Raw genomic sequence first — 52,404 nt, forward strand, 5'->3', positions numbered from 1 at the left:
GTAGAGGCGGCAGCCGTTCACATTTGCGCCAGGCGGCGTCGCGGCGTGGCGAAACTGCGAATCAGGCCGGCACGGCGCGGGTTGCAGGTCACGTGCGCTCTGTGCGCTGCGGCAAGGCTGGCAATCAGCCGCCACGCTGCTCGCGGCGGAAGGCGCCGGGCACCTGGCCGGTCTCGCGCTTGAAGAACTTGACGAAGTTACTTGGCTCGTCGAAGCCGAGGCGTTCGGCGATGGCCGCCACCGTTTCGTCGGTATGCGCGAGCAGGCGCCTGGCCTCCAGGGCGATCCGCGCCGACAGCCAGGCCTTCGCGGTGACCCCGGCCACCGCCTGGCTGGCGCGGCTCAGGCTGCGTTCGGAAATACCGAGCAGACGGGCGTACTCGCCGATCCGGTGATGACGCTGGAAGTTTCCCGTCACCGCCTCCCTGAAGCGGTTGAAGCGCTGCAGTTCGGCGCCGCTGGCGAGCGGCGCGAGCCGGGAGTCGCGGGCGACCAGGTCGAGGCGCAGGAGCAGTGCCTGCAACTGGTGGCGCAGCAGGCTGTGGCGCACGGCGCGGCTTTGCCGGAGCCGGGCGTCGCGGGCCATCTGCCGCAGCGCCTGCAAGCAGCTGCGTCGCTCGTCGGCGGCGGGCGCGAGGAGCGCGGGCAGGGCCTCGAGGCAGACGCCGACCGCCAGTTCCTCGGCCGTTCCGCCGCGCCCGGGCGGGGCGAGGAACTCGGGGCGGAACAGCAGCAGCCAGCCGGACCAGTCGGCGCTGCCGTCGAAACGATGCACCTGGCCAGGCTGGATGACCAGCCAGTTGCCGGCTTCCGCGCGGTGCGGGCGGAAGTCGATCCAGTGGGTGCAGCATCCGCGGGTGACGGCCAGCAACAGGTGGAAGTCGGTGCGTTGCAAGGCGTGCAGGTGGGCCGGGGTGGTACGCCGACGCAATTCGTCGAAGGCGACGACCTCCAGGTCGAGGGCATATTCGCCCGGCGGCGCGTAGCGCACCTGCTCGACCGTACGGGAAAGGGAAGGCTGCACGAGATTGTCCAGTTTCGACCATCCAGGGGCCTGAATATACCTCGTCCGCCAGGTGCCGGCTGCGCACAATCCCGGCGGACGGCGCATCCCATCCGGGACCGCCGGATCCGACCAGGTATTGCGGGAGACGAGCATGAGTGCGATTGCGATCGTGTATTACAGTGGCTACGGGCATACCGCCCGGTTGGCCGAAGCGGTGCGGGAAGGCGCGCAGTCGGTGCCCGGGAGCCGGGTCAGCGTGCACGCCATCGATCCCGAAGGAAACCTCTCCGAGGCGTCCTGGCAGGCACTGGAAGAGGCCGACGCCATCGTCTATGGCAGCCCGACCTACATGGGCGGGCCGGCCTGGCAGTTCAAGAAGTTCGCCGACGCCACCGCCAAGGCCTGGTTCGTCCAGCGCTGGAAGGACAAGGTGGCCGCAGGCTTCACCAATTCCGCCTCGGTGAACGGCGACAAGTTCGCCACCATCGCCTATTTCTTCACCTTGTCCCAGCAGCACGGACAGCTCTGGGTCGGCACCGGGTTGCTGCCGGCGAATACCCGCGCCAACGGCCCCGCGGACGTCAACTGGAGCGGAGGCTTCGCCGGGGTGCTGGCGATCTCGCCGTCGGACGCGACGGCGGACGAGGCGCCGCGCGGCGGCGACTTGCAGACCGCGCGCCTGCTCGGCGCGCGGGTGGCCGAGGTCGGGGCGCGCCTGGCCGCCTGAACCCACCTGGCCGACGCGCCGCGCCGGCCTTCGTTGCCCTGGGAGGTAAGCGATGTTGCACGACAAGCGTTTTCTGGTGACCGGCGTCAGCTCCGGAATCGGCGAAGCCACCGCGGCGTTGCTGGGAGCCGCCGGCGCGCGGGTGATCGGAGTGGATGTCCGACCGCCGAGGATCGAGCTGGAATCCTTCATCGGCGCCGACCTTGGACGTGGCGAGAGCATCGACGAGTTGGTCCGGCAGTTGCCGGAAGGTCTCGACGGACTGGCCAACATCGCCGGCGTGCCGCCGACGCAACCGGTGGAGGCGGTGCTGCGGGTCAACCTGGTGGGACTGAAGTACCTGACGCGGCAGGTAGTGCCGCGCCTGGCGAATGGCGCCGCGATCGTCAACCTGGCATCGCTGGCCGGGGTCGGCTGGCCGGACGCGCTGGAGTCGATACGTGCCGCGGAAAACCTGGATTTCGACGAGGTCGGCGAATTCGCCCGGCGCGAGGGGATCGGCAGCCCGCGCAGCTATTTCTTCAGCAAGGAGGCGTTGCTGGCCTGGACCCTGCAGAACCGCTGGACCTGGCGCGAACGCGGGATCCGCATGAACGCGGTGAGCCCGGGGCCGGTGGATACGCCGATCCTCGGCGATTTCCTGCAGACGCTGGGCGAGCGCGCCGAAGAGGACATGCGTACCCTCGGCCGGCCCGGACGGGCCGAAGACATCGCGCCGGTGGTGGCATTCCTGCTCGACGATGCCTCGCGCTGGCTGTGGGGCGTCAACATCCCGGTCGACGGCGGCATGTCCGCCCACCTCCAGGCGACCCGGTACGGCCTCTAGCGCCGCCGTTTCAGCCGCGGGCCAGTTGCAGGAGACGGGCGCGCTCCTGCATCAGCGGCCGGCAACTGCGGATGCCCTCGACGATGCTGTAGAGGCTTTCGATCTGTTGCGGGCTGAGACTGTTGTTCTGCGCCCAGCCGAGCAATTGCAGCCAGGTCCAGCGGGCGATGGTCTCGCTCTGCGTCTCGGTCTTCCGACGGTCGTCGCCATCGCTCTGGCCGACCAGGGTCTCCACCAGTCCCGAGGCACACAGCGGCAGCAGTTCCCGGTACTGTTCCGGGTGCGTGTCGCGCAGGCGCCGCAGGGCCATGATCGCGGTGGTTATCGAATCTGAATCCAAGCTCTTGTTCACAATTCACTCCTTGTGCGTACAGGCTGGCGGCCGAGGGCGCCCTGGGCGGCCAGCAACTGTTCGATGAAACGCGTCAGCTCTTTCTTGAATTCGGGTGTCAGGCTGGACACCTTGAGGATGAGCTCGGCCAGCTCATCCTCGGGACAATAGAGGTAGGCCATGGGGACCTGGAGGACCATGGCCAGTTGCTGGGAAGTCCGCATGTTGGGGGAGTGCCGTTCGCGTTCGTATTGGTTCATCCGTGCGCTGGCGGAAAACTCGTCCATTCCGACCAGCATGCCCAACTGTTTTTGCGAGTATCCCGCTCTGATTCTTGCGGCTTTTAGCCGGGTACCTAGCATCCATACAACTCCCGTCCCGTTGGCCCGCCCGCTCAAGGTTGGGCAAATATGGACAAGATGGAAGCTCAGGAATCCTTAGTTTTCGCTGTGCCGGAGGCTCTGCCGTCCGGGGCGGCGCACGGTTTCTACGCCGCCTGCGAGGCTGCGGCGGGGATATGCGTCGATGTCGCCGAGATCGCGCATGCTCCGGTTTCCTCGTGGAGACCGGGAGTATATGCGAATTGCATAAAGGCGGGCGCCGTTTCGTCGCCCGGGTTCGCCGGGCCGCCATGCCTCCCTGGCTGCGGGCAACGCTGTCGAGGCGGCGGAAAACGGCGACCGGGACGATACTTGGAGACGGTGGGCGATGCGGAACCAAGCTTCGCCCCGCATGACTAATAGCCGGGTTTCACGCAGAGGTCATTCCCATGAGAACAACAACAGGTATCCGCCGTGTCGCCGCCGTCCTGGCTGCGCTTCATCTATTCTCCTTCGCCCAGTTGCCGGTGGCCCAGGCGGCCATGATCGGCACCGCCGAAGTCATGCAGCAGCAACAGCACAATCTCGATCGCCAGCAATTGCTGAAGATGCTCGACGACCAGGGCGTGCAGAAGAAGCTGGAGTCCATGGGCGTGCCGCGCGACCAGGTGGCGACTCGCATCAACAGCCTGACCAACGCCGAGCTGGCGCAGTTCAACCGGCAACTGGACCAGGCCCCCGCGGGCGGCATCATCGGCATCATCGTGCTGTTCCTGGTGATCTTCATCATCACCGACATGCTTTGTGCCACGGATATCTTCAGCTTCATCAAATGCATCAACCGTTGAAGCGGCTGGCAGCGGCACTGCTGGTCGCCACCTGGCTCGGCGGCTGCGCGCAGCCGCCGAGGCTGCCGCCGCAAAGCGCGGCGCTGCCCGTACGGATGGAACTGGGTGAAGTGCCGTTCTTCCCCCAGGAGGCCTACCAGTGCGGTCCCGCGGCGCTGGCGACGATGCTCGGCCAGCGCGGCCTGGGGTTGACCCCGGGACAGTTGAAGGACGAGGTGTTCATTCCCGGTCGCGAAGGCAGCCTGCAACTGGAAATGGTCGCCGCGGCGCGCCGCCACGGCATGCTCGCCTATCCGCTGCAAGGCGGGCTGGAGAGCGTGCTGGCGGAGGTCGCGGCGGGCAATCCGGTGCTGGTGCTGCAGAACCAGGCCTTCTCCTGGTGGCCACGCTGGCATTTCGCGGTGGTGGTCGGGTTCGATCGCGAACGTCGCGAGCTGGTCCTGCGCTCCGGCATCACCCGGCGCTGGGTCACCGATTTCACCAGCTTCGAATCGACCTGGAAACGCGCGGGACATTGGGCGCTGCTGACCCTCCCGGGCGACCGCCTGCCGGCCACGGCCTCCGCGGTGCCCTGGCTGAAGGCGGCCAGCGACAGCGAGGAAACCGGCCATCCGGCGGTCGCCCGGCGCGCCTACGAAGAAGCCGTGCGACGCTGGCCGGACAACCCCTTCGCCTGGTTCGCCCTGGGCAACAATCGCTATGGCGCCGGCGATTCCGCCGGTGCCGAACAGGCCCTGCGCGCGAGCATCGAGCGGCAGCCGGCGTTCGCCGCGGGTTGGTTCAACCTGTCCCAGCTGCTGGCCGAGCGTGGCTGCGCAGCGCCGGCGCGGGAAGCGCAAGCCTGCGCGCGGAGCCTGCGCCCGGAGGACACGCGCTTCGCCGCGCCGCTACCCCGGGCGATCGCCGCGGGCAGCGACTGCGCGGCCGTGCCGGCCTGTCCGGCCACCGTCGGTTCCGCACGCTAGGGCGGGACCGCGACGCGCCGGAACCCTGTTCCAGCGGAACGGCTCTATACCTGAGTGGATTCCTCTCAGGTATAGAGCATGGCCAACGACAAGCAGACTCCCACCGCCGGTTCCCGGCAAACCGCCAAAGGCGTCGCAGGCAAGGGCCGCGGGCGTGCCGCTGGGCGGGCGCGCAAGCCCGGGGCGCCGGGCGACGAGCGGGAGAACAAGCCGGAGGATGGCCACTCGGCCACCGCGCTGACCGCCAACGAACAGCGCGAGATCGATGACAAGCAGCCACCGCGCGCCGCCGTCCTGCACGAAGTGATCCGGGTCCAGGGCGAGCACGAATTGCAGCGCACGGTGGCGGCGCTCTGGTGGTCGGCGGTGGCGGCGGGGTTGACCATCGGCTTGTCGCTGATGGGCATGGGCCTGTTCCGCGCGGCCTTGCCGGCGCACGACTGGGCGATCGTGGTCAGCAGTCTCGGTTATCCGATGGGTTTCCTGGGGGTGATCCTGGCGCGCCAGCAATTGTTCACCGAGAACACCCTCACCGCCGTGCTGCCGCTGATGACCGAGCCGACCCGGGAGAAGGCCTGGCAACTGCTGCGCCTGTGGGGCGTGGTGCTGTTCGGCAACATGCTCGGCGCGCTGCTGTTCGCCTGGGCGGTGCTGCACCTGCCGATCTTCAACGAAGCGGCGGACGCGGCATTCCTCGAGATCGGCCGCGAGGTGATGCACAACGATCCCGGGCAGATGTTCGCCAAGGGCATCGTTTCCGGCTGGATGATCGCCACCATGGTCTGGCTGATCCCGGCGGCGGAAGGGGCGAAGGTCTGGATCATCGCGATGGTCACCTACCTGATGGCGCTGGGCAGCTTCACCCACATCGTGGTCGGCTCGGCGGAGGTCGGCTACCTGGTGTTCGCCGGGGAGATCGGCTGGTCCGATTTCCTGCTGACGTTCGCCCTGCCGACCCTGGGCGGCAACATCGTCGGCGGCAGCCTGATCTTCGCCCTGATCAGCCATGCGCAGATCCGCAGCGAAGGTTGAGGCACAGGTAGGGAAAACGGCACCCGAAAGTGCCGTTCCTGTCGTTCCGGGCTACACCCCGAGCTTGTCGCGCAGGCTGTAGTACCAGGCGCCGAGGGCGGTGAACGGCACACGCAGCAGCTTGCCGCCGGGGAAGGGATAGTGCGGCAGGCCGGCGAAGGCGTCGAAGCGCTCGGCCTGGCCGCGCAGGGCCTCGGCCAGCACCTTGCCGGCGACGTGGGTGTAGGTCACGCCGTGGCCGCTGCAGCCCTGGGAATAGTAGATGTTGTCGCCGATGCGGCCGACCTGGGGCAGGCGCGAGAGGGTCAGCAGGAAGTTGCCGGTCCAGGCGAAGTCGATCTTCACGTCCTTCAACTGCGGGAAGGTCTTGAGCATCTTCGGCCGGATGATCGCCTCGATATCCGCCGGATCGCGCGCGCCGTAGATCACGCCGCCACCATAGATCAGGCGCTTGTCGCCGGAGAGGCGATAGTAGTCGAGCAGGTAATTGCAGTCCTCGACGCAGTAGTCCTGCGGCAGCAGGCTATGGGCCAGTTCTTCGCTCAGCGGCTCGGTGGTGATCACCTGGGTGCCACAGGGCATCGACTTGGCCGCCAGTTCCGGGACCAGGCCGTTGAGATAGGCGTTGCCGGCGACCACGATGAACTTCGCCTTCACCTTGCCCTGCGGGGTATGCACCACCGGGTTGGCGCCGCGCTCGATGCGGATCGCCGGGCTCTGCTCGTAGATCGTCCCACCAAGCGACTCCACCGCCGCCGCTTCGCCGAGGGCAAGGTTGAGCGGATGGATATGGCCGCCGCTCATGTCGAGCATGCCGCCTATATAGTTGTCGGTCGCCACCACCTCGCGGATGCGCCTGGCGTCCATGATCTCCAACTGGTTGTGGCCGTAGCGTTCCCACAACTGTTTCTGCGCGCGCAGGTGATCCATCTGCTTCTCGGTGAAGGCGGCGAACACCCCGCCGTCCTTCAGGTCGCACTGGATGCCGTAGCGCGCCACGCGCTCGCGGATGATGCGTCCGCCTTCGAAGGCCATCTCGCCGAGCAACTGGGCTTCGCGCTTGCCGACGGTGCGTTCGATCACGTCGATATCGCGGCTATAGCTGTTGACGATCTGCCCGCCATTGCGCCCGGAAGCGCCGAAGCCGACCTTGGCGGCTTCCAGCACGCTGACCTTGAAGCCGTTCTCGAGCAGGAACAGCGCGGTGGAGAGACCGGTATAGCCGGCGCCGATCACGCAGACGTCGGTTTCGACCTCGCCCTGGAGTTCCGGGCGGGGCGGCGCGGGGTTGGCCGACGCGGCGTAATAGGAAGAGGGGTAGGGGGTGTGCGGCATCTTGCACCTCTGTTTTTTATTTTTTACGGATGCCCGGATGCTACCCGAGTCGAAATCGGCCGGCTAGCCTCCGTGCAAAATTTCCAACGCACCCCCTGAAAATAAAAATTCCACTTTTTCAGAGAGTTAGCGAAAAAAAAGCTTGACGGTGTTTTTGGGGTCTGTAGAATGCGCGCCATCAGCAGGCACGTAGCTCAGTTGGTTAGAGCACCACCTTGACATGGTGGGGGTCGTTGGTTCGAATCCAATCGTGCCTACCAAACAAATCCCGCGCTGCTGGCGGGGCGAAAAGGGCGATCCGAGAGGGTCGCCCTTTTTCGTTGGCGCCTGGAAATACCGGGCTGCCACCGGCTCGGCGCCTGGCCGGCTACGCGGACCGCGTCCCATGGCTGAGCGCCAGTTCGCTGATCACGCAGACCGAGCCGTCCTCCGCCGGCGTCGATTCGTCGTAGTCGAGCTGGTTGTAGACGCCGCCGTGAAAGTTGAAGGCATGGCCGAACCAGCTGCGCTCCAGTTGCAGCGGCCCGCTGGTGGCGCTGGCGCCATTGCAGGTGGCGCTGACAATGGCGCTACCGGCGGCGTCGACCTGGATGTCGACCTCGTAGTCGGCGGCCAGCGGCACGTTCGCCAGCAGGGTGCTGTTCGTCGGTGCCGGCTGATCGAAGGCACCGCGGAATCCGAAGGTGATCCTGCCCTTGTTCCAGAACACCTTGATGGGCGGGCTATCGTCGTCCTTCACATGCATCTGCGCCACCACTACCTTCTGCGCCGCGTTGACCTTGACCAGGCGCATCCGCTGGTGGTTGCGGTGCACGGCGGCGCTGTCCAGCGTCCAGTAGCCGGGCTCCTTCCACTCGCAGCGGGTGCGGCGGGTGCTCTTGCTGGAAGCGCCGCGGGTCGGCGCGGACAGACGCAGGGTTTCGTCGGGCTGCAGCGAGACGACTTCCGGCAGGCGCGCCGCGGCCAGCGCGCCGTTGAGTTCCAGGGCCAGGGGGTTGGTCGCCGAGGTCGCCACCGGCGTGGTGATCGTCAGCTTGCTGATATCCACGGGCATGCTCTGTTCCTCTCTTCGGGGCGGCCGGACGTCCGGCGCGCGGACGATCGTCGGACATTCCGAACCGGCGTGGATCGGTTCTTTCCAAACAAGCCCATTCACTCGTTCGAGGTGTCGTGCTTGTGTCCAGATTGATCACGCCCGGGGCGCCGTTGTCGCAAGATTCCGATGTCCGGATCTTCTGCTCGCCGAAGGAGCGGCTGGATTTCTATCGTCGGGAAATCCATTACGAGACGAGCCAGCTGTCCAGCCGGACCAACGCCTACCTGACGGCGCAGTCGTTCCTGGTCATCGCCTACGCGTCCTCGATGGCCAATCTCAATCCGGCCTGGGGCGAGCTGTTCACGCTGGTGGTGCCAGCGCTGCTGGCGCTGCTCGGGATCGTCAATTCGCTGCATGCCTGGCCGGGTATCCAGGCGTCGTCGGAGATCATCTGCCACTGGCAGTTCAAGCAGACCTGCCTGCTGCACAGCGATCCGGAAATCGGCCTGGCCTATGACGACTCGCCGCTGTTCAGCGAGCGCGAGGTCAACCGCGGAAGCTTCGAGAAGACCCTGCTGTTCTCGCGACGCGTGCCCTTTCTGTTCGCCGGCTTCTGGTGTGCCCTGGGGGTGTTCTCGCTGTGGCTGCAGCTGGCCGGCTAGCGGGGTGGGGTGGCTCCGGGCGGGCTTGACAGGAGCCCGGGGCTTTGCGGAACCTCGCCGGCTGCAGCGTGGTATCGGCGCGTCGACGGCCGCTTCCCGTTCGCCTTCAGGAGCCGCTTTTCTCGCACAGGTCGCTGCCCAGCAGGTTCGCGCCCAGGCCGCGCAGCAGGTAGGTTTCGACGTGGCTGCCATCCGCGCAGTCGACCCGGTAGCCGAGCGCCAGGCCGGCGGAAAGCAGGACGAAGAGGAACAGGCCGATATGCTGGAGTTTGCTCATGGTGTTTTCTACGGAAGGAACGTGGTGCCGCGCAGCCGCTGCGTCGGGCGATTCTAGTGCAATGACGGAGAAGGGGGAATCAATGGAAGGCATGCGGGAGAACCCTGTGCGCATCCGCCAGGCGCGCGCCGAAGACGCCCCGGCGCTGTCCAGGCTGGCCTTCGCCGCCAAATCGGTATGGGGTTACCGCCAGGCCCAGCTGGAGGCCTGGCGTGAGGAATTGCATGTTTCGCCGGAAGCTATCCAGGGCCGGCCGGTATACCTGCTGGAGGATGCCGAGGGGCTCGCCGGGATGTTCGCCCTGACCCCGGAGCCGGGCGCCGAGTGGGAGCTGGACAGCCTCTGGGTCGCGCCGCGCGCCATGCGCAAGGGCTACGGCCGGCGTCTGCTGGCGTCCGCCGCGGAGCATGCGCGTAGCGCCGGCGTGTCGAGCTTGCGGATCGATGCCGATCCCTATGCCGAAGCCTTCTACATCGCCCAGGGTGCCCAGCGCTATGCGACCCGCCCTGCGCCGATCGACGGCGAGCCCGGGCGGGTTCGGCCGCAGTTGCGCCTGGGCCTGGGCTGAGCCATTGACGAGGCGCGAAGCCGCCTCTATAAGACTGCGACTTCCAGCCAGGCGACGAGCGAACATGCGCGACGAAGACGATATCCACGAGCCCGAGCACGATCACCTGCTGGACAACGATCATTTGGAGGATGAACGCGACGTCGATGCCGTCGGCGCGCTAGACGAGCCCGATGCGTGCGTCACTCGCCTCTGCGAGTATTGCGATGCGCTGCTGGTGCCGGCCGATGCCGATGGTTTCCATGTCTGCGCGGATTGCGCAGGGCTGGACTAGCCGCCGGTCAGGCGCTGACCACCCGGTTGCGTCCGCCACGCTTGGCCTCGTACAGCGCCGCATCGGCGCGGGCGAGCGACCGCTCCAGTTCCTCGGCGTGCCTGGCCAGGGTGCAGCCGGCGCTGATGGTCATCGTTACAGGGGTGCCGGCGCAATCGATGGGCGTCGCTTCCATCAGTTCCCGGATGCGATTGGCGACGACGCTCAACTCGAGGTGGTCGCGGACCCGTACCAGCGCCACGAACTCTTCGCCGCCGAAGCGCGCCAGGAGGTCCTCCGGGCGTAGCGCCGCGCGCAGTCGCGAGGCCGCCTCGCGAAGGACGGTGTCGCCGGCCTTGTGTCCGTAGGTGTCGTTGATGCGTTTGAAGTGGTCGATGTCGCTGTAGATGATGCCGGCGTTCTGCTCGTTGGCCTGCGCCAGTTCCAGTTCATGCCGATGCAATGCATCGAAGCCGGCCCGGTTCCACAGTTGGGTAAGGGGATCGAGCAGCGACCTGCGTTGCTCTCGGCCGATTTCCTGGCGCAGGAAACGAGTATGTTCGGTGAGGCTGCGAAGCTGCAGATAGCCTTCGGCCAGGATCGACAGGCGCTTGAACTGGCGACTTTCCCGCAGGTCCAGCAGGCGCGGAGCCGGATCGAGCAGGCAGAGCGTGCCGATGGCCTGGCCATTGCTGGCGTGCAGGGGTTCGCCTGCATAGAAGCGGATGAAGGGCGGTCCGCTGACCAATGGGTTGTCGTGGAAGCGCGGATCCTTGGAGGCGTCCGTCACCATCAGCGGCTCGCTGGCCAGGATGGCATGGGCGCAGAACGACAGGTCGCGAGGTGTCTGCTCGACATCCAGACCGGTGCGGGCCTTGAACCACTGGCGGTCGTGGTCGATCAGGCTGACCAACACGGTCTTCACCGCGAAGGTTTCCCGCGCCAGTTCCACCAGGGCATCCAGGTAATGTTCGGCGGGCGTATCGACCACCGCCATGTCGTCGAGAGCCTTCTGGCGCAAGGTTTCATCGGGGGGGATGGGGCAGGCGAGCATATTGGATCCTGGGCGGCGGGGGAGACTTTCGGTATAGCCGCCAGAAAACGCAAAGGCCAGTCATGGAGGCCAAGGCAGGCGCGTGGCGGTCGGAAAGGGCGAAAAAAATCCCGGCCGCATGGAGCAGGCCGGGAAAGGATCCAGGGATGTACAGCGCCCACAGCTTATGTCGGTGGCGGCTTCTGCGAAGCTGCGCGATCTGGTAGGCGCCGTTTTCGCGTCGATGTGTGACCGGCTTCGCCGACTATTCTGGCAAGTACGTCTGGCAAGTGCGGTCGCGAGCTAATAGCATTTGCGGGTTTTATTCGATCTGGGTGAATGCGTGCAGGAAATCTATTCGGAAGAAGAAATGCGCAAGGCCCTGGGCCTTGTCGAAACACGGCCGAAAAAGGCCCGGGCGGAGGCCAGTCAGCCGGTCCGCTACACCATAGTCGAACTCAGCGTGCGCAAGGGCGGGGCGGGGTTGCCGCTGCGTTTCGAGCATCGCTCGCGTTCCATCAGCAAGGTCACCGCGCAGCTCGAGGCGGAGAAGGAAGCCAAGCGCCTGGGCTACCAGGTCTGGGCGTTGCTGGATATCCGGCAGATCTGAGCGGGAGCCGGCGCGGCATTGTCCCGGTCGAGCTCTGGCTGCTAAGGTGCGCAGCCCATCGACACAGGAGTCCGGAATATGGAATTGACGATCTTCCAGGTTGACGCCTTCGCCGAGGGGCCCTTCCAGGGCAATCCGGCGGCGGTCTGCCCGCTGGAGGCCTGGCTGGACGACGAGCGCCTGCAGGCTATCGCCGCAGAGAACAATCTTTCGGAAACCGCCTATGTCGTCGGCCGCGACGGCGACTACCAGTTGCGCTGGTTCACCCCGCAGGTCGAAGTGGACCTGTGCGGCCATGCGACCCTGGCCACGGCCTGGGTGCTGATCCACAAGCTCGGCGACAGTTCCCCGGTGCTGCGCTTCGCCACCCGTAGCGGCGAGCTGCGCGTGCGCCGCGACGGCGAACGCCTGGCGATGGATTTCCCGGCCAGGCAGCCACAGCCCTGCGCGGCGCCGGCTGGATTGCTGGAGGCGCTGGGCATCGCCGAGGCCGAGGTACTGAAGACCGACGACTACCTGGTGGTGGTCGGCGACGAGGACGCGGTCGCCGCGCTGGCGCCCGACTTCGCCCGCCTGAAGGGCCTGCCCTGCCGTGGCGTGGCTGTCACCGCGCGAAGCCGGCGCTTCGATTTCGTCTCGCGCTGGTTCGGTCCCAACGTCGGCGTAAACGAGGACCCCGTCACCGGTTCCGCGCACACCTCGCTGGCGCCGTACTGGGCGCAGCGACTGGGCAAGACCCGACTGAGCGCCGAGCAGGGCGGGGCACGCAAGGGCCGCCTGGAGTGCGAGGTGCTCGGCGAGCGGGTGGTCATTTCCGGCACGGCGGCGCTGTACATGAGCGGCACGCTCTATCTCTGACCCCGGGAGCGTGGTGATGGCGACACCGCAAGTTGGCGTGGGCGTCCTGATCATGCGCGGCGGCCGGGTCCTGCTCGGACGCCGCAAGGGCAGCCATGGCGCGGGTAGCTGGTCGGCGCCGGGCGGGCACCTGGAGTTCGGCGAGACGCCGGAGGACTGCGCGCGACGCGAGGCCCTGGAAGAAACCGGCCTGGCGCTGAGCGATCTGCGCCATGGTCCGTTCAGCAACGATCTGTTCGAAGGCCGTCACTACCTCACCGTGTTCATCCTCGCCGCCTGCGCGGAAGACGCGCAGGCGCAGGTCATGGAACCGGACAAGTGCGAGGGCTGGGCCTGGTTCGACTGGGACGATCTGCCACAACCGCTGTTCGCGCCGCTGGCGAGCCTGCGCCAGCGAGGCTACTCGCCCTTCGCTGCGGGGCGCTGAACGGCGGGCAAAAAAAATCCCGACCGCGGGGGAGCTGGTCGGGAAATACCCTTGGGGTTCGCACACACCCTGAGCATAGGCCAGTGCGCAACGGCGGCAAGAGGAGCCTGTTCGAACTGCTAGGCCGCCGCGCCGTCGGCCTGGGCGCGAGTCGCTCGACGAAGGGGATGCCGTGCTGGCCGGCCCGGGAAAGGCCATGTCGAGGGCGGCCTCGGCGAGCATTGCACAACTGCAATGTTCGCCGGTTACCATCAGGCTTTCCCTCCCGAGGTGCGCCCATGAACGTCCATCATCTCGAACTCGCCAGGGCCCTGCTGGTGTTCTCCCTGGCCGTCGCCAGCCTGGTGGTCGGGCTCATGCCGATGGAGTTCTGAGCGCCACAGGCTCCATCTTCCGGGCTTTCCCGGTCTTCGAGTGGTTTCCGGCGTTGCGCCGGTTTAGGATGCGCGGGTATTCGGCGCCGCTTCGCTTGTCCGGCGCCGGAACTGAGCATTGCTCGAACCAGAACGAGATCGAAGGTGCGTCGTCACGGCGACGCCCGGCCTGATGATAGATGGAGGCAACATGAGCGCGGCTCAGCAAGGCATTCTCACCCCGATTCCGGTGGTGGGTCGCTACCTGTTTTTCAGCATTTCCCAACCCGAGCTGGTGGCCGCGACCCTGGCCCGTCTGGCCGAGGCCACCGACGGTTTCCAGCTGGTGGTGGGTATCGGTCATTCGCTGATGCTCAGCCTCGGCAAGCGCGTCGAGGGCATGAAGGACTACCCGATCGTTCCCGTCGCCGGCCTCGATCTGCCGTCCACGCCGTCGGCGCTGTGGTGCTGGCTGCGCGGCGAGGACCGCGGCGAGGTAACGTTGCGTTCGCACGCGCTGGAGCGCCTGCTGGCGCCGGCCTTCGAGCGGACCGCCGCGGTGGATGCATTCCTCTATGGCGAGGACCGCGATCTCTCCGGCTACAAGGATGGCACCGAGAATCCCAAGGGTGATGCGGCGCTCGAGGCCGCGCTGGTCGCGGGGCGCGGCGCCGGCCTGGATGGCGGCAGCTTCGTCGCCGTCCAGCAGTGGCTGCATGACTTCGACCGGATGCAGGCGATTCCCGGCGCGGAGATGGACAACATCATCGGCCGTCGCAAGTCCGACGACGAAGAGCTGGAAGACGCGCCGGCCTATGCCCACGTCAAGCGCACCGAGCAGGAAAGCTTCGAGCCCGCCGCCTTCCTCCTGCGTCGTGGCGCGCCCTGGTCCGACGCGAACCGCGCGGGCCTGTTGTTCGCCGCCTTCGGCCACTCGTTCGAAGCCTTCGAGGTCCAGTGGCTGCGGATGGTCGGCGTGGAAGACGGGGTGCTCGATGGCCTGTTCCGCTTCACCCGGCCGATCAGTGGCAGCTACTTCTGGTGTCCGCCGATGGCCGGCGGCCGCCTCGACCTTTCCGCGCTGGGACTCTGAGTCCGTGGAGGCGGCCCGGTGCGGGCCGCCTCCGCTTCCCTCGCGTCGGTCAGGCGCTGGCCAGCGCCGCTTCGTCGATCAACGCCGCCACTTCCTTCGGCCGCGACGCCAGCGAGGCATGGCTGGCGTCGAGGGTGATGATCTTCTTCGGCGCGATCCGGGCCGCCATCCGTTCCTGGTTGGCCGGCGCGATCATGCGGTCGGCGCTGGAGACCTGGTACCAGGACGGCTTGTTCTTCCACGCCGGGGTGCCGATGGTATCGCCGAAGGTGCTGGCCAGCGGCGCCTTCTGGGTGACGCCCATGACCAGCCCCTCGTCGGCGTCGAGGTCCTGGCAGAAACTTTCGTGGAACTTGTCGGCCTTCACCCAGAGGTAGCCGTCGCTGTCCGGCTCCAGGTTCGGCGCGGCCTGGGGCAGGTGCTCCTGGGTAATCGCGCCGGGGCTTTCGCCGCTGTCGGGAGCGAAGGCGGCGATGTAGACCAGACCGACCACGTTCGGCTGGTTGCCGGCCTCGGTGATCACCGCGCCGCCATAGGAATGGCCGACCAGCAGGACCGGACCGTCCTGCTGCGCGATCATCTTGCGCGTGCGCTCGGCATCGTCGGCCAGGGAAGTCAGGGGCAGTTCCACGGCATGCAGCCTGTGGTGGCCGAGGCGCTTGAGCTCGAGGATGACCTTGCTCCAGTGGGCGGCGCCGCCCCAGAAACCGTGGACCAGGATGATCGTAGGCAGGTTGCTCATCGTAGTGCTCCCGTATGGGTGAGGATGGCTTGCCATGGGTCATGGCACGAAGAGCATACGGGGCGGGAAGGCATGCGCGATAGCGGGGGAACGATGGCGTTCGTCGAAAAAGCACAACTGCGCGTTCCGGTAGGAGACGACCTGCCGGTGTAGCGCTATGTTGCAGGTCCGGACCCGGCCGATCGGGTTGTCGCGACGGGCATGGAGGGGTGATCGGTCGGTCGGGTTCGCGTCTTTTCCAGGTGCATGAATCTGAAAAAATCTTGCTTCTTGCCATCCAGAAGGAGCGCGGCGGGTAGATTTGCCTCCGAATCCTTCACCTTCTACCCGATCATGGAAAAAGCTCTGAAACTGGCGTCATGCCTCTACGGTCTGCTGATCGTGCTCAGTCTGCTGATGGTCGCCTTCCTCAGCCAGTTTCCGTTCCTGCTCAGTTCGGGGGTGGAAAACCTCTCGATGTCGATCCTGCCGCTGCTGATCCCGCTGATGGTCGGGCTGGTGGTCTGCGAGGCAGTGCGGGCGGTGGTGCCGAAGAAGCGCAGCTAGCCGGTCGGCTTCAGCGCCCGCGGATGCGCTGGCGGCGCAACTGGTACTGCTCGTAGGGCAGGCCCTGGCGGTTCAGCTCCTCCAACTGGCGTTCGCTGGCGCTGCGGGAAAACGATTCCTCGACCAGCGAATTCGGAGCGGAGGGTTGTGCGCAGGCGCTGAGCAGCAGCACACCCAGGAACAGGGCGAGGCGTGGCATGCGACCTCCATGCGCGACGAAGAGGGGTGGAAAAAAAGGCCATTACCAAGCGGGGGGAGGGTTGGTAATGGCCTGTACAAGGGACATTTGCCAGGCCTTGGGGATCTGGCGAAAGAGACGATATCAAGCGCCAATTTGATTAGCCAGCTAACAGAATGGAATGAAGTTTTGCTACTGGCGTAACAATTCTGTCCGAATCGTCATTCGTGCGTCACCGCCGGGACAGAGCGGTTTCGGCAGACTGCGGGGGAATCGTCGAAGGAGGTCCGCCGTGGACGATACGCTCAGGTTCGCCTCGCGCTTGTGCAAGCTCATCGTGGTCGCCAGCTTCCTGCTGGTGGCGATCGCCAGCCTCTGCCTGTGGTGGACGGGACAGGCCTACGAGTATGCGGCGCTGGCGTTTTTCCCGTTTGCCGTGCCGATGCTGTTGCTGATCATGGTCTGCGACCTGCTGGCGGCCCTGGGCGGCAGGCACCGCTGAGCGGCCGGGCTGGCTAGCGCTTTCAGCTAGGCGGATGTCGACTCCAGACAACCGGCACACTGCACATGGCCCTATGGTGGGGCATTCATCCACTGCCTCCCCGGAGCGACCATGTCAGATTTCATCACCGTACTGCGCGATACCTGTCCCGTACCCGTGCTGGATGCCACCAGGTGGAAGCGGATCGGCGGCGATCCGCATACCGTCAACCTCAACGCATACGCCTCGGCGGACGGCAGCAAGCTGATGGGCACCTGGATTTGTACGCCGGGCAAATGGGAGGTGAACTACGAACGCTGGGAGTTCTGCCACTTCCTCGACGGCTACTGCATCATCACCCCGGAAGGCGAGCAGCCGGTGCACCTCAGGGCGGGCGACGTGTTCGTCATCGAACCGGGCCTGCGTGGCACCTGGGAGGTGGTGGAGACGGTGCGCAAGTACTTCGTCTTCGCCTGACGCCAAGCGCCGGCCCGGAGCGCCTCAGTCCTGGTGGACGATGCGGCGGATGGTGCCGCCGCAGGACTGGTAGCAGCTGCGGTACTCGTCCTGGCAATCGTCGCCGAAGTCGAAGTTGCGTTGCGGGTAGGGGCAGGATTTGCGCTTTTTCTTGTCGCTGTTCTGCATGCAGTAGTTGTAGGCGCTGGTCTGCGCCTGGTAGAGCGCCTCGTCCTGGCGCTGCTGGAGCTTGGCCAGGGTCTTGCACTGGCGTTTCTCCGCGTTGCACTGGCTGACGCAGTGCAGGCCGGCCTCGCTGGACGGCGGAATGTAGGAGTAGCTGACGCTGGGGCCGCAGCCGCCGAGCAGCAGGCCGAGGAGGAGGAGAAGGAATTTCCGGAACGGCATTGCGCAATCGATAACCAGTAGCAAACGAGATCGGATGCTATCACCGGGTGGTCGGTCGCGTGGGCTGTCGCCGCATAAGGTTGAACTCGCGCACGAAACGCATAAAAAAGAAAACCCCGGGCCAGAGGCCCGGGGTTCTCGCCGCGCTTGCGGGATCGATCAGAACACGCTGAACGGATACTCGACGAAGGCGCGGATTTCGTTGCCGTCGTCGTTGTACGAGCGGGCATCGTTGGAAACGCGCAGGAACGAGCTGCGCAGACGCAGGGTGAGGTCCTTGGCCGGACCGCTCTGCACCACGTACTGGACCTGGTTGAAGATCTCGCGCTCCTTGCCGTTGCTGGTCTCGGCGGTCTTGATGTTGTCGCCGCGCACGTAGGCTACGCGGTAGGTCAGGCCGGGCACGCCGTACTTGGCGAAGTCCAGGGCGTAGCTGACCTGCCAGGAGCGCTCGTCCTCGGCGTTGAAGTCCGACCAGTAGGAGTTGGCCAGCCAGATGGTGGTGCCGCCGTCGCCGATGCCGCCGGCGTTCTGGTACCAGCCGTAGTTGTAGCCGGTATCGCCGGTGTTGCGCTGGTGGGCGATCATGAAGGTGTGGGCGTCGATGGTGTAGGACGCCGCCAGGCTCCAGATCTTGTTGTCGCGGTTGCCGTTGAAGTTCTGGTCGGCGAAGTCGCTGTCCAGCTTGGTGCGGTAGCCGTTGAAGTCGAAGTTCAGCGACTGGTCGGCCTGCAGCGGGATGGTGTAGTTCAGGTTGATGTACTGTTTCTTCAGTACGTCCTCGACGTCGGAAGCGTACAGCGAGGCGTTGAAGTGGTCGGTGAAGGCGTACTTGCCGCCGAACACGTTGATGCTCTTCAGGCCGCCGCTGTCGCGCCCTTCGGCGCTCTTGCGGGACTCCGCGGTGAAGCGACCGGCGTTCAGCTCCAGGCCCTCGATCTCCTTGGAAGTGATCAGGGTGCCGCTGTAGCTTTCCGGCAGCAGGCGCGAGTTGTCGTAGCTGAGGACCGGCAGGCTGGGCATCTGGTCACCGTACTTGAGCACGGTGTTGGAGATGCGGAACTTCACCGCCGCGCCGCCCTTGGACAGGTCGTCCGCCGCGGAGCCGCTGTCGCCCTGCTTGAAGAAGTCGATGCCGGCCGCGCCGCTACGACCCTTGCCGCCGTCCAGGCGGACCGCGTACAGGCCGAACACGTCGACACCGACGCCCACCGTCCCCTGGGTGAAGCCGGAGGTGAAGGTGGCAGTGGCGGCCTGACCCCATTCGGCCTTGTCCTGCCGGCCGTGCTTGTAGTCACGGCTGATATAGCCATTGCGGAAGAACAGATCGAGGTGGCTGTCCTCGACAAACCCCTTTGCTGCTTCTTGGTCATTGGCCATCGCCTGGCTTGCCGTCGCGATGCCCAGTGCCAGCAGGCAAATCCTTTTCTTCAACATCTTATTGTTCCTGGTTGTTGGCTTGATGTGCGCTGAATTTTCAGGAAGCGCAAGGTTCGAAGTGCACGGGAGTCATTTGTCCCATTTACCGTGCGTGGCGGTTCTGGTTTCTTGTTTCTCCCGTTGGCGGCGCAACAATACCAGAACATTGTTCGAACCAAGAAAGCTTCGAGTCATTTGCTAATAACCAAAGTGCAATGAAATACCGGCTGATAGGCTCTGAATCGGGGTTTGCCGGATCGCTTCGTCATGTTCCCGCAATATCAACCTTATCGATAAGTACCATGCCTCGAAGTCGCTGCAGTTCTCGCTTTTGCCGGTGATACCGTCGAATCGTGAACGGATCGACAAAGAGGAACATGGCATGAAACTCCTCATCGCAGTATTCGCGGCCCTGGCGCTGAGCGCCTGCGCGACGCCGCAACAACCCGGAAGCGAGGCCGCGGCGCTGTCCGCCCATAGCGCAAAGGCGCCGCAGGAATACGCCGCCTGCGTGTTGCCCAAGTGGCAGCGCCAGGCGCCCGGCGTGACGCTGGTGGAGGAGGGTGGCGGCTATCGCCTGGCCGATGCCGGCCAGTGGCTGGAAGTGCGGCCGGCGGAGCGGGGCAGCCTGGTCAGGGTCCACGACCGGCAGGCCTGGGTGACCCGTGGCGCCTTCATCGATGCGGCCAGGAGTTGCTCCTGAAGCGCACGGGCGGATGAAAAGAGCTCCGGCCCCCCTAGCATGAAGTGTCCGGAGCTCTACGGCCGCAAACGGAGGATGGCCGCGACTCGATCATCGGCCTCGGCGCCCGCCCGCGCTTGACCGAGATCAAGCCAGGGGCGCCCGCGCAGTGGTCTGTTCGGCGATTCGCGAGCTTCTTCTCGTTTTTTCTGTGACGAGGTTGCGTTTCGCCTCATGCGGGGCGGGTGGCGAGCATTCCCACCAATTCCAGGGCGGCCTTCCGCAATGGCTGGTTCTTCAACCAGATGGCGTGGACCGGCAGCTTCAGCTCGTTCTTGGTATTCCTGAAATCCAGCCGGACCAGCCTTCCCTCCGCGAGCAAGGGCGCGACCCGGGACAACGGGAAGTTGCCCCAGCCGATCCCGGCCTCGACCATTTCCAGCGCCGTGGCCAGGCTGTCGGTACGCCAGCAGGTGGCGGAGATCAGCGGGCGGGTGTCGGCCAGCGGCAGGTCGCAGCTGGCCACCAGGATCTGCCGGAGGTTCACCAGTTCCTCCAGGTACAACGCACGGTCCGGTCTCTGCAGGGCCGGGTGGCGTGGCGAGATGGTCGCCACCAGTGACTCCGCGCCGACGTACTGGAAGCGCTCCTGCGGGTTCACGCTGACCCCGGCGAACGCCAGGCACAGGCTGACGCGGCCGGCATGGAGGAGCGCCAGGACATCGTCCCGGGGCGCGTTGAGCACCTCGATGTCGAGCAACGGATAGCGCTCCGCCAGGGTGCGGATGGCGCCGAACAGCCGGTCGGTGGCGATGTCCGGCACCACGCCGAGCGACAGGCGGCTTTCCAGTCCCTGCGAGAGTTCCACCGCATGCACCTGCAACTGGGTGAGTTGCTCGGCGATCTTCCGCGCCTGTGGCGCCAGCGCCTGGGCCAGCGGCGTGGGGCGGACCTCGCGATGGGTGCGCTCGAAGAGGGCGAAGCCCAACTCGGCCTCCAGGTTGGCGATGCCCATGCTCACCGCCGAGGGCACCTTGCCCAGGGCGCGGGCGGCGGCGGAAAAGGAGCCGCGCTCGAGCACGGCGAGAAAGAGTTGGATGGTATCGCTGGAAAAGTTCATGGCAGCTCTCCTTTCAATAAATCTGAAAGCTGTTGACTTTTTCTGTCAAGAAAACAGATCCAACCTTGCGCTCCCATACCGCCGTGACCGCAAGAGAGGACGATGTGCAGGGCATCAAGCGCAAACTGGTCTACGTGACCGCCTACGAACTGATCGGGATGAGCATCTCCACCCTGGGGCTGGCCTTGCTCGCCGGGTCGACGCCGACCACCACCGGCCCGCTGGCGGTGGTGATCACCACCGTCGCGGTGACCTGGAACTTCATCTACAACTGCCTGTTCGAGTTCTGGGAGAAGCGCCAGGCCGTACGTGGCCGCAGCGTCGCCCGGCGGGTGGCGCACGCGGTCGGCTTCCAGCTGACCCTAGTGGTTTACCTGATACCGCTGATCGCCTGGTGGATGGGCATTTCCCTGCTGCAGGCGTTCTGGCTGGACCTCGCGCTGATCATCCTGATCCCGTGCTACACCTTCCTCTTCAACTGGGCGTTCGACCGCCTGTTCGGCCTGCCGGCGTCCGCCTTGCCGGCCGGCGGGACGGCAGCGGTCTGAGGATTTTCTTTCGCCAGCGCCATTCAGGCTCGCCTTGCCCGGGCGAAATCGCCTACCTTAGACGGACGTGCGCTGTGGTGACGGTTCAGGGAGGATATGCGACCGCAAGCCATGAAGGACCGGCCCGTCGATGACGGGCAGGGCATTTCGATGAACGGGTTGGGGTCTTTATGCGGAATTTGGGGATGCTACTGGCGGCTGTCCTGCTGGCGGGTTGTTCGACATCGACACCCTCGCTCGACGAGACGGACCAGGTGCCGAAGGAACGTCTGTACAACTACCAGTTCCGCGACGACGGCGACGCTTTCCTGGTGGTGTCCCGCGACCGCGAGTTCCTCGGCAGTGTCTGCAATACCCGGTTGATCATCGACAGCCGCCTGGCCGCCGAGATCCAGGCCGGCGAAAGCGCGCGCTTCCGCCTGCCGGCGGGCCTGCGCGTGGTGTCGGTGCAGGGCGACGGGATCTGCCGTGGCGATGCGCCCCGGCAGGTGGTGCATGTGCAGGATGGGCAGACCACGCACTACCGGATCACCGTGGACTCCGGCCTGAACATCGGCCTGGTGCCGGGCTGAGGCCGGCGCAACGAAAAAAGCCGCCCGCGGGCGGCTTTTTCATGGGCGGCCGGATTATTCGCTGAGTGCCTTCTCGACTTTCTCGGACGCAGACCAGATCCGGTAGCGGACCTCCACGTCCTTCGGCGCGTAGATCACGATCGGCAGCTTGCTGTTGTAGCGCAGCAGGAAGCCCTCGCCGACCACCGGGACGAAGCGCTGTTCCTTCTTCTGTCCCGGGCAGGCCATCAGCGTGCTCATCGGCCCGCTGACCTTGTCCAGGCGGTAGTAGGAGTAGCCCCAGCCTTCCAGGGTATGTTCTTCCAGCTCGCCGTCCAGGCGCTGCTGGTTGCAGTCGGCCTCGAGGGTCTTGCCGGCGATGATCTCGACCTTGAACGCGTCTTCCGCGTCCTGCTTCGGCAGATGGATGACCTGGCGGGTGAAGCCGGCGTCGGCTTTCGGGTAGGGAACCTTTTCATCCAGTTTGGCGGCCAGGGCGGTGCTGGAAAGAGCGGCAACGCCGGCGGCGATCAGTAGTGCTTTCATGTCCTTGAGGTTCTCCTTGCAGGTAACGCGAGCAGGGTAAGACAGCGGGACACGGGTGAAAAGTTCAGTGCGGAACGTAACCGGATGTTCCATGTCCTGGGTCAGCGGGATGGCGGGCTTGGCCGGCGTGCGGGCAAAAAAAAGACCATCTGCGGGGGGAGGGGCGATGGTCTTCAAAGGAGCGTCGGGGACTTGGGGTTCTCCGACGCCGCTACGATCTCATGACGTCCCGGCGGGGGAAAATGCTTTGGGCTGATAGTGGCTATCGATGCCGATGACTTGTAATTCCCTGCCGATTCGTAGCAAGTCCCGCGAGATAGAGCACTCAGCGGCTCAATTGCAGGGCCAGTTCGTCGACCTGCTCGGCCCAGTCGGAATCCTCCGCCAAGGCCTCGCGGAGGAAGCTGGCCTGGGCCGGGTTCCAGAACGGTGCGTCGGGCAGCGCGGTGCCTTGCTCGAGGTGATGCCCGGCGAGAAAGGCGAGGATCTCTTCCCGGCCCGCCGGCAGCCCCAACTGGCGGAACAGGTTGGAAAAGGTGTGCGGGCTGGTGTCCATGGGAAGGTTCTCCGGAGTCGATGTTTCCACCCACTATAGCCCCCGGCGACGCTGTGGCCGTGGGCGGTTCCGGGGTGGGTAATTTTGTCGCAGATGAAACAGTCTGTTGTGCGCAGCGCGCTTCATGGCGGCGGGGGGCGTGATTATCCTTAGCATGCTAATGATAATCGGAGTCAGCCTATGTCCAGAATCGAAGTCGCCGTGCTGGTGGGTACGTCCGTTCCCGAATCGCTTCGCAGCAAGGGATTGCTGGCCTGTTGGATCCTGTTGGTCGATGGCGCCATGTGGGCCGGACCGTTCGCCAGCCGGGACGAGGCGGAAGCCCTGAAGGGCACCTGGGAACTGAGCTGGCCGCTGGAGGCGGCGATCTCCGCCTGAGAAGCTTCCCCTGCCTTGTCGGAAAGCCCGCCGAGCGCGGGCTTTCCGTTGTCTGCGGGGACGCCTAGCGGCGGCCCACCAGCAGACCGAGCAGGAAGCCCGCGCCGGCCGAGACGGCGATGGTCTGCCACGGATGATCCTCGACGTATTCCTCGGTCGCCTCGGCGGCCGCCTGGCTGCGGCGCAACACGTCGCGGCGGGCACGCTCCATGGCGTCGCGGCCGCGATGCAGCACGGAACTGATCTGCTCGCGCAGGTTCGCACCCTCCTTGCCGGCCAGGCTGCCGTTGCCGCTCATCAACTGGTCGACCTCGGCGATCAGGTCCTGCAGTTCGGCCATCGCCTGGTCCTGGATGGCCTGCTTGGCGCGGGCGGAACGGGTTTTCAGGGTCATGTAGGTCTCCTTGGCGAAGATGGGTACCCAGGTATTGAGTCGCCCGCTTCGCTGAAAGTTGCACGGCATCGACGGCGCCGCGCACCGGTTGCTTCTTCAGGCCGCCCCGGCAGCGCCGAGCAGGTGGCGGTCGAGATCGATCGCCTCGCCAGCCTTGAGTTTCAGACGCCGACGCAGGTCGTCGAACATCGCGTCGTACTCGCGCCGCTGGCGCACGATCGGCCCTTGCCGCAAGCGCAGGCCGTGGCGCCGGGCCACGCGGCTGGCGCGGCTGGCGAAATGCACGGCGGCGTCGCGCGGCAGTTCGAAGCTGTCGCGGAACGGCTGGCCGTCGATCCGCCCCTCCATGTCGAAGTGCACCGCTACCGGGCGCGCGTCGGCCTCGAGGATCCGGTAGCGCAGATGGATATCGAACGCCTGGCGGTCGACTTCGCTGGCCGAGGCGAGATGCAGATGGCCGGGAACGAACATGGCCTGCCTCCTTTGCGGATGAGCGGGAAATACCCTTGCCTGCCAGGGTATGCTTCGCCCGCCGCGGGACGGCTGTCCCAGGTCAGTGTTTTTCCAGGCAGGAGCGGACGCGATGGTCGCGGGAGCGTTTGGGTGTTGAGCGACGGCTGGGCTTGCGCCGGGCTGTTCCTTTCCGCGTTCGGCTCGGCGACCCTGTTGCCGCTGCAGTCGGAAACGGTGCTGGCCGCGCTGCTCCTGCGCGGCGGCCAGCCGGTGGCGTTGCTGCTGGTCCTGGCGATCGTCGGCAACGTGCTCGGCTCCTGGGTCAACTGGTGGCTCGGCCGCTATCTCGAACACTTTCGCGGGCGCCGCTGGTTCCCGGTCGGCGAAGCGCAACTGCTCAGGGCGCAGCGACACTATCACCGCTACGGGCGCTGGACCTTGCTGCTGAGCTGGGTGCCGGTCATCGGCGACCCGCTGACCCTGGTGGCTGGCATCATGCGCGAGCCGTGCTGGAGCTTCCTGGCGATCGTCGGCCTGGCCAAGACCCTGCGCTACCTGGCCCTGGCCGCGCTGGTGCTGGGCTGGGCCGGCTGAGCGCTTCGTCGGCGAGGGCAGAACTATTTTTCGCGGGGCAATGTCCATTGCTGCGAGGCGTAACTGCCGCCTCACCGCCCCCGGGGCCTTTAGTTGCCGCTGTGGTCCCGGGGGCTTTCCCTATCGGTCGAACGCTGCGAGGTGTGGAATGAGGCGAGTCGCCGCCGGATTGCTGGCCTGTGCGTTGCTCGGCGCGACGCCGGCCGGAGCCTCCACTGCCGAGGCCTGGCAGGCGCACGACGCCGCGGTGCTCGCCGCCTGCCTGAAGGCCAGCGGCTTGCGCCAGGCACGCCCGGTGGGGCAGGTGCTGCCCTTCGACGATGAGGTGGGCTACTCGGCGCTGCTCCTGCAGGGCCGCTATCCGCAACCGCACATGCAAGGCCGCCAGGGCCGCGAGTTGTGTCTCTATCGGCGCGCCACCGGCAAGGCCAGCGTCAGCGAGGCCGACGTCTTGCTCAAGCCTTGAGTTCGGGGTCGTCGTTGTCCGGCAGCTCGCGCTCGCCAGGGTCCTTGCCATCCTTCGAATGGTGCTCGATCACCGCGTTCAGTTCGGCGCCGAACAGCACCACCGCCGCCGACAGGTAGAAGTACAGCAGCAAGATGATGATCGCGCCGATGCTGCCGTACATGGCGTTGTAGTTGGCGAAGTTCTTCACGTAGAAGCCGTAGGCGAGGGACGCGCCGATCCAGGCGATCACCGAGAGCACCGAGCCGGGGGTGATGAAGCGGAAGCGCTGCTCGACGTCCGGCACCAGGTAGTAGAACAGCGCCACCGCCAGCATCAGCAGGAACACCGCCAGCGGCCAGCGCAACCAGGTCCAGAGGGTCACCAGGTACTGCTCCAGGCCGACCAGGCTGGCGATCCAGGCGATCACCTGCGGCCCGGTGACCATCAACCCGGCCGCCACCAGCAGTAACAGGGCTATACCGAGGGTGTAGAGGATCGACAGCGAGAAGCGCTTCCACACCGGACGGCTCTCCTTCACGTCATAGGCGGCGTTGAGCGCGATCATCATCGAGCGGATGCCCGCCGAGGAGGTCCACAGGGCCACCGCGATACCGATCGACAGCAGGCCGCCTTTCTGCTGCTGTAGCTGGTCGATCACCGGGTTGACCTGGTCCATCGCCTCCGGCGGCAGCAGCAGCGCCGCCTGCTCGCGCAGCCAGGCGAAGAACTCGGGCAGGTGCAGGTAGCCGACCAGGGTGATCAGCACCAGCAGGAACGGGAACAGCGAGAACAGCATCTGGTAGGCGAGGGCCGAGGCGTAGGTCGGCATGTCGTCCTCGAGGAACTCGTTCACGGTGCGCTTGACCAGGCCGAACAGGCCGATTTCCCGATACGCCGTGCGGAACATTCGATCTCCTTGCCGTCTGCTTGCCGGCGGCGGGTCGAGCCTCGAGGTCGCGCGCCGCCAGCGGTTTTCCATTGGGTGAAATTCCCCGCGTCCTTTCTGGGACGCCGTAGGGGACGGATTGGTTCGTCGCCACCGTCATCATTCGGTCGCATCCGCCAGCCAGACTGCGGCTGCCCGCCGCGCGGCGGGCTGCCGACCAACGTCTCAGAAACGGAGCGCACCATGTCTGTCGACCTGAAGAAAATCGCCGCTGCCTTTCCCGAGTTCCAGTTGTCCAGCAAGAGCCGCCACGACGGTGCGCAGTTGCTGCAGTTGCAGGCCGCCGACGGCCGCTACGTCGCCCGAACCATCCCTTCGCCGCAGCTCAGCGCGCCGCCGGAAACCGAATGGCTGATCCGCAGCATCCGCCGCGAATTGGCCGTGCCGGGCATGGAAATGGCGACGGCGTCGCGCTGAGGTTTTTCGCCGGCGCCGCCCATGGTGCGATAATCCCGTCTTTCGATACAGGCTGACGGGAAGGCAATGAAGCGCGAGAAGGTTCGGGACAGGCAGGCGGCCGGCAAGATCACGGCGACCCACATCATCGCCAATCCGACGTTGGCGAGGGAGTGGATCGTATTCTTCAAGAAGGATGGCGGGCGCAGCTACTTCCTGGTCGACGAGAACGACGAAGTGACGTCGTTCCGCCGGCTGGACGATGCGGTCAAGGAACTGCGCGGGCTGGGCATCAAGTTCGCCGAGATCCATCTCTAGGCGCATGGTCGCGCGGGCCCCACTGGCCAGCCTTGCGCGCCCGCGCTTCTTCCTCGGCGAACTGGTACTGGCCGCGCGCCTCGGGCGTCTGGCCGCTGTCCGGCGCGTCGCGCCAACTGGCCAGGCCAATGGTCAGCAGGGCCAGCCCGGCATCCAGGGTATGCCCGCAGGCGGGGCAGTCGGCCGGGGTGACCCAGGCCGCGCCGAGGATGCGGAAGCGCGCGTCGCGGCCTTGCTCGCGGATGGTCGCCGGCTTGCCCAGCAGCATCCCCTCCAGGGCTTGCCGGGCGCGTTGCCGCCACGGTTGCGCGGCGGGCAGCTCGATGGCGTTGAGGCGAACGCTCAGCGCCTTGTCCGCGCCGGGCGGGCGGCAGCCCAGGCTGGCGTCGTCGTGCACCGCCACCACCGTGCAGTCGAAGCGGCGTTCCTCGGCGTCGACGGAGAACGCCAGCAGCATGGCGCAGAGCGGCAGCAGGGCGAGGGTACGGAAGATCATGGGCTACTCCGGCGGGGTCAGCGTCGACGCGAGGATAGGTTGCTGCAGGTCGCCAGGTCCACCGGCCCGACGTAGGGATTGCCCCAGCCCATCACGCAACCGACCATGTGGTTGCGCTGGCGCTCCCAGGTCTGCGGCGGGTACTGCTTGTGCCAGGCGTTGTACAACTGGCGGTCCTGCTTCGACAGGCGCAGGCCGTAGCGGTCGCTCATGTAGAAGTAGGTGCGGGCGATCATCCCGCGGATCTGCGGGCGCGGCATCGCCTTGCGCGCCTTGAAGTCCACCACCATCGGGCAGGCGCCGTACTGCCGGGGCTTCTGCGGCAGCCAGCCGAAGCCGAAGTTGCTGCGGTCGCCGTTGACCTCGCCGATGCTCGGCACCAGGTTGTGCAGGTCGGCCTCGGCGCGCTGGTAGGTGCTGTCGTGGCGGGCGCAATTGCTCCTCCCGCCGTTCTGCCAGCAGCGCCGCTGGTGCCCGATCACCCAGGCCGGGACGATGTGCTCCCACTCGATGCGTCGCGCGCGGTTGGCGTTTTTCCGCGGCTTGTAGCCGCAGCTGGCGAGGTCGACGCGGTTCCCCGAATAGCGGCAGCCGCAGTAGAACTCCACGGATTGCCGGGCGTAGAGCTTCCAGCCGATCTTCTTCGCTTCGGAGAAGGTGCGCGGGGCGTTGGCCTGGCTGGCGCTGGCGAGGAGGAGGGCGAAAAGGCCTACAAACAAACGGGAAAGCATGCGGCAACTTCCAAAAAATTCCGCATGTTACTGATTTTGCAGGAGATGCCAATCATGGCCAGTCCATGGCCAGGCATCGATGGCGTTTGCGCATTGTGCTGCGTTCACGCGACGAATAGTATGCGTTCCATATATGTTCCGTATTCGAGGTGCCGCGTGGGCCTGGTGAAGATTTCCGAGCAGTTGCACGAAGAGGCGCGCATCGCCTGCAAGGCCATGTCGCGTTCGATCAATGCCCAGGCCGAGCACTGGATGCGCGTCGGCATGCTGGTCGAGGCCAATCCCGGGATGACCTACGCCCAGGTGCTGCGCCAACTGATGGACGAGGCGCGCGAAAGCGACCGTCGCGAGCAGGCCGCGGCGAGGGTCTCGGGATGATCAAGACGGCGGAGGAGATCCAGCGCATGAGCGTGGCCGGCGCGCTCACCGCGAAAGTCCTCGAGGCCCTCGACGAGGTGGTGCGGCCGGGCATCAGCACGGCGGAGATCGACCGCTTCTGCGAGCGCTACATCGTCGACACCCTCGCGGCGATCCCCGGCAGCAAGGGGCAGTACGGCTACCCGTTCACGGTGAACACCTCGGTCAACGACGTGGTCTGCCATGGCTGGCCGTCGGCGCAGCGGATCCTCCGCGACGGCGATATCGTCAACGTCGACGTCACGGTGATCAAGGACGGCTATTTCGGCGACAGCAGCAAGATGTACCGGGTCGGCGCCATCGACCGCCAGGCGCAGAAGCTGCTCGACGTCACCCGCGAATGCCTGTACCGGGCGATCCGCGTGGTGCGCCCGGATGCCACCCTCGGCGACATCGGCCATGCGATCCAGAGCCATGCCGAGTCCAACGGCTACTCGGTGGTCCGTGAATACTGCGGCCACGGCATCGGCCGCAAGATGCACGAGGCGCCCCAGGTCCTGCACTTCGGCCGCGCCGGCGCGGGGGCGCGGCTGAAGGCCGGGATGACCTTCACCATCGAGCCGATGATCAACCAGGGCGGCCACGCGGTGAAGCTGCACAAGGACGGCTGGACCGTGACCACTCGTGACCGCCGCCTGTCGGCCCAGTACGAGCACACCGTGCTGGTCACCGAGCGCGGTTGCCGGGTCCTGACCCTGCGCGAAGAAGAGCGCGAGGCGCTGGCCGACCTGGCTGGCTGAGCGTCGCCCGGGCTGGTTACACTGCGGCGACTTTTCCGAAGGGAGGCTGACGGGTGTCCGGCAGGCGTTTTGGCGAATTCGAACTGCGCGCGACCTGGCTGCGCGAGGACAGCGGCTATCTGGCCGAGATTGAGATAACCAGCATCGACGATGGTCGTACCGAATGGCTGGTGCTGCCCGGCCAGCCGCCCTGCGAGAGCCCGGCGGCGGCGTTGTCGCTGGCGGAGGCGGCGCTATACCGGGTGCGTGGCTTCGATGCGCGGGGGCGGCCGCTGTTTTCCGAATGAGTCTGCTGGCAAATCGCATGATGCATTTCGCACGATCTTGCAGTTTGCACGGGCCGCTTCGCTTTTTATGATTTCAACCTGTTGATTTTATTGGTTTTTCATTTTTCGTGAGGCTGGCATGAAAGCTGCCACCTTTCCCCATGTTGCGGCTGCGGCCGAATCCTCGCAGTCGGTTTTCATGCAAGAGGGGAGAAACGATCATGGAAAAGTCCATCAAGATGCTGTTCGACGCCTTCCAGGCCACCTTTGCCGTCTCCACCCAGATGCGTCCGGACGGCGGCGCCCTGCTGACCCTGCGCAACGGCGAAGAGATCGTGACCCGTCGCGTGGTGTCTGCCGCCCAGTTGGCCGACGAGAAACGCATGTACTGGTTCATCAATGCCGTGCGCCGTGACCTGGCCCTGGAGGCGGGGAGCCTGCCTGTGGACGTCGTCGGGACCCTGCGCCGGCTGCAGGAGCGCGGCCTGCCGAGCTACATCGCGGGCTGACGGTTCGTCCGGAATCCTGGCGGAGATCGCCGGCGGGCCGGACGAGAGTGCTAGAGTGAAGAGCGCAAGGGGCTGGTCGAGGACCGACCGGCCCCCTTTCGCGTCGAGGGCTGTGGCCGTTCGGCGCTTCGGCAGGTCGCCGCGGAACGATGCAGGATCGTTCCGGTCGGCATCAGGGATGAAAGGACTGACAGGAGTCGGGATGCTGCGTTACGTCGTGGGTTTTCTCGCATTCACCGTGCTGGCGGCTTATCTGCTGCTGGGAGTTTCCCAGCACGCCTTCCTGCCCTGACAGGACGGCGCCTTCAGCTGCGCTGTGGCAGCGCCTGCGCGGGCCGTTCGGCAGCAGGCGTGTGCGCCCGGCGGGCCTTGCGCTGCAGGCGCGCGCGCCGACGCGGCACGCGCAGGAAAGCCCACAGGGTGACGCCGGCGAGACCTAGCCAGGCGAGGATCAGCAAAGTGACAAAGGATTCGGGAGTCATGGTTCGTCCTCCTCTTGCCCAAGGATAGACCTTCCGGGCAGGGGAATTACTGCAACCGCTCTTCGACCAAGGTCGGTGGCGCGCTCAGTCGGCGCCGGCGCCGACCAGCGCCAGGCAGCCGGTGAGGCTGGTCAGCAGGGGCAGGGCGAGCAGGAACGCCAGCCACACGGTTTCCATGCGCAGCAGCGTAGCGCCGAGGAACAGCGCGACCAGGAGGATGGTCATGAGCAGGGCGGTCCAGCCGAAGTACATGGCGAAGTTGTCGATGCCCAGGCCCAGCCCCCAACCCAGTAGCACGGCCCAGACCCCGGCCAGCGCCAGACCGAGGGCCAGCATGCTCGCCAGAGTGCCGGCGGACGGGGCATGCAGCGGGTGGTTGCGGAATAGCTCGTAGAAGATCGGCGTATTCATCGGCGTCACCTCCGCAGGGGAACTTCCAGCCTAGTCCAGCGGGCGAGACGGCCCTAGACCTATTTGTCATTACGGGGCGTGACCTCAGGCCGGTAGCATCCATCTTTACCAGGCGATGCCGTGCATCGGGCTGCGAGCCCGGTCACCGTTCGTCGCGCCGTGTCGAAAAAGAAACCGGAAGGGTTGCGTGCATGAGTGGCGAACTCGCCTCGTTCGAGGTGGATGGGTATCAACTGGTCTATCAGGACCTGGGCGAGGGCACGCCGGTGCTGCTGGTCCACGGTTCGCTGTGCGACTACCGCTACTGGCAATGGCAGTTGCGCAGCCTCGGCGAGCGCCACCGGCTGATCGTGCCGAGCCTGCGTCACTACTACCCCGAGCGCTGGGACGGGCAGGGCGCGGACTTCACCAGCGCCCGCCACGTCGCCGACCTGCTGGCGCTGGTCGAGCGGCTCGGCGAGCCGGTACACCTGCTCGGCCATTCCCGTGGCGGCAACCTGGCATTGCGCCTGGCGCTGGCCGCGCCGGACGCCCTGCGTTCGCTGAGCCTGGCCGATCCCGGCGGCGACTATGCCGCCGAGGTCTACGCCCACGCCGGCCTGGCTGCTCCCGAGGAGCCGTTGGAGCGTAATCGGTTCCGTCGCCAGGCGCTCGAACTGATTCGTGGCGGCGAGGCGGAGCGGGGGCTGGAGCTGTTCGTCGATACGGTGAGCGGCGCCGGGGTATGGAAACGCTCGTCGGCGACGTTCCGCCGAATGACCCTGGACAACGCCATGACCCTGGTCGGGCAGGTGGCCGACCAGCCGCCGGCGCTGCGCCTGCCGGAGTTGCGCTCGATCGACCTGCCGACCCTGATCCTCAACGGCGAACGCAGTCCGCAACCCTTCCCGACCACCGCCGAGGCGCTGGCGGCGGCCCTGCCGCGCGCCGAGCTGCAACGCATCCAGGGCGCTTCCCACGGCCTCAACGCCACCCGTCCGGCGGCGTTCAACCGCGCCGTGCAGGAATTCCTCGCGCGGGTCGAGGGCGGCGCCGCGCGCTGAAGCGCAATGTGCCGCACTGACCGCTCGTCAGCTCGTCGCGGATGCTTTACCATGGTGACTTCGCGCCGGATCAGCTCCGGCGTTTTTCGTCTGTATCCATTCCCAGTGATCTCCGTCCGCGCGCTTCGGCGCAGGGGTGCCGCAAGGCGCCTGCCACTGTGAGGCAGGCCGGCCCGGCGGGCGACGCTTACTGGCACATCCCAACCCACGTGGCCTTTGGTAGGGGTCACCACTAGGAGAGGAGGCGCCATGCCCATCATTACTCTTCCCGACGGCAGTCAACGTTCCTTCGATCACCCGGTCTCCGTGGCCGAGGTGGCCCAATCCATCGGCGCGGGCCTGGCCAAGGCGACCCTCGCCGGCAAGGTCGACGGCCGCCTGGTCGACGCCTGCGACACCATCGAGCGCGACGCGACCCTGCAGATCATCACGCCCAAGGACGAGGAAGGACTGGAGATCATCCGCCACTCCTGCGCCCATCTGGTCGGCCATGCGGTCAAGCAACTCTATCCGACCGCGAAGATGGTCATCGGCCCGGTGATCGAGGAAGGCTTCTACTACGACATCTTCTTCGAGCGCCCCTTCACCCCCGAGGACATGGCGGCGATCCAGCAGCGCATGCGTGAGCTGATCGACAAGGACTACGACGTGATCAAGAAGATGACCCCGCGCGCCGAGGTCATCGAACTGTTCAAGTCCCGTGGCGAAGACTACAAGCTGCGCCTGATCGACGACATGCCGGACGAGAAGGCCATGGGCCTGTACTTCCATGAGGAGTACGTGGACATGTGCCGCGGCCCGCACGTGCCGAACACCCGCTTCCTCAAGGCGTTCCAGCTGACCAAGATTTCCGGCGCCTACTGGCGCGGCGACTCGAAGAACGAGCAGCTGCAACGTATCTATGGCACCGCCTGGGCCGACAAGAAGCAACTGGCGGCCTACATCCAGCGCATCGAAGAGGCCGAGAAGCGCGACCATCGCCGCATCGGCAAGCAGCTCGACCTGTTCCACCTGCAGGAAGAAGCGCCGGGCATGGTGTTCTGGCACCCGAACGGCTGGAGCGTCTATCAGGTGCTCGAGCAGTACATGCGCAAGGTCCAGCGTGACCATGGCTACGTCGAAGTGCGTACCCCGCAGGTGGTCGACCGCATCCTCTGGGAGCGTTCGGGCCACTGGTCGAACTACGCCGAGAACATGTTCACCACCGCGTCGGAAAGCCGCGACTACGCGGTCAAGCCGATGAACTGCCCGTGCCACGTGCAGATCTTCAACCAGGGCCTGAAGTCCTACCGCGACCTGCCGCTGCGCCTCGCCGAGTTCGGCGCCTGCCACCGCAACGAGCCGTCCGGCGCGCTGCACGGGATCATGCGCGTACGCGGCTTCACCCAGGACGACGCGCATATCTTCTGCACCGAAGAGCAGGTGAAGAAGGAAGCGGCCGATTTCATCAAGCTGACCTTGCAGGTCTACCGCGACTTCGGCTTCACCGATATCGCCATGAAGCTGTCGACCCGTCCGGCCAAGCGCGTCGGTTCCGACGAGCTGTGGGATCGCGCCGAAGGCGCGCTGGCCGATGCGCTGAACGAGTCCGGCCTGGCCTGGGAATACCAGCCGGGCGAGGGCGCGTTCTACGGGCCGAAGATCGAGTTCACCCTGAAGGACTGCCTCGGCCGCAACTGGCAGTGCGGCACCCTGCAATACGACCCGAACCTGCCGGAGCGCCTGGACGCCAGCTACATCGCCGAGGACAACAACCGCAAGCGCCCGGTGATGCTGCACCGCGCGATCCTCGGGTCGTTCGAGCGCTTCATCGGCATGCTCATCGAACACTACGCCGGGGCCTTCCCGGCCTGGCTGGCGCCGACCCAGGCGGTGGTGATGAACATCACCGACAAGCAGGCCGATTTCGCCGCCGAGGTGGTGCGGATCCTCGGGGAAAGCGGATTCCGTGCCAAGTCCGACTTGAGAAACGAGAAGATCGGCTTTAAAATCCGCGAGCATACTTTGCTCAAGGTTCCCTATCTCTTGGTTATTGGAGATCGGGAAGTTGAATCGAAGGCCGTCGCGGTGCGTACGCGCGAAGGGGAAGACCTGGGCTCCATGCCCGTCACCCAGTTCGCTGAGCTGTTGGCACAGGCGGTTTCCCGGCGTGGTCGCCAAGACTCGGAGTAATCATTATTAAGCGTGAAATGAGACAGGATAAGCGAGCTCAACCGAAACCCCCGATCAACGAGAACATCTCGGCTCGTGAGGTACGGTTGATTGGAGCTGATGGCCAGCAGGTTGGTGTTGTTTCGATCGATGAGGCGATCCGCCTAGCCGAAGAGGCGAAGCTGGACCTGGTTGAGATTTCGGCCGACGCGGTGCCTCCTGTCTGCCGCATCATGGACTACGGCAAGCACCTGTTCGAGAAGAAGAAGCAGGCTGCGGTCGCCAAGAAGAACCAGAAGCAGGCTCAGGTCAAAGAAATCAAGTTTCGTCCAGGGACGGAAGAAGGGGATTACCAGGTAAAACTACGCAACCTGGTACGTTTCCTTAGCGATGGGGACAAGGCCAAGGTATCCCTGCGATTCCGCGGTCGTGAGATGGCCCACCAGGAACTGGGGATGGAGCTGTTGAAGCGGGTCGAAGCCGACCTCGTGGAATACGGCACCGTCGAGCAGCATCCTAAGCTGGAAGGACGCCAGCTGATGATGGTCATCGCTCCCAAGAAGAAAAAGTAACCACCAGGGCACTGGCAGGCCTTGCGGTTATGCGTAATCACTCAATGCGGAGTATCCGAACATGCCAAAGATGAAGACCAAAAGTGGCGCGGCCAAGCGCTTCAAGAAGACTGCTGGTGGCCTCAAGCACAAGCATGCCTTCAAGAGCCACATCCTGACCAAGATGACCACCAAGCGTAAGCGTCAACTGCGCGGCACCTCGATGCTGAACAAGTCTGACGTTGCGCGCGTAGAACGCTCCCTGCGTCTGCGCTGATTATTAAGGTAGAGGATTAATTCATGGCTCGTGTTAAGCGTGGCGTTATCGCCCGTCGTCGTCACAAGAAAATTCTGAAGCTCGCCAAGGGCTACTACGGTGCACGCTCGCGCGTGTTCCGCGTTGCCAAGCAGGCGGTGATCAAGGCTGGCCAATACGCCTACCGTGACCGCCGTCAGCGCAAGCGTCAGTTCCGCGCACTGTGGATCGCCCGTATCAACGCTGGTGCTCGTCAGAACGGTCTGTCCTACAGCCGCCTGATCGCCGGCCTGAAAAAGGCGGCCATCGAGATCGACCGTAAGGTCCTGGCCGATCTGGCAGTGAACGAAAAAGCGGCGTTTACCGCGATTGTCGAGAAAGCGAAGGCAAGCTTGGCTTAAGCCCTACGACAATCACCGGACCTCGGTCCGGACGTAACGTCACCGATAGGGGAAGAGCCTTACCGCTCTTCCCCTATTTTGTATCTGGAGTCCATACATGGAAAACCTGGATGCGCTGGTCTCTCAAGCATTGGAGGCTGTGCGACACACCGAAGACGTCAATGCCCTGGAGCAGATCCGGGTTCACTACCTCGGCAAGAAAGGCGAACTGACCCAGGTGATGAAGACCCTGGGCGACCTGCCGGCCGAAGAGCGGCCGAAGGTCGGCGCGCTGATCAACGTGGCCAAGGAAAAGGTCCAGGATGCGCTGAACGTGCGTAAGACCGAGCTGGAAGGGGCCGCGCTGGCCGCCCGGCTGGCCGCGGAGCGCATCGATGTCACCCTGCCTGGTCGCGGCCAGCCGAGCGGCGGCCTGCATCCGGTCACCCGCACGCTGGAGCGCATCGAGCAGTGCTTCAGCCGCATCGGCTACGAAGTCGCCGAAGGCCCGGAAGTCGAGGACGACTACCACAACTTCGAAGCGCTCAACATCCCGGGTCACCACCCGGCGCGTGCCATGCACGACACTTTCTATTTCAATGCGAACATGCTGCTGCGTACCCACACCTCGCCGGTGCAGGTGCGGACCATGGAGTCCCAGCAGCCGCCGATCCGCATTGTCTGCCCGGGGCGCGTCTACCGCTGCGACTCCGACCTGACCCACTCGCCGATGTTCCACCAGGTGGAAGGCCTGCTGGTGGACGAGGGCGTCAGCTTCGCCGACCTCAAGGGCACCATCGAGGAATTCCTCCGCGCCTTCTTCGAGAAGCAGCTCGAAGTGCGCTTCCGTCCGTCCTTCTTCCCCTTCACCGAGCCGTCGGCCGAAGTGGACATCCAGTGCGTGATCTGCAGCGGCAACGGCTGCCGCGTGTGCAAGCAGACCGGCTGGCTGGAAGTCATGGGTTGCGGCATGGTGCACCCGAACGTGCTGCGCATGTCCAACATCGATCCCGAGAAATTCCAGGGCTTCGCCTTCGGCATGGGCGCCGAGCGCCTGGCCATGCTGCGCTACGGGGTGAACGACCTGCGTCTGTTCTTCGATAACGATCTGCGCTTCCTCGGACAATTCCGCTAGGCCAGAACGCAACCGGATTCCTTAGGAGAACAGGATGAAATTCAGTGAAAAGTGGCTGCGGAGCTGGGCAAATCCGCAGGTTTCCCATGACGAGCTGGTCGCTCGCCTGTCCATGGTCGGCCTCGAGGTCGACGCCGACCTGCCGGTCGCCGGCGCCTTCAGCGGCGTGGTGGTCGGCGAGGTGCTCTCGACCGAACAGCATCCGGACGCCGACAAGCTGCGCGTCTGCCAGGTCAGCAACGGCAGCGAGACCTTCCAGGTCGTCTGCGGCGCGCCCAACGTGCGCGCGGGCCTGAAGATTCCCTTCGCCATGATCGGCGCCGAACTGCCGGGCGACTTCAAGATCAAGAAAGCCAAGCTGCGTGGCGTCGAGTCCTTCGGCATGCTCTGCTCGGCCAAGGAATTGCAGATCAGCGAAGAGAACGCCGGTCTGCTCGAGCTGCCGGCCGACGCGCCGGTCGGCCAGGACGTCCGCACCTACCTGGAGCTGGACGACTACACCATCGAGGTCGGCCTGACCCCGAACCGCGGTGACTGCCTGTCGCTCGCCGGCCTGGCCCGCGAAGTCAGCGCCATCTACGACGTACCGCTGGCGCCGGTGGCGGTGGATGCGGTCGCCGCGCAGCACGACGAGACCCGTCCGGTCGAACTCGACGCGCCGGCCGCCTGCCCGCGCTATCTCGGACGGGTGATCCGCAACGTCGACCTGAGCCGGCCGACCCCGTTGTGGATGGTCGAGCGCCTGCGCCGTTCCGACATTCGCAGTATCGACCCGGTGGTCGACGTCACCAACTACGTGATGATCGAACTGGGCCAGCCGATGCATGCCTTCGACCTTGCCGAGATCAACGGCGGCGTGCGCGTGCGCATGGCCGAGGACGGCGAGAAGCTGGTCCTGCTCGACGGCCAGGAAATCACCCTGCGCGCCGACACCCTGGTGATCGCCGACCACCAGCGCGCCCTGGCCATCGCCGGGGTGATGGGCGGCGAGCACAGCGGCGTCAGCGACAGCACCCGCGACCTGTTCCTCGAAGCCGCGTTCTTCGACACCATCGCCCTGGCCGGCAAGGCCCGCTCCTATGGCCTGCACACCGACTCCTCGCATCGCTTCGAGCGCGGCGTCGACAGCCAGTTGGCGCGCAAGGCCATGGAGCGCGCGACGCGCCTGATCCTCGACATCGTCGGCGGTGAACCGGGGCCGATCGTCGAGCAGGTCAGCGAAGCGCACCTGCCGAAGGTCGCGCCGATCACCCTGCGCGCCGAGCGCGTGACCCAGATGCTCGGCATGCCGCTGGACGCCGCCGAGATCGTGCGCCTGCTGCAAGCCCTGGAGCTGACGGTGGTAGCCGATGGGGAAGGGCAGTGGTCGGTCGGCGTACCGAGCCATCGCTTCGACATTTCCCTGGAAGTCGACCTGATCGAGGAACTGGCCCGTCTCTACGGATACAATCGCCTGCCGGTGCGCTACCCGCAGGCGCGCCTGGCGCCGAACAACAAGCCGGAAGCGCGCGCCGCGCTGCCGCTGCTGCGGCGCCTGCTGGTCGCCCGCGGCTACCAGGAAGCGATCACCTTCAGCTTCATCGATCCGGCCCTGTTCGAACTGTTCGATCCGGGCACCCAGCCGCTGACCCTGGCCAACCCGATCTCCGCCGACATGGCGGCGATGCGTTCCAGCCTCTGGCCGGGCCTGGTCAAGGCGCTGCAGCACAACCTCAACCGCCAGCAGTCGCGGGTCCGCCTGTTCGAAAGCGGCCTGCGCTTCGTCGGTCAACTGGAAGGCCTGAAGCAGGAAGCCATGCTCGCCGGCGCCATCTGCGGCAAGCGCCTGCCGGAAGGCTGGGCCAACGGCCGTGACGGCGTGGACTTCTTCGACGCCAAGGCCGATGTCGAGGCAGTGCTGGCCAGTGCCGGCGCCCTCGGCGACTTCAGCTTCGTGCCCGGCGAGCACCCGGCGCTGCACCCGGGGCAGACCGCGCGCATCGAGCGGGACGGGCGGCTGGTCGGCTACCTGGGCGCGCTGCATCCGGAATTGGCGAAGAAACTCGACCTCGAGCAGCCGGTGTTCCTCTTCGAGCTGCTGCTGGCCGAAGTGGTCGACGGCCACCTGCCGAAGTTCCGCGAGCTGTCGCGCTTCCCCGAAGTGCGCCGCGACCTGGCGCTGCTGGTGGACCAGGACGTGCCGGCACAAGACATCCTGACACAAATCCGTGCGGCGGCCGGCGAATGGCTGACGGACCTCAGGCTGTTTGATGTGTATCACGGTAAAGGCATTGATCCGCATAGAAAAAGCCTTGCCGTCGGCTTGACCTGGCAGCATCCATCGCGCACTCTTAATGACGATGAAGTCAATAGCACGACGCAGAACATCGTCACGTCGTTGAAAGAAAGGTTCAATGCCACGTTAAGGAAATAGCGTATGGGGGCTCTGACGAAAGCTGAAATTGCGGAACGTCTGTACGAAGAGCTGGGCCTGAACAAGCGGGAAGCCAAGGAGTTGGTGGAGCTGTTCTTCGAAGAGATCCGCCAGGCGCTGGAGCACAACGAGCAGGTCAAGCTGTCCGGTTTCGGCAACTTCGACCTGCGCGACAAGCGCCAGCGCCCCGGCCGCAACCCGAAGACCGGCGAAGAAATCCCGATCACGGCCCGCCGCGTTGTCACCTTTCGTCCAGGGCAGAAACTGAAGGCCAGGGTTGAGGCATATGCTGGAACCAAGTCATAACGACGAGCTGCCACCGATTCCCGGCAAGCGCTACTTCACCATCGGCGAAGTCAGCGACTTGTGCGCGGTCAAGCCCCACGTGCTGCGCTACTGGGAGCAGGAGTTCCCGCAGCTCAACCCGGTGAAGCGCCGCGGAAACCGCCGCTATTATCAGCGTCAGGACGTGCTGATGATCCGCCAGATCCGCGCGCTCCTCTACGACCAGGGCTTCACCATCGGCGGGGCGCGCCAGCGCCTCTCCGGCGACGAGGCCAAGGACGACGTCACCCAGTACAAGCAGCTCATCCGCCAGATGATCGCCGAGCTGGAAGAAGTCCTGCTGGTCCTGAAGAAGTGACGGAAGCAAAAAAAACTTCCACTTATCAGAAGCTTAGTATATAGTGCGGCTCACTTCGGAAGCACAGCCACTGAGCTTGGAAGTAGAGTCGGGGCGTAGCGCAGCCTGGTAGCGCACTTGCATGGGGTGCAAGGGGTCGAGTGTTCGAATCACTCCGTCCCGACCAAAAAATCCTAGAAAATCCAGTCACTTAGCGGTGACTGGATTTTTTTATGGGCGGGTCTTTTGTGATGCTTTCAAAGTTTGCCCCACTTTTTACCCTGACCTGCCCCCCGATTTCAGTACCACGTCAAACTTAATAGAGTCCGTTTTCCGAGCAGGAGACGGCAGTGAAAAAGCGTTTTACCGAAGAGCAGATTCTCGACTTCCTCAAGCAGGCGGAGGCCGGTGTGCCGGTGAAGGAACTGTGTCGCCGACACGGCTTCAGTGATGCCTCGTTCTACACCTGGCGGGCCAAGTTTGGCGGTATGACCGTGGCGGACGCCAAACGGTTGAAGGATCTTGAACTGGAAAACAGCCGATTGAAGAAGTTGCTCGCCGAGGCCCACCTCGACATCGAGTCGCTGGAAGTGGTCGCCCGGGGAAAAGGGTAAGCCCGACAGCACGGCGGGAGGCGGTGCAGGAGATGCAGGCGCAAACCGGCATCTCCGAGCGTCGTGCCTGTCAGTTGATCGGGCTGTCCCGCTCGGTGTTGCGCTACCAGCCGCGAGCCAGTGTGCAAAACACCGAGCTGCAAGCCCAACTGGTGGAGCTGGCCCAAGAGCGCCGGCGCTTTGGCTATCGCCGCCTGCACATCCTGCTGCGGCGTGCTGGCGTGCAGGTCAACCACAAGCGGATCTATCGCCTGTACCGCGCTGCCGGCTTGATGGTGAAACGGCGGCGCCGCCGCCATGGCGTCGCGGTGGAGCGCGAACGTCTGAGTTTGCCGAGCGCATCAAATCAGGTCTGGTCGATGGACTTCGTCTTCGATGCACTGAGCACCGGGCGGCGGATCAAATGCCTGACGGTGGTCGATGACTTCACCAAGGAGTCGGTCGGCATCCTGGTGGGCGCTGGACGAGATGGCGCGGTTTCGCGGCTACCCGAAAGCGATCCGCACCGACCAGGGGCCCGAGTTCACCGGCAAGGCACTCGATCAATGGGCCTATCAGCGCGACATCAAGCTGAAGCTGATTCAGCCTGGTAAGCCCACGCAGAATGCCTTCATCGAGTCGTTCAACGGTAAGTTCCGGGACGAATGCCTCAATGAGCACTGGTTCTGTTCGCTGGCCGAAGCGAGAATCCGCATCGCGGCCTGGCGGCGGGATTACAACGAACACCGACCGCACAGCGCGATTGGCAATCTCACCCCGGCAGAATTTGCTGCAAGTTGGCGAACTCGCCAGCAGCAGCTGAAGCAGGAAAAATTAATATCAACCCCAGGGCCTACTAACTAGGCAGCGGTACTAAAACTGGGGACAGGTCATCGGGAGCGATACCTAGTCAGACGGAATAAGCTAGTGACCGTGGGATAGCTCAGGATCCCGGGCCATTAGCAGTGGATAGCTCGAATGGCTCGGAATATCAGAGGCGTTGTGGTGTATCAGGTTAGTCAGGATTGCTTTCTATCCAGAAGGGTGACTAGATCATTCATCTCGCGGAGGGTATCGATATGCTTGGCAAAACCTCTTCTTATATCAGGGAAGTCACTAATGTTGATTTCATCGCTTCCCCTCAGAACCCAGCCAGATGCCTCCTGAGCTTCAAATACATGGCCGAGTATGTTTCGCTTCCTCAAGACCTCCTTGTCGTAGTTGGCGCTGGATTTTCGTAGCTCCCGGAGGCGGTCTGATTGGTCCTCATCTAACCCAAAAATTTCTGCTCTATTGGTGGCTATTTGAGTTAGTCGACGGAAATGCTTGAACAGCTTTGTGCTATCCACTGCGAAAGTTGCTAGGCGATCTTCGATATCACCTTTGATCGCAGCAATATACTTTTCTTTCGTCTGTTCGATAAATCCAATGACATCGTCGTCAAGCTCATTTTTCTTTTCAGAGCACTCTGGGCTACGAGCTGCCATGGACAAGATGGCTTCTTTCATTATCACGTCGCATTCAGCAACTACCCTCATTGCCAGCCCTCTCATTCCCGAAAGCCGATTAAGGGATCGTGCTGTTTGATCTATGAGGGATCCGGCTCGCTCGATGAATCTCCGGCGCTCACTGCAGTAGACGCCTTCTATTTTCTTGGCCGCCATTTTCTGACGAAGCTCGCTTTCCTCAAGGCTTCCTGAGTAGAATAGTATTGTTGTGGAAGGAAATAGCTTGCGGACCGATGGGGCTATTTCGTCACCTTTTTCGTCCTGAAGCTTATAGTCAAGCAAAATAATATCGAAACAATGGTAGAGTTCATGGTTTTGGGCTAGCTCTTTTATCCCATTACTATTGGGAATAGTTTCTATGCGCGCCACAAAACCTGCGTCAAGTATGCGTCGACGAAGACTGTCCTCCTCTTCTTTGCTGTAAGAGTCTTCTATCCAGAGCACGCCAATGTCGAGATTCATTATTTATCCCCGGGAATTGTAATTTCAAAGTCTGCGCGACTTCCATCACCCACGAGTTCGATAGATCCGCCCATATCTTTTATTATCTGACTTACGCTATAGAGTCCTATGCCTGTGCCATTATCCGATCCGGTATATCCTCGCTCAAAGATTTTGGAGGGATCGACTTTCCTCTCGTCAATGCCTAGCCCATCATCGCTTACATGGATTTTTATATGGCTTTTTGTTTTCTTGATTACTTTGAACTCTAGTTTGCTGGCTTTGGCTTTTCGTGCGTTATCTAATAGGTTGTCGACAAGTACTGCGATATCGACGGGGGAGAAGTCTCTAATCAATGACTCTCCTGAATCATCGAAGGTAGCGCGAGGTACTCCCGACATTCCCGCTAGCCGAACGTCAAAGTATTCATCTAAGAACTGCACCAAATCACCATGGACTTTATCAGTCTGAAGATCTACCCGAATGTTGGGGGCGAATGATAGGACTGTGCTCAATCTGTCACCCGAAAGGGTCGCGCTGGCGATCGATGCGGATGCGCGTTTCGTTGATTGGCGTATGGACGCTAGTAAATCTTCTATATCGTCAGGGTTGTCCAGCCCCTCACTAGGCATTTGAGCGGTCGAGAGAACATTTCTAAGTTCATGGGCAGAGTTGGCAATTGCAGAGCGTATATGCCCTAAGTGGATAGTTGCCTGATGCATTAGCAGTTGAGTGCGCTCTATATCTACATCTTGACTACTACCCAAAAAGGCTGCCTGTTGCTCTAGCCTTGCGATATGAGCATCCGCGCGATTCCGGTCTTCTATTGCGCGCTGCGCAATTTCTCGTGCTTCCTCTCTAGACGCTCTTAGCTCGACGATTCTCTTTTTAGCTTCTTCAATTTGAGCGCGGAGAGAGGTATCGCCCTGATTCTCTGCCACTTCTGACATCGTTTTGAGCACTTCGTCCGTGATCTGGTCTGGGTCTTCCGAGACTTGGAGAATCTCTTTGTCGTAGTAAAGGATTTCGATATCCTTTGATCTCGCGAGTGCTCCAATAACGTTTAGAATTCTTTCTCGTGACTCATCCGTTTCTAAACGCTCAGGGGTGTCTTTATTCTGGTCTGTTTTGTCTTGCCAGTTGACGCCCACAACGTAGCGTTCCAGTCGAAAAATCATGTGTCGGCGTATTGCTTCGTATAATGCGCGGCTGCATGCATCTTCTACTAGACCTGCGTCTCTGCTCGAAACTTCGCGGAACATTTTGGGGCGAGCTATAACATCGATGCGCCCTATTATGTCTCGCGTACCTAGATAGCGCGATTGTCCCTGTTGCTTTCTGCGGTTCAGTCCCAGCGTGTCATCGTTTTCTTCCCCGATAGGATAAATTCGGAATTTGTTCAGAAAAAGAAACACGCTCCCGAATTCGATAGGTCTAACGCCCATGCGAAGGGTGAAGTTTTGCTTTGCTGCTCTATTGAGATAATAAATTTCGCCTGTGATTCGGCTTTCATTGAGCTCGTTGTATGGGGAGGGTTCCTTTATTGAGTATATTTTTCTTCCGCGGTCAATCAGAGTGCTCTCGATGGTTGAGTTCTCGATCGAGACTACGATACGACTAGTCTTTTCTTGCAGGAGCTCTGCAATCTCGTTTCCGATAGGGCCATCAACGTTTTCAATGATCTTGTCGGAATAATCTATTAGCCAGGTGGATACAGAAACATGAGTGGTAGTGCCGAATGGGTCGATTAGCTTGGCAAGATCTCTCCGAAGTCTGCTAATTCTTTCTTCGTCCCAGTGGTGTCGTGTGTTTTTTATTAAAAGTACTGTGCCATGGGGGGATGGCGCTCCGACATTGTAGGTTATAGGGAAGGACTCTGCCTTTTCTAAGCTAACAGGGATGTTCTGAAACTCTTCGGTGCTATCTCTCTCAAATTCTGTCCAGTCTATTTTTAGTTTGGAAATAGACTTTTCAGCCTCTGTTAAGCTATATAACTCAAGCTTTTCTCCTAAGGTGTCGCACGCGAACCGGCCGATACCCTTGCTTCCTGCAAACTGACCCGCTGGCTTGATCTTATCTCGGTAGGTCCCTGATTCAGCCATGGCCTTCTCGGAATAGGCGACAAAGAGCCATTTTTTTGTAATGTCATCTCGTGACATTCCATGGCCGTTGTCTATTATGGCTATTTGTTGTTCTTCAGGGTCAAACTCGATATCTACTTTTGTTGCGCCAGCATCAAAAGAATTTTTTACAAGCTCGAAAATGGCAACGAACTGGTTCGTTACCAAATCTCGACCAATTATATCCTTTAAGTGCGAGCTGATTCGAAACACATCCTCGGTCATTTGCTGTTCGTCCTGTTCTACTGCCTATGCCTGTAAAGGAGGTCATCGGTACGAGATCGCTTGGGGTAAGCTTTCTATATAGGCTTCGAGTGGCTGCTTGGGGGTTACTACCGCACTGCACATGGTAAAAGCTCCAATCTAGTATTGTGTCGACTAAGCTTCAGTCAATACTCAATGTCTTTCCCTGATCGAGTTGGCGAATCATCTCATGTAGTCGTTTGCTAGTTGCCTGCGCTTTCTTGGCAGATACCAGTTCGCACTCCCATACGACAAATACAGTCCACCCCAGAGCCTGCAGGTCTACAACTACTTGTGCATCACGGACTACATTTTTCTCAAACTTCTCCAGCCAAAACGGCGTGTTGCTCTTGGGTATCGTAGCAATCTTACAACCAGCATGGCGGTGCCAGAAGCAGCCATGGACGAAGACCACGACCTTGTAGCGTGGGAATACTAGGTCCGGCTTACCGGGTAGCCCCGCACCATGCAGTCGGTATCGAAGGCCAAGCTTATGGAGGGCCTTACGTAGGGCAAGTTCTGGCTGGGTGTCCTTGCCCCTTATACGCGACATCCTTTCCGAGCGCTCCGTGGGAGAGAGAAAATCAGCCATCTTTTGGGCTCTCAGCTAGGCTCTTTTTGGCAGAGCCTAATGATGTTCGGGATTAGTTGACTAGTTCGAAGAAGGGTAGTCCCCGTATGACCTCTCCAGCCACATCGAATGACTTATAGAGGCAATGATGGTTGGGAAGGGTTTTCACTCGCTCTGATAGCTCTGCCAGATCCGAAGTGAAACCGAGTACTCCAAGTTCTGCGGGTGTTACGTTCGGGACCTTGTGGATGAACCAGGTCAGCAGTGGCTCCCGGTAGTCAGTTGCCCCGGTCTTGAAGTGCCGTAGGTACTGCGAGGCTAGGATGACCCCCGTACCGAACTCGCGGCCCTGCAGTAGCAACTTGCGGAGCACGTCGAATTCATAACGCATGATGTTGTCCGCCTCGTCTACCAACAAGTACGAGTCGATGGCCCGGAGCTGCGGGGACGTACCAACGAAGGGGCGCTTCGGCGTGCGGAGCATGTTCTCGTAGAACATGTTCAGCATGGTGGCGACGAGCATGTTCTTGCTCCGATCGTCCTGCCCCATGGAGTCCAGGGAGATCACCACGACGCCATCAAGGAACTCGTCGAATGGCTTCGTTTCCCCTGTGCGCGCGAAGACTTCCATGTCAACGAGGTCGTCGATGATGGCCATCGGCGAGTCTGACTTCCCGGCGAGTAGCTCGCGGTACTCTGCGTGGATGTCGTAGATTGTTGGTTGTCGGTCTTGCGCACCGGCTGTCTCGTAGGCATTGCGAACTGCACCCTTGAGCTTGTCCCGTTGAACGGGACCAATGCCTGAATACACCTTGTCCAGGACATCGGCGAAGAAGCGGAACCTGTCCAGCCATGGAGCGGAGGACTCTCCCATCCCCGTCGTGTCGAAGAGGTTCAGGGGCAGGCGATAGGGCTTCACCACCCTGGCGCCTGTGGCTTCGACAAAATCCTGGCTGCTGTAGTCTCGCTTGTAGTCGAAGATCAGGAACCTAGGCGTGATCCCGCGGTTTGCCTCGCGCGCCCTGGATATCTGCAGGATCAACGACTTGAGGAATTGGGTCTTGCCTGTCCCGAGGTCGCCAACGACGCCGATGTTCAACTGGTTGAGTCGAGTGTCAGATATGTTCAGCAAGAGTGGTCGGGGCTCGAAGCCATCGACGGTCTTGCCAACGGACAAGACGATCCCCGTGCCTGGCTCGTCGGTCGGAGCAGCAGGGTTTGGTTCCGGCTCCTCAACACCAGGGGAGGGCTCCTCGACCAGCCCGGCGAAGGGCTCGGGGATATCCTCCGCTGGAGCTATCGTTGGCTCGCCCATCTGGCCGTTGTCCGGGGGAGTGCTTTCGGCCTGCACGAGTGGGGCGCCAACTGCACCTGCCCGGGAAGGCAGCAGTCCCCAATCGCCCACCTTCGCACGCGCGGAGTCGTAGAACGACTGCGCGTCATTTCCGGCAATGATGCGGCCTGCATCCAGGCTGGAGATGACGATGGTCTCTGCGTATTTGTCGCCATCACGGTCGTGCGGGCCGCTCTGGGTCGATGCATCGACCACGATCAGTCGTCCCCTCGCATCGATGCTGATCGATGGGGCGGGGCTGAGGATGGCTGCCGCGATACGCTCATGATAGCTCGCCCACCGCCCGGCTTGCCCTTCTACTGCTTGGTGCTGGCTGTAGACACGCAGACCAAAGCCGATCATGGAAAGTAGCAAGTGCTGGAAGGCAAGTCGCCATGCCAGGGAGTTGCCTGCACGCTCCTCGATGGCGTGAAGCAGTACCGACAGGGCCTTGGCCTGGGAGAGCGCCTCGGCTGAGTCGCTAGCACTGAAGACAATTCCTTGCCGGCACTTGACCTCTATGGGGGTAAGGTGCAAATGGACCTTGTCGTCGCATGCTCGTACTCCGACGACAAGTAGGTCGGGTCGCGATAGGGATGTTTCCTTGCGCTCCTTGCCAAGGGAGCGGGCAAGGTCCGAAAGGTATCCCCGGAAAGGGTCTACGGGAATGATGATGGCTATCGTCGAGTCGTCAGGCGTACCTGCAAGGACAGGGAGCAGACTGTCCAGGTTGCCTGCCACGCGGAACTGGTCTTGGAGGAGCCGGACCGCGAGGAACAGCCCAAGGTCGCCTGTGGCCCCGGTGTCGTCCCCGGAAAGGCCGCGTACGGTGGGGATCCCCCTTCTTGCAACCTCGAGGAGGATCTGCTCGACCTGATCATCGTCTAGATCTTCACAGCCTGACAGGAGCTTCAGGACCCGCCGGAGCGCATCGCGATCAGCCTGCTTGACCTGCGACAAGAGGTAGTAGCCACTGGTATCACCTGCACGGTGGGAGTAGGAGGGCAGGTCGTAGTCCCATAGGTAGGTCCCCTGGATCCAGCCTCCCAGGAAGCAGGCGGGGTCGATTGCCGAGGAGGAGACTGCGACGAACCCGGCGCTGTTTTCCTCAAGCATGCTGGAGACCGCATGGACATTCGGGGAAAACTGCAAGCCGACCTTGCCGTCCCTCAGCTTTTCCAACATAAGCATGCATGCGGATACCTTGTCGGCGAATCGTTCGCCAGACAGTGGCATTTGCAGGCCTTGCCTGGACTCGCTCAGGAACGAGGCCTGTAGTTGGCGCCTGACTCGGTGTCTGATCAGGCCGCCAGTCCCCATCGGCGAGAGCATGCCGACTTCCTTGGACTCGGGTTGTGCCGAGTCCAACTGCGCGATGATGCCCAGATCAGGCTTGGCCCCGGCTGGTTGCTTGTCGTACCAGCGGACATGGTTATCGGTGTCTTCGGACAGGTTGGCGATTGTCGCCTGGTCCGGCCTTCCAGCCTGCCTGGTATCGAATACCTCTAGTATCCTCGCGCCGACACTGTGTCGAGGGATGTCCTGATCCCCGTTGCCGAATCGCTTTGTACACCAGTTGGCTAGGCCCTCGTTGCACGCATCGGTGGTTCCGCCCGCGCTGGACACCACCAGGCTGACAATGGACTTGGCCGCCAGCAAGTCCGTGACGTCATCGAGTGCGCGCGAGACCTGAGCCGGACTGAAGCCACTCGATATCCCGCCGACCGTAAGGCCAAAACTGCTGTCGAAGGGCGCCCGGCGGGCACGGTCGGGAATCTGGCCTAGACGAGATCCGTTCCAAAGCACGGACCAGTAGTCGGAGCTGCATTCGACCGAGAGGAAGTCCAGACTGTCTTCCCCATCGGGTGCCTGCAGGAACATGGTAAGCAGGTCTGGGACACAATCGGGGTCAAGGATACTGGCTGCAGGGCACGGACAGGCGGAGTCACCTTCAACCTCGTCCCGCAATACTTTCTGGGCAAGGCAGTGCCATGCAAGGCGCAACGGATGCAGGGGGGAAAGAATGATAGCGTCGGGGATCCTGTCCAGCGTGCGACCATCAGCTTCCAGCGAGCACACGACGATGGTATCCACCCAACAGGCAATGGATGGGTCTGCACTCACCCATGCCATGAATGAGTCTAGATAGCCTTCGACAAGGGAGCGGAACCCAGTATCGCCCGACAGCCAGGCGCCTAGCGACGCGGATTCGAGGAGTCCCGACTGGTCGTCACTGCCCCGTATGTAACGTGCGATCTCCTGGCGTGCCTCGATAAAGCCTCTTGGAGGCTGGAAGCGCGTGGCCTGGGGGCGGGGATCATGCAGGAAGCGGCCTTGCGAGAGTATGGGGCCATGGGGGGCGTCCCACTCGGGTGGTGCCCATCGGGACGCGTAGTCGTCCGCGATCACCAGCGGCCTGAAAGAGTTCGCCGCATTCTGTTCCTCCAGCATCCATGACTGCAAACTGGATGCGCGGGAGTTCCGGTCGAGATGGACCACAGTCTTGGTGTCGAATTTCTCGAGATGTCGGCGATTTAGTTTGATAAGCCGCTCGAACTCGCTACGGCAGCCTTCTTCCTTTGCCTCCTCGCAAGCCAGGTAGACCCTGCAAGCCGTGGGACCTTTCTCGCCAGCGAGCGTGAAGGTGATGTCCAACTGGTACTTTCCGTCGGCCTCGACTTCCAGCAGATACTCGTCTTCTCCAACTGGCCTCGCCTCGATCTCCTGCCTCTGTGCCTCGATCTCGGTGGCGTCGTCTGGCAGCCCTTCTACCTTCCCAATGCACGCTCCTGGAGACAGGTGGATGCGCAGTTCATAGCGACCGGATCCTGGTAGCGATAGGGCGGTCTCCCAGTCCAGGTCCGTGGACTTCTTGCGAGGTTTCTTCGGCGGTGAAAGCTTCGTCGCGAGCCTGCAGGTAACGAGTATTCCAGGCCGCCAGCTCATGAGGGAGATCACCCGGACACTTGCTGGCTTGCATCCATCTGCGATGACTTTGTATGCCATCGGAGCCCTGTGGGAGGGTGGAAACAGGTCGGATTGGAGAGTGGGGCCGCTACCGTTTGCTGGCAATGGCGTAGCCGCCTTGCCATAAGAGCCGCCCGTCAATTGGTACTCTTGCGGTTCGTAGCCTTCGCTAGTCGAGATAGCCAGCTCGACCTTGTCTCGTACCACTGCCGGCATTCCCTTTCCCATGGGAACAATGCCATTGGTGCACTGGATAGTTATTTCTCCAACGGTCTCGTCGGCTTCGTCGGCAAGCAGTTCAGTCCAGCATTCGGCTGTGAGGGTTGTCCACCAGGAGGGGGGGGGAGTCAATTCTGCATCCGCGCCGGGCAAGTAGAAGGCTTCGGTTGCGCGCTCGAAGGCAGTGGGTATGTCGCAATTCGATTGGAGGTGGACAAGGAAGTCGCGCAGGGCCTGTGCTACTTCTTGCGGGGCACTTTGTGCCATGCGCTCGATGCCAGTCTTGAAACCATCTGCGAGCTCGTCGGATATCCTCTCTAGTATGTAGGTCTGCGTCTTTGACGAGATCCTGCCGTCCTCCGTTGGGGGGAGGCCGCATGCCAGGGAGAGTGCTTGTCCTGCGGAAAGTCCGTGGGCCATGTTCGCAATCGAATAGAGACGCGACAGCAAGCGCCAGGCGGCGCGATGACCACCTTTGTCTGGGTCCACCTCGTCGACCGAACCGGCGGCGGCACGGATCAATGCCTTGGCATCTTCCCGCTGCGATGGATCTATACCTGCTACAAGCAATGCCTCGTTGACGGCTTGCTGGACAAAACCGTCCTCCCACCATTGCTCAAAGGAGGCATGGCCCGTACTCGTAGCGGTCCCCAGTCCGAACTCGTCGGTCGTGGACTCGATCGACAAATTGTTGTGCAGCCCTGGTGGGACCAAGGCGACGAAGCTGGGATTAACGGGGTCGTTGCGGACATCCAGCAGGTGGTCGTTGTCACACTTGCCAGACTGCCCGATCCGGGGCTTGGGTCCCTGCAACTGGTTAGCCGGGTACTGGAGCAGTACCGGCAGGGTTGCCATGCTACCGTCCAAGCTGCCCTGGACGTGGATTCCTCCATCCCGTGCCAATTCCTCGTAGGCCAGCTCGAGGATCTCGAGAGGCGGGCCACGGAAGATCAGCCGGTACTCGAGGTTGGCACCGCCGTACCCTTGCGTCGCCCCCAGGACCTTCTCATGGACAATTGTCGCGAGCCAGTGTGCAAGTTTATTCATGTTCGGGGCTCTGGATGGCTTGGCTTACGGGGAAAGGAGGCAACAGCAACATGCCGCTCTCGGCATCGGGGCTGTCGAGCACGAGGCCGAGCATTCTCAACTGGTGGCCTAGGTCGTTTCTGGCTATGTCATGTTTGTCCACGGCTATGCCGTAGGCCTCGAGGTGCTGTCCTAGTCGGTGGACTGAGCGAGGACCGCCCATTCCAGCAAGAGAACAGTGAACCAAGGCAAGCACGGCGACGGGGCCAAGAGAGACGATCCACGGGCTGGACGGGCTGCTGCCTTTCTTCTTCAGGATGTACCCCTGATCGTACCCCCTCAGCAGCGGGACCGCCGCCTGGCGCTGTCCAAGGACGTGCCGGGCGAACTCCAATAGATTGGAGCCAATCCCCTTCTTGCAACGAAGCGCACGACCCTCTTGCTCGCGTACGTCCGCAATTGTTTCCAGGGTCCCCAGGTTGGCAAGCGCGGCCTTGTGCATGCGTACATGCTGGCAAAGCCCGGCAATACCGGCACTCGAGGAAAGGTTTCCGCTGTAGGGGGCTCCTATTTGCTCTAGCGACCAAAGAAGGGCATTGGTCCCGAGCCGAGCATTGAGGTAACTGGAAACCTTGTCCTTGATGCCTTGGAGGGCCTTTCCTCCGTATGCCATGTACTGGGGGGCCTCAGGGAAGATAGCGTGCCTTGCTTCCCGCTCGCTGGAAGGGAGTGGCCCATCTGCAAGTGCGGCCGACAGGCTGGCCCAGATCCTAGCGTGGACATCGCACAGCCAGGTTACGTGGGATGCCGCCGCCAGGCGAAGTACTGCCTCCAGTAAACTGGTCCATTGCCGGCGGGTCATGGATCCCTTCGCCTGCATGATTGCATGCAAGTCCTTGGTAAAGCGCCGAGCAGGCAGGAATGGGACTTCCTGGAAGTCTGGTTTCTCCAGTATTGCGAATTCACTCTCTGGGATCGGGGACCAGTCCCAGTTACCTACCCCTGTGTTCCATGCCGATGTTTCTTGGTCGAGCCAACGGGCAAAGACATCGTCGTCGTCATTGACACTCAACGCAGCAAAAAGGCTTTTCCAAAGTTTCTGCGCAGAATCCCTGTCCTTGGAGCCCAGGCAGACCATGCGGCGGATCAAGCTACCGGCAGGCCAAGAGTTGCTGCTTAGTCGGGCAGACCCGGAGAAGAGTGCCGTTCCCGGCACGATGGGGGTGACCTGCAGGAACCGCTTGGAAGACTGGTTCGGGAGCTTGGGGCTCTCCAGGATTCCATGGAGGACGGTGTTCCAGGCCTCTACATTGACTACTGCCCCGCTAGGTGGAGACTGGCGCCGTTCGCGGAGCTTTTGGATGTTCTTATCCAGGTCGCGTCCGGCCTGCGGCACGCTTCCCTCGCTCGCTGAGGCATAGCCTATGGTCCGGTAGAGCGACGCGAGCAGGACCTCTGAACTTGCGTATTCCGGTGCTGGGCTAATTGCAAAGACTGAGTCCTGATAGCTGCCATGTGAGAACCGCCAGGGGGCCTGCTTGAACTCCGCGAGGCTCATACGTCCCTCTCCTTGTCTGCGACGAAGCCGCTCCACGAGTGCCCTACAACCGTGCCGTCTGCTCCAACGCGGATCCTGGCATCGTCGAGTAGCTCCTTGTCACGAACGATAGGGCCGGATAGACGAGCCTTTGTCGTATCGAGCAGTGCCACGACTGTACGTGGGAGGGAGGCAGGGGAGAGTCCCCTTTCGAGTTCCTTTACGGCCTTGAACAAGTCATAGGTCAGCGGAACGGGTTGGGCCGATCGGCCTTGGCCCACTTTTAGGTAGCAGATCGGTGGGCGAGGGCGTCCGGCAGTGTCCTGGGCAAACATCTTTACCGGGCTCTGCGGCACAACCAATGTCGCCTGTCGCTGTCGAGGAGGAAGCGGCTGGCCAAAAGTAGTTGTTAGCGATACCTCGAATTCCTTGCCCGTGTTCAGAAGTTCTTTTACCTGTCTGACCACCTCATAGAGGTGCTGGTGTTTGTCGCTGTCCTCGACGACCTGCTGGAAAGCTTGAA

64 protein-coding genes, 2 tRNA genes and 1 pseudogene (1 of these 67 running past the window's edge) are annotated in these 52,404 nt (G+C 63.1%); 39 read left to right on the plus strand and 28 right to left on the minus strand.

Annotated features, from left to right (window positions below):
- Window positions 1-124: 124 nt before the first annotated feature.
- Complete coding sequence (locus PSPA7_RS11740; protein ID WP_012075366.1) at window positions 125-1,024, minus strand: AraC family transcriptional regulator; 900 nt, start codon at window positions 1,022-1,024, stop codon at window positions 125-127.
- Window positions 1,025-1,157: 133 nt separating this feature from the next.
- On the opposite strand from PSPA7_RS11740, the gene PSPA7_RS11745 reads away from it, so the two are divergent.
- Together PSPA7_RS11745 and PSPA7_RS11750 are read left to right on the plus strand one after the other, a co-directional pair.
- A complete protein-coding gene (locus PSPA7_RS11745; protein WP_041025327.1) occupies window positions 1,158-1,733 on the plus strand; it encodes a flavodoxin family protein in 576 nt (191 codons plus the stop codon).
- A 52-nt stretch (window positions 1,734-1,785) separates the two neighbouring features.
- Window positions 1,786-2,559, plus strand: a complete 774-nt coding sequence (locus PSPA7_RS11750; protein ID WP_003157650.1) for a coniferyl-alcohol dehydrogenase — start codon at window positions 1,786-1,788, stop codon at window positions 2,557-2,559.
- A 10-nt stretch (window positions 2,560-2,569) separates the two neighbouring features.
- Here the strand turns inward: PSPA7_RS11750 and PSPA7_RS11755 are convergent, their stop codons facing one another.
- Together PSPA7_RS11755 and PSPA7_RS11760 are read right to left on the minus strand one after the other, a co-directional pair.
- A complete protein-coding gene (locus PSPA7_RS11755; protein ID WP_003157651.1) occupies window positions 2,570-2,911 on the minus strand; it encodes a PA2781 family protein in 342 nt (113 codons plus the stop codon).
- On the minus strand, window positions 2,908-3,252 hold the full coding sequence (locus PSPA7_RS11760; RefSeq protein WP_041025328.1) for a helix-turn-helix domain-containing protein: 345 nt from the start codon (window positions 3,250-3,252) through the stop codon (window positions 2,908-2,910). The genes PSPA7_RS11755 and PSPA7_RS11760 overlap by 4 nt, the downstream gene beginning before the upstream one ends.
- Before the next feature lie 407 nt (window positions 3,253-3,659).
- Between PSPA7_RS11760 and PSPA7_RS11765 the strand changes: the two genes are divergently transcribed.
- The 3 genes from PSPA7_RS11765 to PSPA7_RS11775 all read left to right on the plus strand — a co-directional run bounded on the left by PSPA7_RS11765 (window position 3,660) and on the right by PSPA7_RS11775 (window position 6,055).
- Window positions 3,660-4,058 (plus strand): PA2779 family protein, encoded by a 399-nt coding sequence (locus PSPA7_RS11765; protein ID WP_012075369.1) that lies wholly within the window; start codon window positions 3,660-3,662, stop codon window positions 4,056-4,058.
- A 95-nt stretch (window positions 4,059-4,153) separates the two neighbouring features.
- On the plus strand, window positions 4,154-5,023 hold the full coding sequence (locus tag PSPA7_RS11770) for a PA2778 family cysteine peptidase (protein WP_138009470.1): 870 nt from the start codon (window positions 4,154-4,156) through the stop codon (window positions 5,021-5,023).
- A gap of 78 nt (window positions 5,024-5,101) precedes the next feature.
- Complete coding sequence (locus PSPA7_RS11775) at window positions 5,102-6,055, plus strand: formate/nitrite transporter family protein (protein WP_012075371.1); 954 nt, start codon at window positions 5,102-5,104, stop codon at window positions 6,053-6,055.
- 51 nt (window positions 6,056-6,106) lie between these two features.
- Here the strand turns inward: PSPA7_RS11775 and PSPA7_RS11780 are convergent, their stop codons facing one another.
- Window positions 6,107-7,390 (minus strand): NAD(P)/FAD-dependent oxidoreductase, encoded by a 1,284-nt coding sequence (locus PSPA7_RS11780; RefSeq protein ID WP_012075372.1) that lies wholly within the window; start codon window positions 7,388-7,390, stop codon window positions 6,107-6,109.
- 183 nt (window positions 7,391-7,573) lie between these two features.
- Between PSPA7_RS11780 and PSPA7_RS11785 the strand changes: the two genes are divergently transcribed.
- Window positions 7,574-7,650 (plus strand) — tRNA-Val (locus tag PSPA7_RS11785).
- A gap of 107 nt (window positions 7,651-7,757) precedes the next feature.
- Here the strand turns inward: PSPA7_RS11785 and PSPA7_RS11790 are convergent.
- Window positions 7,758-8,444, minus strand: coding sequence for a polysaccharide lyase family 7 protein (locus PSPA7_RS11790; RefSeq protein ID WP_012075373.1), 687 nt, complete (start codon window positions 8,442-8,444; stop codon window positions 7,758-7,760).
- A gap of 122 nt (window positions 8,445-8,566) precedes the next feature.
- Between PSPA7_RS11790 and PSPA7_RS11795 the strand changes: the two genes are divergently transcribed.
- Entirely contained in the window at window positions 8,567-9,088 is a 522-nt protein-coding gene (locus PSPA7_RS11795) for a hypothetical protein (protein WP_012075374.1), read from the plus strand.
- 106 nt (window positions 9,089-9,194) lie between these two features.
- Here the strand turns inward: PSPA7_RS11795 and PSPA7_RS11800 are convergent, their stop codons facing one another.
- Entirely contained in the window at window positions 9,195-9,365 is a 171-nt protein-coding gene (locus tag PSPA7_RS11800; protein ID WP_003153009.1) for a hypothetical protein, read from the minus strand.
- A gap of 91 nt (window positions 9,366-9,456) precedes the next feature.
- Here PSPA7_RS11800 and PSPA7_RS11805 point away from each other — a divergent pair, with 91 nt between their 5' ends.
- Together PSPA7_RS11805 and PSPA7_RS11810 are read left to right on the plus strand one after the other, a co-directional pair.
- Entirely contained in the window at window positions 9,457-9,933 is a 477-nt protein-coding gene (locus tag PSPA7_RS11805; RefSeq protein ID WP_171941864.1) for a GNAT family N-acetyltransferase, read from the plus strand.
- A gap of 64 nt (window positions 9,934-9,997) precedes the next feature.
- Window positions 9,998-10,207 carry a hypothetical protein gene (locus tag PSPA7_RS11810; protein ID WP_003153005.1) on the plus strand — a complete coding sequence of 70 codons (210 nt, stop codon included), beginning with the start codon at window positions 9,998-10,000 and terminating at the stop codon, window positions 10,205-10,207.
- A 7-nt stretch (window positions 10,208-10,214) separates the two neighbouring features.
- Here the strand turns inward: PSPA7_RS11810 and PSPA7_RS11815 are convergent, their stop codons facing one another.
- Entirely contained in the window at window positions 10,215-11,240 is a 1,026-nt protein-coding gene (locus PSPA7_RS11815) for a diguanylate cyclase (protein WP_003153004.1), read from the minus strand.
- A 349-nt stretch (window positions 11,241-11,589) separates the two neighbouring features.
- Between PSPA7_RS11815 and PSPA7_RS11820 the strand changes: the two genes are divergently transcribed.
- From PSPA7_RS11820 to PSPA7_RS11835, 4 genes are all read left to right on the plus strand, one after another.
- Window positions 11,590-11,829, plus strand: coding sequence for a hypothetical protein (locus tag PSPA7_RS11820; protein ID WP_033998134.1), 240 nt, complete (start codon window positions 11,590-11,592; stop codon window positions 11,827-11,829).
- Between the two features lie 78 nt (window positions 11,830-11,907).
- Complete coding sequence (locus PSPA7_RS11825) at window positions 11,908-12,687, plus strand: PhzF family protein (RefSeq protein WP_012075376.1); 780 nt, start codon at window positions 11,908-11,910, stop codon at window positions 12,685-12,687.
- A gap of 16 nt (window positions 12,688-12,703) precedes the next feature.
- The gene (locus tag PSPA7_RS11830; protein WP_003152997.1) at window positions 12,704-13,114 is read left to right on the plus strand and encodes a nucleotide triphosphate diphosphatase NUDT15; all 411 of its coding nucleotides are present in this window, start codon (window positions 12,704-12,706) and stop codon (window positions 13,112-13,114) included.
- 546 nt (window positions 13,115-13,660) lie between these two features.
- Window positions 13,661-14,560: a Dyp-type peroxidase gene (locus tag PSPA7_RS11835; RefSeq protein WP_074197211.1), complete on the plus strand. Its 900-nt coding sequence runs from the start codon at window positions 13,661-13,663 to the stop codon at window positions 14,558-14,560.
- Window positions 14,561-14,609: 49 nt separating this feature from the next.
- On the opposite strand, the gene PSPA7_RS11840 is transcribed toward PSPA7_RS11835, so the two are convergent.
- Window positions 14,610-15,302, minus strand: coding sequence for an alpha/beta hydrolase (locus tag PSPA7_RS11840; protein WP_003152990.1), 693 nt, complete (start codon window positions 15,300-15,302; stop codon window positions 14,610-14,612).
- A 333-nt stretch (window positions 15,303-15,635) separates the two neighbouring features.
- Between PSPA7_RS11840 and PSPA7_RS11845 the strand changes: the two genes are divergently transcribed.
- Window positions 15,636-15,848 (plus strand): hypothetical protein, encoded by a 213-nt coding sequence (locus tag PSPA7_RS11845; protein ID WP_003152988.1) that lies wholly within the window; start codon window positions 15,636-15,638, stop codon window positions 15,846-15,848.
- 10 nt (window positions 15,849-15,858) lie between these two features.
- Here PSPA7_RS11845 and PSPA7_RS11850 read toward each other — a convergent pair whose 3' ends face one another.
- Complete coding sequence (locus PSPA7_RS11850; protein ID WP_003152987.1) at window positions 15,859-16,047, minus strand: hypothetical protein; 189 nt, start codon at window positions 16,045-16,047, stop codon at window positions 15,859-15,861.
- Between the two features lie 271 nt (window positions 16,048-16,318).
- Here PSPA7_RS11850 and PSPA7_RS11855 point away from each other — a divergent pair, with 271 nt between their 5' ends.
- A complete protein-coding gene (locus tag PSPA7_RS11855) occupies window positions 16,319-16,528 on the plus strand; it encodes a hypothetical protein (RefSeq protein ID WP_003152985.1) in 210 nt (69 codons plus the stop codon).
- Window positions 16,529-16,639: 111 nt separating this feature from the next.
- Complete coding sequence (locus PSPA7_RS11860; protein ID WP_003152983.1) at window positions 16,640-16,984, plus strand: cupin domain-containing protein; 345 nt, start codon at window positions 16,640-16,642, stop codon at window positions 16,982-16,984.
- A 24-nt stretch (window positions 16,985-17,008) separates the two neighbouring features.
- On the opposite strand, the gene PSPA7_RS11865 is transcribed toward PSPA7_RS11860, so the two are convergent.
- Both PSPA7_RS11865 and PSPA7_RS11870 read right to left on the minus strand, forming a co-directional pair.
- A complete protein-coding gene (locus PSPA7_RS11865) occupies window positions 17,009-17,371 on the minus strand; it encodes an Aq_678 family protein (RefSeq protein ID WP_012075380.1) in 363 nt (120 codons plus the stop codon).
- Window positions 17,372-17,530: 159 nt separating this feature from the next.
- Entirely contained in the window at window positions 17,531-18,808 is a 1,278-nt protein-coding gene (locus PSPA7_RS11870; RefSeq protein WP_003152979.1) for an OprD family porin, read from the minus strand.
- Between the two features lie 364 nt (window positions 18,809-19,172).
- On the opposite strand from PSPA7_RS11870, the gene PSPA7_RS11875 reads away from it, so the two are divergent.
- Complete coding sequence (locus PSPA7_RS11875) at window positions 19,173-19,493, plus strand: hypothetical protein (protein WP_012075381.1); 321 nt, start codon at window positions 19,173-19,175, stop codon at window positions 19,491-19,493.
- Window positions 19,494-19,704: 211 nt separating this feature from the next.
- Here the strand turns inward: PSPA7_RS11875 and PSPA7_RS11880 are convergent, their stop codons facing one another.
- Window positions 19,705-20,592, minus strand: a complete 888-nt coding sequence (locus tag PSPA7_RS11880; protein WP_003152975.1) for a LysR family transcriptional regulator — start codon at window positions 20,590-20,592, stop codon at window positions 19,705-19,707.
- Window positions 20,593-20,696: 104 nt separating this feature from the next.
- Between PSPA7_RS11880 and PSPA7_RS11885 the strand changes: the two genes are divergently transcribed.
- Entirely contained in the window at window positions 20,697-21,140 is a 444-nt protein-coding gene (locus PSPA7_RS11885) for a PACE efflux transporter (RefSeq protein WP_003152971.1), read from the plus strand.
- 185 nt (window positions 21,141-21,325) lie between these two features.
- Window positions 21,326-21,712, plus strand: a complete 387-nt coding sequence (locus tag PSPA7_RS11890) for a hypothetical protein (protein WP_003152969.1) — start codon at window positions 21,326-21,328, stop codon at window positions 21,710-21,712.
- 54 nt (window positions 21,713-21,766) lie between these two features.
- Here PSPA7_RS11890 and eco read toward each other — a convergent pair whose 3' ends face one another.
- A complete protein-coding gene (gene eco / locus PSPA7_RS11895; RefSeq protein ID WP_228380093.1) occupies window positions 21,767-22,282 on the minus strand; it encodes a serine protease inhibitor ecotin in 516 nt (171 codons plus the stop codon).
- A gap of 280 nt (window positions 22,283-22,562) precedes the next feature.
- Window positions 22,563-22,793, minus strand: a complete 231-nt coding sequence (locus tag PSPA7_RS11900; RefSeq protein WP_003152965.1) for a DUF2789 domain-containing protein — start codon at window positions 22,791-22,793, stop codon at window positions 22,563-22,565.
- Between the two features lie 180 nt (window positions 22,794-22,973).
- Here PSPA7_RS11900 and PSPA7_RS11905 point away from each other — a divergent pair, with 180 nt between their 5' ends.
- Window positions 22,974-23,171, plus strand: a complete 198-nt coding sequence (locus tag PSPA7_RS11905) for a hypothetical protein (protein WP_012075384.1) — start codon at window positions 22,974-22,976, stop codon at window positions 23,169-23,171.
- 64 nt (window positions 23,172-23,235) lie between these two features.
- Here the strand turns inward: PSPA7_RS11905 and PSPA7_RS11910 are convergent, their stop codons facing one another.
- A complete protein-coding gene (locus PSPA7_RS11910) occupies window positions 23,236-23,565 on the minus strand; it encodes an ElaB/YgaM/YqjD family protein (protein ID WP_003152962.1) in 330 nt (109 codons plus the stop codon).
- Between the two features lie 96 nt (window positions 23,566-23,661).
- Window positions 23,662-24,036 carry a DUF5064 family protein gene (locus PSPA7_RS11915; protein ID WP_012075385.1) on the minus strand — a complete coding sequence of 125 codons (375 nt, stop codon included), beginning with the start codon at window positions 24,034-24,036 and terminating at the stop codon, window positions 23,662-23,664.
- 132 nt (window positions 24,037-24,168) lie between these two features.
- On the opposite strand from PSPA7_RS11915, the gene PSPA7_RS11920 reads away from it, so the two are divergent.
- Both PSPA7_RS11920 and PSPA7_RS11925 read left to right on the plus strand, forming a co-directional pair.
- A complete protein-coding gene (locus tag PSPA7_RS11920; RefSeq protein WP_003154884.1) occupies window positions 24,169-24,612 on the plus strand; it encodes a YqaA family protein in 444 nt (147 codons plus the stop codon).
- A gap of 148 nt (window positions 24,613-24,760) precedes the next feature.
- Window positions 24,761-25,078 carry a hypothetical protein gene (locus PSPA7_RS11925; protein ID WP_012075386.1) on the plus strand — a complete coding sequence of 106 codons (318 nt, stop codon included), beginning with the start codon at window positions 24,761-24,763 and terminating at the stop codon, window positions 25,076-25,078.
- On the opposite strand, the gene PSPA7_RS11930 is transcribed toward PSPA7_RS11925, so the two are convergent.
- Entirely contained in the window at window positions 25,068-25,967 is a 900-nt protein-coding gene (locus tag PSPA7_RS11930; protein WP_012075387.1) for a YihY/virulence factor BrkB family protein, read from the minus strand. The genes PSPA7_RS11925 and PSPA7_RS11930 overlap by 11 nt on opposite strands.
- Before the next feature lie 222 nt (window positions 25,968-26,189).
- On the opposite strand from PSPA7_RS11930, the gene PSPA7_RS11935 reads away from it, so the two are divergent.
- A complete protein-coding gene (locus PSPA7_RS11935; protein ID WP_003154879.1) occupies window positions 26,190-26,423 on the plus strand; it encodes a DUF3509 domain-containing protein in 234 nt (77 codons plus the stop codon).
- A gap of 66 nt (window positions 26,424-26,489) precedes the next feature.
- Window positions 26,490-26,720 carry a hypothetical protein gene (locus PSPA7_RS11940; RefSeq protein ID WP_003154877.1) on the plus strand — a complete coding sequence of 77 codons (231 nt, stop codon included), beginning with the start codon at window positions 26,490-26,492 and terminating at the stop codon, window positions 26,718-26,720.
- Here PSPA7_RS11940 and PSPA7_RS11945 read toward each other — a convergent pair.
- Window positions 26,695-27,216, minus strand: coding sequence for a thermonuclease family protein (locus tag PSPA7_RS11945; protein ID WP_003154874.1), 522 nt, complete (start codon window positions 27,214-27,216; stop codon window positions 26,695-26,697). The genes PSPA7_RS11940 and PSPA7_RS11945 overlap by 26 nt on opposite strands.
- Window positions 27,217-27,233: 17 nt before the next feature.
- Entirely contained in the window at window positions 27,234-27,947 is a 714-nt protein-coding gene (locus tag PSPA7_RS11950) for an endonuclease (protein ID WP_012075388.1), read from the minus strand.
- Between the two features lie 156 nt (window positions 27,948-28,103).
- On the opposite strand from PSPA7_RS11950, the gene PSPA7_RS11955 reads away from it, so the two are divergent.
- From PSPA7_RS11955 to PSPA7_RS11965, 3 genes are read left to right on the plus strand one after another with little or no spacing between them, the layout of a single operon-like run.
- Window positions 28,104-28,325 carry a ParD-like family protein gene (locus PSPA7_RS11955; protein ID WP_012075389.1) on the plus strand — a complete coding sequence of 74 codons (222 nt, stop codon included), beginning with the start codon at window positions 28,104-28,106 and terminating at the stop codon, window positions 28,323-28,325.
- Window positions 28,322-29,104, plus strand: a complete 783-nt coding sequence (gene map, locus PSPA7_RS11960) for a type I methionyl aminopeptidase (RefSeq protein ID WP_012075390.1) — start codon at window positions 28,322-28,324, stop codon at window positions 29,102-29,104. Before PSPA7_RS11955 ends, map begins: the two co-directional genes overlap by 4 nt.
- A 53-nt stretch (window positions 29,105-29,157) precedes the next feature.
- The gene (locus PSPA7_RS11965) at window positions 29,158-29,391 is read left to right on the plus strand and encodes a hypothetical protein (protein WP_012075391.1); all 234 of its coding nucleotides are present in this window, start codon (window positions 29,158-29,160) and stop codon (window positions 29,389-29,391) included.
- Between the two features lie 73 nt (window positions 29,392-29,464).
- On the opposite strand, the gene PSPA7_RS32805 is transcribed toward PSPA7_RS11965, so the two are convergent.
- Complete coding sequence (locus PSPA7_RS32805; RefSeq protein ID WP_012075392.1) at window positions 29,465-29,593, minus strand: hypothetical protein; 129 nt, start codon at window positions 29,591-29,593, stop codon at window positions 29,465-29,467.
- Between PSPA7_RS32805 and PSPA7_RS11970 the strand changes: the two genes are divergently transcribed.
- Window positions 29,592-29,879: a DUF3509 domain-containing protein gene (locus PSPA7_RS11970; RefSeq protein ID WP_012075393.1), complete on the plus strand. Its 288-nt coding sequence runs from the start codon at window positions 29,592-29,594 to the stop codon at window positions 29,877-29,879. The genes PSPA7_RS32805 and PSPA7_RS11970 overlap by 2 nt on opposite strands.
- Before the next feature lie 305 nt (window positions 29,880-30,184).
- Here PSPA7_RS11970 and PSPA7_RS11975 read toward each other — a convergent pair whose 3' ends face one another.
- The gene (locus PSPA7_RS11975; RefSeq protein ID WP_012075395.1) at window positions 30,185-30,361 is read right to left on the minus strand and encodes a hypothetical protein; all 177 of its coding nucleotides are present in this window, start codon (window positions 30,359-30,361) and stop codon (window positions 30,185-30,187) included.
- 84 nt (window positions 30,362-30,445) lie between these two features.
- Window positions 30,446-30,772 carry a hypothetical protein gene (locus PSPA7_RS11980; protein WP_012075396.1) on the minus strand — a complete coding sequence of 109 codons (327 nt, stop codon included), beginning with the start codon at window positions 30,770-30,772 and terminating at the stop codon, window positions 30,446-30,448.
- A gap of 191 nt (window positions 30,773-30,963) precedes the next feature.
- Here PSPA7_RS11980 and PSPA7_RS11985 point away from each other — a divergent pair, with 191 nt between their 5' ends.
- The 11 genes and pseudogenes from PSPA7_RS11985 (at window position 30,964) to PSPA7_RS12040 (ending at window position 40,780) form a co-directional block, all read left to right on the plus strand.
- Window positions 30,964-31,815: an alpha/beta fold hydrolase gene (locus PSPA7_RS11985; protein WP_012075397.1), complete on the plus strand. Its 852-nt coding sequence runs from the start codon at window positions 30,964-30,966 to the stop codon at window positions 31,813-31,815.
- Between the two features lie 249 nt (window positions 31,816-32,064).
- A complete protein-coding gene (thrS, locus tag PSPA7_RS11990; protein WP_003148871.1) occupies window positions 32,065-33,987 on the plus strand; it encodes a threonine--tRNA ligase in 1,923 nt (640 codons plus the stop codon).
- Window positions 33,987-34,538, plus strand: a complete 552-nt coding sequence (gene infC, locus PSPA7_RS11995) for a translation initiation factor IF-3 (protein ID WP_170870637.1) — start codon at window positions 33,987-33,989, stop codon at window positions 34,536-34,538. Before thrS ends, infC begins: the two co-directional genes overlap by 1 nt.
- Before the next feature lie 61 nt (window positions 34,539-34,599).
- Window positions 34,600-34,794 carry a 50S ribosomal protein L35 gene (rpmI, locus tag PSPA7_RS12000; RefSeq protein ID WP_003090673.1) on the plus strand — a complete coding sequence of 65 codons (195 nt, stop codon included), beginning with the start codon at window positions 34,600-34,602 and terminating at the stop codon, window positions 34,792-34,794.
- Between the two features lie 23 nt (window positions 34,795-34,817).
- Window positions 34,818-35,174: a 50S ribosomal protein L20 gene (gene rplT / locus PSPA7_RS12005; RefSeq protein WP_003099086.1), complete on the plus strand. Its 357-nt coding sequence runs from the start codon at window positions 34,818-34,820 to the stop codon at window positions 35,172-35,174.
- Window positions 35,175-35,271: 97 nt separating this feature from the next.
- Entirely contained in the window at window positions 35,272-36,288 is a 1,017-nt protein-coding gene (pheS, locus tag PSPA7_RS12010; protein WP_012075399.1) for a phenylalanine--tRNA ligase subunit alpha, read from the plus strand.
- A gap of 34 nt (window positions 36,289-36,322) precedes the next feature.
- Window positions 36,323-38,701: a phenylalanine--tRNA ligase subunit beta gene (pheT, locus tag PSPA7_RS12015; RefSeq protein ID WP_012075400.1), complete on the plus strand. Its 2,379-nt coding sequence runs from the start codon at window positions 36,323-36,325 to the stop codon at window positions 38,699-38,701.
- Window positions 38,702-38,704: 3 nt separating this feature from the next.
- Complete coding sequence (gene ihfA, locus PSPA7_RS12020; RefSeq protein ID WP_003090661.1) at window positions 38,705-39,007, plus strand: integration host factor subunit alpha; 303 nt, start codon at window positions 38,705-38,707, stop codon at window positions 39,005-39,007.
- A complete protein-coding gene (locus PSPA7_RS12025) occupies window positions 38,988-39,344 on the plus strand; it encodes a MerR family transcriptional regulator (protein WP_003090655.1) in 357 nt (118 codons plus the stop codon). The genes ihfA and PSPA7_RS12025 overlap by 20 nt, the downstream gene beginning before the upstream one ends.
- Before the next feature lie 89 nt (window positions 39,345-39,433).
- Window positions 39,434-39,510: transfer RNA gene (locus PSPA7_RS12030), tRNA-Pro, on the plus strand.
- Between the two features lie 163 nt (window positions 39,511-39,673).
- A pseudogene (locus tag PSPA7_RS12040) lies at window positions 39,674-40,780 on the plus strand (IS3 family transposase).
- A gap of 155 nt (window positions 40,781-40,935) precedes the next feature.
- On the opposite strand, the gene PSPA7_RS12045 reads toward PSPA7_RS12040, so the two are convergent.
- The 6 genes from PSPA7_RS12045 to PSPA7_RS12060 all read right to left on the minus strand — a co-directional run.
- The gene (locus tag PSPA7_RS12045) at window positions 40,936-41,886 is read right to left on the minus strand and encodes a response regulator (protein ID WP_041025331.1); all 951 of its coding nucleotides are present in this window, start codon (window positions 41,884-41,886) and stop codon (window positions 40,936-40,938) included.
- The gene (locus PSPA7_RS30975; RefSeq protein ID WP_012075403.1) at window positions 41,886-44,210 is read right to left on the minus strand and encodes an ATP-binding protein; all 2,325 of its coding nucleotides are present in this window, start codon (window positions 44,208-44,210) and stop codon (window positions 41,886-41,888) included. Before PSPA7_RS30975 ends, PSPA7_RS12045 begins: the two co-directional genes overlap by 1 nt.
- 160 nt (window positions 44,211-44,370) lie before the next feature.
- Entirely contained in the window at window positions 44,371-44,820 is a 450-nt protein-coding gene (locus PSPA7_RS30980; protein ID WP_012075404.1) for a very short patch repair endonuclease, read from the minus strand.
- A gap of 52 nt (window positions 44,821-44,872) precedes the next feature.
- Window positions 44,873-50,365, minus strand: a complete 5,493-nt coding sequence (locus tag PSPA7_RS12050) for a putative type IV secretion/conjugal transfer ATPase (protein ID WP_012075405.1) — start codon at window positions 50,363-50,365, stop codon at window positions 44,873-44,875.
- Window positions 50,358-51,902: a hypothetical protein gene (locus tag PSPA7_RS12055; protein WP_012075406.1), complete on the minus strand. Its 1,545-nt coding sequence runs from the start codon at window positions 51,900-51,902 to the stop codon at window positions 50,358-50,360. The genes PSPA7_RS12050 and PSPA7_RS12055 overlap by 8 nt, the downstream gene beginning before the upstream one ends.
- Window positions 51,899-52,404 carry the end of a DEAD/DEAH box helicase family protein gene (locus PSPA7_RS12060; RefSeq protein WP_012075407.1) on the minus strand. 1,642 nt of this gene lie beyond the right edge of the window, so 506 of the gene's 2,148 nt are visible here — the last part of the coding sequence; its start codon lies beyond the right edge, outside the window; its stop codon occupies window positions 51,899-51,901. The genes PSPA7_RS12055 and PSPA7_RS12060 overlap by 4 nt, the downstream gene beginning before the upstream one ends.

This window comes from Pseudomonas paraeruginosa PA7, from assembly GCF_000017205.1.
In the GTDB taxonomy this organism is placed as follows: Bacteria; Pseudomonadota; Gammaproteobacteria; order Pseudomonadales; family Pseudomonadaceae; genus Pseudomonas; species Pseudomonas paraeruginosa.

What these genes read in the sequence shown, in the direction of transcription:
- PSPA7_RS30980 (WP_012075404.1), bottom strand. Translation starts at nt 44,820, where the DNA reads ATGGCTGATTTTCTCTCTCCCACGGAGCGCTCGGAAAGGATGTCGCGT.
- PSPA7_RS12055 (WP_012075406.1), bottom strand. Translation starts at nt 51,902, where the DNA reads ATGAGCCTCGCGGAGTTCAAGCAGGCCCCCTGGCGGTTCTCACATGGC.
- PSPA7_RS11820 (WP_033998134.1), top strand. Translation starts at nt 11,590, where the DNA reads ATGCGCAAGGCCCTGGGCCTTGTCGAAACACGGCCGAAAAAGGCCCGG.
- PSPA7_RS11905 (WP_012075384.1), top strand. Translation starts at nt 22,974, where the DNA reads ATGTCCAGAATCGAAGTCGCCGTGCTGGTGGGTACGTCCGTTCCCGAA.
- PSPA7_RS11880 (WP_003152975.1), bottom strand. Translation starts at nt 20,592, where the DNA reads ATGAACTTTTCCAGCGATACCATCCAACTCTTTCTCGCCGTGCTCGAG.
- PSPA7_RS11890 (WP_003152969.1), top strand. Translation starts at nt 21,326, where the DNA reads ATGCTACTGGCGGCTGTCCTGCTGGCGGGTTGTTCGACATCGACACCC.
- PSPA7_RS11770 (WP_138009470.1), top strand. Translation starts at nt 4,154, where the DNA reads ATGGAACTGGGTGAAGTGCCGTTCTTCCCCCAGGAGGCCTACCAGTGC.
- PSPA7_RS11900 (WP_003152965.1), bottom strand. Translation starts at nt 22,793, where the DNA reads ATGGACACCAGCCCGCACACCTTTTCCAACCTGTTCCGCCAGTTGGGG.
- PSPA7_RS11760 (WP_041025328.1), bottom strand. Translation starts at nt 3,252, where the DNA reads ATGCTAGGTACCCGGCTAAAAGCCGCAAGAATCAGAGCGGGATACTCG.
- PSPA7_RS11945 (WP_003154874.1), bottom strand. Translation starts at nt 27,216, where the DNA reads ATGATCTTCCGTACCCTCGCCCTGCTGCCGCTCTGCGCCATGCTGCTG.
- PSPA7_RS12045 (WP_041025331.1), bottom strand. Translation starts at nt 41,886, where the DNA reads ATGAATCTCGACATTGGCGTGCTCTGGATAGAAGACTCTTACAGCAAA.
- PSPA7_RS11935 (WP_003154879.1), top strand. Translation starts at nt 26,190, where the DNA reads ATGTCTGTCGACCTGAAGAAAATCGCCGCTGCCTTTCCCGAGTTCCAG.
- PSPA7_RS11815 (WP_003153004.1), bottom strand. Translation starts at nt 11,240, where the DNA reads ATGCTCGCCTGCCCCATCCCCCCCGATGAAACCTTGCGCCAGAAGGCT.
- map (WP_012075390.1), top strand. Translation starts at nt 28,322, where the DNA reads ATGATCAAGACGGCGGAGGAGATCCAGCGCATGAGCGTGGCCGGCGCG.
- PSPA7_RS11915 (WP_012075385.1), bottom strand. Translation starts at nt 24,036, where the DNA reads ATGTTCGTTCCCGGCCATCTGCATCTCGCCTCGGCCAGCGAAGTCGAC.
- PSPA7_RS11975 (WP_012075395.1), bottom strand. Translation starts at nt 30,361, where the DNA reads ATGACTCCCGAATCCTTTGTCACTTTGCTGATCCTCGCCTGGCTAGGT.
- ihfA (WP_003090661.1), top strand. Translation starts at nt 38,705, where the DNA reads ATGGGGGCTCTGACGAAAGCTGAAATTGCGGAACGTCTGTACGAAGAG.
- PSPA7_RS12050 (WP_012075405.1), bottom strand. Translation starts at nt 50,365, where the DNA reads ATGAATAAACTTGCACACTGGCTCGCGACAATTGTCCATGAGAAGGTC.
- PSPA7_RS11875 (WP_012075381.1), top strand. Translation starts at nt 19,173, where the DNA reads ATGAAACTCCTCATCGCAGTATTCGCGGCCCTGGCGCTGAGCGCCTGC.
- PSPA7_RS11800 (WP_003153009.1), bottom strand. Translation starts at nt 9,365, where the DNA reads ATGAGCAAACTCCAGCATATCGGCCTGTTCCTCTTCGTCCTGCTTTCC.
- PSPA7_RS11765 (WP_012075369.1), top strand. Translation starts at nt 3,660, where the DNA reads ATGAGAACAACAACAGGTATCCGCCGTGTCGCCGCCGTCCTGGCTGCG.
- PSPA7_RS11810 (WP_003153005.1), top strand. Translation starts at nt 9,998, where the DNA reads ATGCGCGACGAAGACGATATCCACGAGCCCGAGCACGATCACCTGCTG.
- PSPA7_RS11865 (WP_012075380.1), bottom strand. Translation starts at nt 17,371, where the DNA reads ATGCCGTTCCGGAAATTCCTTCTCCTCCTCCTCGGCCTGCTGCTCGGC.
- PSPA7_RS11805 (WP_171941864.1), top strand. Translation starts at nt 9,457, where the DNA reads ATGCGGGAGAACCCTGTGCGCATCCGCCAGGCGCGCGCCGAAGACGCC.
- PSPA7_RS11850 (WP_003152987.1), bottom strand. Translation starts at nt 16,047, where the DNA reads ATGCCACGCCTCGCCCTGTTCCTGGGTGTGCTGCTGCTCAGCGCCTGC.
- PSPA7_RS11780 (WP_012075372.1), bottom strand. Translation starts at nt 7,390, where the DNA reads ATGCCGCACACCCCCTACCCCTCTTCCTATTACGCCGCGTCGGCCAAC.
- PSPA7_RS11840 (WP_003152990.1), bottom strand. Translation starts at nt 15,302, where the DNA reads ATGAGCAACCTGCCTACGATCATCCTGGTCCACGGTTTCTGGGGCGGC.
- pheS (WP_012075399.1), top strand. Translation starts at nt 35,272, where the DNA reads ATGGAAAACCTGGATGCGCTGGTCTCTCAAGCATTGGAGGCTGTGCGA.
- PSPA7_RS11745 (WP_041025327.1), top strand. Translation starts at nt 1,158, where the DNA reads ATGAGTGCGATTGCGATCGTGTATTACAGTGGCTACGGGCATACCGCC.
- PSPA7_RS11790 (WP_012075373.1), bottom strand. Translation starts at nt 8,444, where the DNA reads ATGCCCGTGGATATCAGCAAGCTGACGATCACCACGCCGGTGGCGACC.
- PSPA7_RS11830 (WP_003152997.1), top strand. Translation starts at nt 12,704, where the DNA reads ATGGCGACACCGCAAGTTGGCGTGGGCGTCCTGATCATGCGCGGCGGC.
- PSPA7_RS11930 (WP_012075387.1), bottom strand. Translation starts at nt 25,967, where the DNA reads ATGTTCCGCACGGCGTATCGGGAAATCGGCCTGTTCGGCCTGGTCAAG.
- PSPA7_RS11750 (WP_003157650.1), top strand. Translation starts at nt 1,786, where the DNA reads ATGTTGCACGACAAGCGTTTTCTGGTGACCGGCGTCAGCTCCGGAATC.
- PSPA7_RS12025 (WP_003090655.1), top strand. Translation starts at nt 38,988, where the DNA reads ATGCTGGAACCAAGTCATAACGACGAGCTGCCACCGATTCCCGGCAAG.
- rpmI (WP_003090673.1), top strand. Translation starts at nt 34,600, where the DNA reads ATGCCAAAGATGAAGACCAAAAGTGGCGCGGCCAAGCGCTTCAAGAAG.
- PSPA7_RS11860 (WP_003152983.1), top strand. Translation starts at nt 16,640, where the DNA reads ATGTCAGATTTCATCACCGTACTGCGCGATACCTGTCCCGTACCCGTG.
- PSPA7_RS11970 (WP_012075393.1), top strand. Translation starts at nt 29,592, where the DNA reads ATGGAAAAGTCCATCAAGATGCTGTTCGACGCCTTCCAGGCCACCTTT.
- rplT (WP_003099086.1), top strand. Translation starts at nt 34,818, where the DNA reads ATGGCTCGTGTTAAGCGTGGCGTTATCGCCCGTCGTCGTCACAAGAAA.
- PSPA7_RS11835 (WP_074197211.1), top strand. Translation starts at nt 13,661, where the DNA reads ATGATAGATGGAGGCAACATGAGCGCGGCTCAGCAAGGCATTCTCACC.
- PSPA7_RS11775 (WP_012075371.1), top strand. Translation starts at nt 5,102, where the DNA reads ATGGCCAACGACAAGCAGACTCCCACCGCCGGTTCCCGGCAAACCGCC.
- pheT (WP_012075400.1), top strand. Translation starts at nt 36,323, where the DNA reads ATGAAATTCAGTGAAAAGTGGCTGCGGAGCTGGGCAAATCCGCAGGTT.
- thrS (WP_003148871.1), top strand. Translation starts at nt 32,065, where the DNA reads ATGCCCATCATTACTCTTCCCGACGGCAGTCAACGTTCCTTCGATCAC.
- PSPA7_RS11940 (WP_003154877.1), top strand. Translation starts at nt 26,490, where the DNA reads ATGAAGCGCGAGAAGGTTCGGGACAGGCAGGCGGCCGGCAAGATCACG.
- PSPA7_RS11985 (WP_012075397.1), top strand. Translation starts at nt 30,964, where the DNA reads ATGAGTGGCGAACTCGCCTCGTTCGAGGTGGATGGGTATCAACTGGTC.
- PSPA7_RS32805 (WP_012075392.1), bottom strand. Translation starts at nt 29,593, where the DNA reads ATGATCGTTTCTCCCCTCTTGCATGAAAACCGACTGCGAGGATTCGGC.
- PSPA7_RS30975 (WP_012075403.1), bottom strand. Translation starts at nt 44,210, where the DNA reads ATGACCGAGGATGTGTTTCGAATCAGCTCGCACTTAAAGGATATAATT.
- PSPA7_RS11950 (WP_012075388.1), bottom strand. Translation starts at nt 27,947, where the DNA reads ATGCTTTCCCGTTTGTTTGTAGGCCTTTTCGCCCTCCTCCTCGCCAGC.
- PSPA7_RS11845 (WP_003152988.1), top strand. Translation starts at nt 15,636, where the DNA reads ATGGAAAAAGCTCTGAAACTGGCGTCATGCCTCTACGGTCTGCTGATC.
- PSPA7_RS11870 (WP_003152979.1), bottom strand. Translation starts at nt 18,808, where the DNA reads ATGTTGAAGAAAAGGATTTGCCTGCTGGCACTGGGCATCGCGACGGCA.
- PSPA7_RS11910 (WP_003152962.1), bottom strand. Translation starts at nt 23,565, where the DNA reads ATGACCCTGAAAACCCGTTCCGCCCGCGCCAAGCAGGCCATCCAGGAC.
- PSPA7_RS11825 (WP_012075376.1), top strand. Translation starts at nt 11,908, where the DNA reads ATGGAATTGACGATCTTCCAGGTTGACGCCTTCGCCGAGGGGCCCTTC.
- PSPA7_RS11980 (WP_012075396.1), bottom strand. Translation starts at nt 30,772, where the DNA reads ATGAATACGCCGATCTTCTACGAGCTATTCCGCAACCACCCGCTGCAT.
- PSPA7_RS11925 (WP_012075386.1), top strand. Translation starts at nt 24,761, where the DNA reads ATGAGGCGAGTCGCCGCCGGATTGCTGGCCTGTGCGTTGCTCGGCGCG.